We start from the raw sequence: 49,866 nt of genomic DNA, 5'->3' as shown, positions 1-49,866 counted from the left end.
TGGCAAGCCGCCACCACCTGGGCTTTGAACTCGACGCTATAGCGCCGGCGTCGACGACGGCCAAGTGGCGCTTCTTCTTCGATAGTGTTCACGTGTCCACCTATTCAAGTGGATACGATGCTCCCAAGACCCTCCACGCAACTCAAGACGGGATGGCCGTGCGCTTACGGCTAAGGGACGTTTCCTGAAATCCATTGGCCAACAACTCCGGCTGAGACTCCATTAGCGCGCTCGCCGGGACGCCTGGCCAAAGCAGGTTCTTTGTGCGCGTCACAGCGACATATTCGATACGACGGACCTCCAAGTTCACGCCATCGATCAATGCCCGGCAAGTATATGGCCGCCCGACATGCGAGCCGGAAGGGCCGTCGTCGTGGAAGACAGTGGCGTCCGCAGAAACTCGACAACTGGCCGCGATGCGGCGACTACGGCCTGAACGCATCAGATGGGAGTTGGCTATCAAGCGTCTTTTTCCTCCCACCCTTGCCCGGACGCTGAAACGTCGGGTGGGCGTCATAAGGCAACCGTATGGTCTTCATACACTAGGTCTGTCGGATGGGGCAACCGCGGTTACTTCTTATCGTCGCGAAGTCTCACGCCTTGCGGCACCCGGGCCTCGTGATAACCGCTCCGCGCACTCGCTGCAACATGCATACGCTGCCGCTGCAAAGGAGCTTCACCGTTTAGCTCAACGCCGGAGGCCTCTGCCTGCATCCGCACGAAACCCCGAAGCATCTTTTCACGGTAGGTGTACCAGCCCTGGCGCTGCGGGACTGATTCCAGGACGGCACCGTAGCCCTCCGTTTTCAACCGCCGGAGCGATTCTGCAAAACGACCGGTTTCAACTACTGTGTCGCTCCTACGGCGCTCCGTTATCGCTTGATAGGAGCGTTGAATGTCCGCGCTTTGTCGGAAGAGGTCCTCGCCATCGGCTGTCGCCCATACAAGGTCTTCCCATTCGGGCGAGCGGTGCAAAACTGCCTTCTCGTATGGGCGCTTCAATTCGACGTTGATCTGTGCAATGGCTTCGCGCAGGCCTAGCTGATAGTGTTCGTGACCGAGCTCCTCACAATCCGTGTCGTCGTCGAATGCCTGCCAGATCATATGTTCGGTGATCAGATGGACATAATGCGGAAAGCCGTCGCTCACAATTGCGATGCGCCAATTTACGTTGTCGTCGACGTTAAGTCCCAAATCCGAAGCGGCCTGCGTGACAATCTCTCGGCGCGCGTCCCAGCCCAGGCGACTAACCTCGATTGTCGCCAGTTGGCGGTAAGCCGACTGATGTGCACCAAGTAATTCTTCAAGTGACCGGCCAATGCCGGTGAAAATGAACTTCATGTTCACCTCACGATCACCCACCGTCTTGAGCAGCGCTGCGAATCGGTTGCGCTCCTGTATGTCGGGAATCGTGTCGAACTCGTCGATGACTACGACTGGCCGCTCCGAATGCGCTCGACCTACCTCTTGAAGCAGGTCTACGGCGTCGCCAATCGTCTTCAACTGCTCCTTCACATCCTTGGCACTAACCTCACGGCCATGTTGCCATTTCAAGCCACGCCACTCCAGCGAAACGCTTGACTGGTCCTTCACGTTGGTCGTCCGTGAGTAACCCATCGCCTGGTTTGCGATGTTGGCAACAATCGAGTCGAACGTTTCGTCGGGTGAGCCACCCACGACGATCGGCCTGCTATCCGAACTTTGATATTGATACGCCGCTGTCGCAGCGAGTGAACTCTTGCCGACACCTCGGTCGCCGTAAATGAAAATGTTGCGACCAGGCGCGCATAACGCGCGATCGATCAACTGCAACTCCCGGTCGCGACCTTTGAGCTTCTCGATGCTTCGCACGGGCTGTGCGGGAGAGACCACCAGTGCGATTCGTTCGCGAAGGGTCTGTTCAGTAAAACCGGCAATTGTCATGAGGCGGTGCCCTTTCCTATGGTCGTGGAATCGAGGCCATTTCACTCAGAATGAGACGCGCGAGCATGTCTGCCGGCGTATTTCCCACCTGAGTCTTTTTTGTGCCGTTAATGCACGAGACGGTAATCATGCCGCTCTCAATCTTATAGCGACCATCAAGCCGATATCCACCGCTTTCATAGGTCACTGGTATCCAGTCTGTGGACTTGTTCGTCATCTCTCCCTCCTGCTGTATCGGCAACGTAGCGATGAAAGCGTCTTGGTTCGTCCGAAGGTACGGGTACTCTTCCGCAAGTATCGCACGCAGGTACTACGTTGACGCAGCGCCTTTACGCGGAAATGCTCCCGCATCTGCTGGCCGCGTTTAAGGTCGTCGCTGTGCAGATAGACTAATGCCGTCGAGATCGAAGCGTGCCGCAGGAGGTTATCAACCTCGGCGCCGCGAGCAAGTGCGTAACATGGTGTGCCGCATCCAGTGTGGGCTCGCGCGGCGCCGCTGTTCTGCCAGCGCCAGATGGTCAGGCTCGATCAGTCGGGCAGCCTGCGCGAAGAACGGCTTCTCCACCGTCACAGGTGTACGCCGCTGATACCACCGCTGCCCGGGTCCAGGCCGACGATGACCGGAGTATCTTGCCGCGCGCACCATCATGTCATCGGTCGGCACGATTGCCAACCGTCGCCGTGATGGCGTCTTCAATATTAACCAACTCGCCGCCGAGTACCGCGCGCTGCGTGCAAGCGTCCTTCGCTTGTGGATGGCCTGTGAAAACAGAGGACTCTCGCTTTCATTTGATACCAGTCGGCGCACAACCGCTCGGCCCGACCACAAAACTGAACGGCTCAGGTCCACACGGCATCATCCTTGTGCTCAGCGTGGAGTGATTGCGTACCAGTCGCTCACCAACTGATGGATGTTTGATGAGTCACGGTGACCAGCGCACAACAATCGGCCCCGGATATTCGGTTTTAAGGAAATGTCTCGCCCGAATGCATCCACAATTGCTGGCGCCCTCCCCGACGATCTGAAATTCCATGGCGGTGGCAATAGCCCATTTCACTCACTCGGTGGGCCCATGCAGATCAAAGGCCTTCCACATTCGCCTCGCGTTATCCGGGCAGCTTTCGGAAAAGCATGGGTGACGTTATCGGAACTTGCTTTTGGGAAGGTGAGAAATCAAATCTGCGCGGTTGGCCAGAATAATCTGCTGAGCCTCTGGCGGCCGAGGACTCTCTTCCTCATCGAGCCGTAATTGCTGAAGGACGTAGAAAAGCAGTGGCTGCCGACATTCGAAAGCGCATACGCCGTTTTGCATTCCATAGTCCAGTTCGATAATGCGCCTGTGTGCCTCGGCAAGATCAGGATGAGGAGCTATCACCACCTTGACTATCGTTTCCCACTCAACGTCTTCCTTGATCAGAGGATCGGCCGGTTCAATTTGCTGGATTTCGACTACCCGGGAAAGCAGAAAATCGCGGTACTGCCCACGTAAGTGGCAATAAGCTCTCATATGCCAGCGGAAACCATCGTGGACCAAAGCGTGTGGACTCAGTAGACGAACCTTGGCATCGATCGCTGAAAAGGACTGGTAGCGCAGCGTGAGTGAGAGTCTATCCCTGATCGCTCTCACAACTGCTATAACGACGTCGGCGCTGATTCGCCTTGAAGGAGGTGTCGCGTATGCCACGGGAGGATGCCAACCGAGAAAGCTCCCGTAGGGTACCTCTGCCCCCTCAGACGACCTGAGCAAATCGTCCAGATAACGTTCGAGAGAGCTCGATTCGAAGAGCGGCCTAAATACTGCACCGGCTACATATAGCCTCCCCGTCCGATCGTAGTCGAGATTTCCCGGCGCACGCCTCGTGTACTCAGCGATGTCAAGGGACGCCTGAGGGATCGATATCCCAAAAAAACCAGTCAGGTCGCTCCGGTTAAAACGACCGTCCCAACGCAGCCGGAAATCGATGAATTCGAGCCTGCGCTCCTGCCCCCATTTTGCGCCGCCGCTGCGCAGGGCGCTCGGCGGCCCGTTCGGCGATTCGATGTCAACGTTCATCAAGCGATAATGCCTCACGTCTAAAAAGTAGACAAGAATAAAAAGTAGACGCACATAAAGATTAGACGTATTATTTACCTATCTCTCCCTTACATGTCACCCAAATGAGCAAGACAGTGCATGAATTGCCGCAGGGCATCCATGAAATCCGCGACCTGCCAGATTCACAGCTTTCCGCGATGTGGAATTCGATCATCATCGATGAGTCGCAGAAAGCGCAGTTGCTCGCGCAGGCGGTCGTGAATTTCACCGTTCGGCCCAAGGTAGACCGGAGCGTCCTTCCGTTGCACGGGGTCATTCTTCTTGTAGGTGCGCCCGGAACGGGAAAGACAACTCTTGCCCGTGGTCTTGCGGGTCGTGTCGCTGAAATCTTCAAGGCGAAAGGCTTCCGCCTGCTTGAGGTCGAGCCCCATTCGCTGACGAGCTCAGCCATGGGGAGGACGCAGCGGGCAGTTTCCGAACTGTTCTCACAGTCGATTGCGGAATCGGCAATGAACGGTCCGACCATCGTGCTGCTGGACGAGGTCGAGACGCTCGTCGCCGACCGCTCCAAGTTAAGTCTGGAGGCAAACCCGATCGACGTGCATCGTGCGACCGATGCCGTGCTCGTGCAACTCGACCTGCTCGCAGAGCGACACCCTAATCTCCTGTTCGTCGCGACAAGTAATTTTCCCGACGCTATCGACAGCGCATTTACTTCCCGGTGTGACCTTGTTATGAAAATCGGCCTGCCAGGCGAACTGGCTTGCGAGCAGATTCTTACGGCCTGTCTCGACGGATTGGGGAAAACGTTTCCTGCGATCGGAAAACTCACCGGTTCAAGCGAGTTCAAGCGATGTGCACGTGAGTTCGTGGGCCTCGACGGACGCTCCATCCGCAAGGCCGTCGCGAGTGCGATGGCATCGACTCAGCAAGTGGCAGTCGACCCAAATCAGTTGACTCTGCAACAACTCGCGCAGGCGGCCGCTTCGAGCAAGGCGCATCGTAACTTTGGAGCAAAGGCATGAGCAGCGTCGTGAAACGTACCTTCCGCAGTTCGCCGCATCGCACCTCTGCAGAAACCTGGGGCGCCATTGTCGACCTACTAACACCAGGGAAAAACGGAAGCGCGAAAGCCGAACTGCTCGCAGTTGCTGGCATCGCAAGCTCGCTTATCGCCGATCGCAGCATGGAGACAGCACCGGTCGTCGTCACGTGCGACGGGCCGCGCACGCGAATCTATTGCACGTATGAAGGCGACGCAATCGATGGCACCTCAGCCAACGAAGGTAGCGTCGGTTACGACCCGCTGTCTGGCAACTGGAATATCTCGCTGCCTTGTAGCACCGATGATCTCAGTTGGGTTTCAGATGCCTTGCGGAAGCACAGCAGCCGCATTACTGCGCGCGACTTGACGTCTGGATTTGCCACTGATGAAGCTGCAGAGAAAGCCGTGGGCGCGCGCGCCCACGCACTGGAACTGGACGTTTCGGAGTTTCTCAAGATATGAGCACCGTTGCCACATATTCCTACACCCACTCCGTCACGTACGTTGCGGATAACATCCTGAAGAGCATAAAGGACATTATTCGTTTAAGCGGTATGGATCCGTTGGCGTTTGTCGGCGACTGGGAATCGAACACCCGCGCCGTCAAGACTTGGCTGGAGACGCGTGACCTCGAGAAAGTCATCCTGGAAGTGTTCGACCCAGCTACTGACAAGTTGATCGCGCGTTGGGATATCGACATCGTATATAGCTGGTCCGCCGGCGACGGCTCCTTCTGGACTGACACAGAGCAGCTTGCGTATGCCATCCGGAAGGCTGGCGTCGCGCCCGCCGAGGCGAAGTACCGCTTTCTGCTCAATACGAAGCCGAACCGGCCGGATGTGCACGGCTGGGGCAAGGCAGCGTACAGGTCGCTCGACGGCATGGTGAAACAGGGGCTCGGAACGACTGTAGAACATAGCGGCCTGGGCGCGCAAGCCGGTTATTGGAGACAACGATAGTGCTCACGATTGATGAAGCCTTCCGCAAGTTCAAGTCACGCCTTGAACTCAATAAGCGCGAGCAGGAGAATGCCTCCCAGCGTCAAAATGAAGTACGGGACTATCTGAAAACGAAGTTTGGCATTGACCGCAGTTTCCTGACAGGTTCTTACGCACGATACACGAAGACCAAACCCCTCCGAGACATCGACATATTCTTCGTCCTCAAGGAAGCCGAAAAACATTATCGGTCAAAAGACCCGTCGTTGATTCTTGACGATTTCCACAGCGCGCTCGCGGACAAGTACGGCCACTCCGCTGTCCGGAAGCAGTCGCGGTCCATCAATGTCGACTTCGGCATCGTCATCGATGCCGATGACAAGACGGATTACCGCATCGTCAGCATCGATGCTGTTCCAGCTTTCGCCACCGGCGACAACTACGAGATTCCGGATTCCAAAGCCAACAAATGGATCAAAACGAATCCGGAGATTCACAAGGAAATAACGACCGAGGTACATCAGGCCTACGCGAATGAGTGGAAGGGTATCGTGCGTATGGTCAAGTACTGGAACAACAATCCCAGGCACGGTGAGGAAAAGCCGGTGAAGCCGTCATTTCTTTTGGAGGTGATGGCCCTCGAATGCCTTCATGGAGGCTGGGGAGGTAGCCACGCCCGCGAAATCCAGGGCCTTTTCGCCACCCTCGCGGATCGCATCGTCGACGCGTGGCCTGATCCGGCAGGTCTGGGGCCTGCCATCAGCAACGATATGGACCATGCGCGCAAGACTCGCGCGCAACAATTGCTACGCGAAGCCGCCCGCGAAGCATCGGTCGCGATAGACCACGCACGCAAAGGGCGCACGGGCGAAGCGTTACGCGCATGGCGTGCGCTGTTCGGAACGCGGTTTCCGCTATCTTGAGGACCTTGAACATGTCAAGCTGGTCACTTTCGCAGTTACTCGCATCCCTGCACGAGGACATCGAGCAGCGGCTTGCGATCGTTCGCAAATCGCTGCATCACCCCGGAACCAAGGGCGATGCGAGCGAGAAAGTCTGGATCGACATGCTGGACACGTATCTGCCAAAGCGATACCAGGCTGCGAAAGCGCACGTCGTTGATAGCCATGGCACATTCAGTCAGCAGATGGATGTGGTCGTCTTCGACAGGCAGTACTCGCCCTTTATCTTCAAATACGAGGGCGAAACGATCGTTCCGGCGGAAAGCGTTTACGCTGTGTTTGAGGCGAAGCAAACCGCCAACGCCACGCTCGTAGACTACGCCCAGAAGAAGGTAGCGAGCGTGCGCCAACTGCATCGAACGAGCCTCCCTATTCCTCACGCCGGTGGAACGTATCCGGCCAAACCACTGATTCCGATTCTGGGCGGCCTCCTTGCGTTTGAGAGCGACTGGACCCCTGCACTTGGCAAACCGTTGAATAAGGCGCTGCAAAACGACTTGGGCGAAGGTAGGCTGGATATCGGCTGCGTCGCGTCGCATGGACATTTCTTCTTTGATGGGACTACGTCCGACTATCAGTTCATAGAAGAAGGCAAACCGGCCACCGCGTTTCTTTTCAAACTGATTGCGACGCTTCAATTCAGCGGCACTGTGCCAATGATCGACATCGAAGCCTACGCCAGGTGGCTAACCAAACCTTAACTTGCTGTTAAACCGTCGCCGGTTCAACTAATACACCATAGCCCATGAGACCGACAAGGCGAGAAGAGCTGAAGTACCTTCTGGGGCAAAGTGCATCATAAGCGCGCAATCGACCACATGGCTTGCGCATCGCGACGGCGGGCGCGCTGGCTGTTGCGGTGGCGATTCGCCACGGCAACAGCGCCTCGTAATCGTCTGCGCTGTGTCCTTGTTCCCCGGTCGAGGGGGCGTGGTATGGCCTTTGGCGGAAGAACTGATATCTTGAATGTTGCTGTTTCCGATGACTGACAGAGACCCCGTCATGTAGACCCAGCGACTGCCCTCCGGATCGATGTGCCGGGCCGCGAAATTCCTTGGAGGGGAAACGACGTGAAGCGCAGGAATGACGGCAATACGCATGACGCCAACAACCAGGCTGATAGTCGCTACTGATACTTTTTGTTGTCTGGGCGCAGACTGGAGCGGCTGACTCTTCCATGTGACGACTTTGGCATCTACGCCTGACGATTGCGCCGTTACCCCGGCCCGACCTGCGTGCTCCTGACAGCGGGAAAACATATTCCCAACAGCGGACACATCACACGAAATCGGAGATATCAACATCGACTCACCAACGCCACCCGAAGGCACCATCCGGAGCGTCGGCGCGCTAGCCTTGGCTTTGCACCGGACGTGGACAGAGAATCTCAATATCGACCTTTCCGAGGCCGAACTCGTGGGACTGGAGTGCTCCACCCCAGATCCACGGTATCAGGTAGCAAACGGAAAGCTTGAGTTTCAGTCTCTTGCGGCCAGAAACCAATTTGTGGCTGAAGAAACCGCACTGTCTGTCGCCGAAAAGGATGGGACTGCGCTCTTCGAAGCCGCAAGCGAACTCTTGCGCTATGAAACGACGCGCTCTGACCGCGCCAGCATCTGCCTGTTGCGTCTCGCCATAGAAAGTCGTGATCTCCTGTTGGACGGTGCCACTGCCCTGCGTTCGGGAAAGGTCACACCCTTCGTGGCAGCAACACTTCTGGGAGAGATGCTGCCTCGACTCGCCAACATTCACGACACGTCGCTCTTCGAATTCTGCCGGGCGTTGCAACTCGCAGGAGGTGGCGACATTCGGCCAACGCCATTTTTCGCCCCCCTCGTCGACGAATTGGCAAAGCAAGAGAAGCTTCTTTCGAAGGTACTTGATTCGTATCAAACAGAGCATGAGGTCGGCATTTCGGGTCTGTATGGTGCGTCGTTGCTGTCCCTTGCTAATATCGACGTTGACGCGGCGGTATCGCGAGCCGCACATGGGCTGGCTAGTAGCGGTACCGCGGAATTCCGTTTTACCTGCGCGTGGGTCCTGGACGTCCTCTGTACCAACGGTACCATCCCTGATTCGTATATGTCGATGGTCGAGGGCGCTTTAGCACCCATACTCGAGGATAGGGACAACGATCTGCACAAGGCCGCATGCGCTGTGGTCGCCAATGCATTGCACTTGCGACTTCTATGCCCCTCCATCTGGCAGAGGCTTCTGGAAGAAGCTGACCCTGACGCGTTGTGCGCCCTAGTCCCTGCCATTTTCCGCAAGTATCACAATTTAAAGAAGCGCCCGGACTTCGCGCAGATTCTTCGTTACTGCCTGCCACTAGGCCAGCAGCAACCATCCGAGATTGGTCTGATTGACGGGGTATTTTCGCGGTTGCTGTCCGACGGGCATGAATTCAACGCATTCATCGTCGACTGGCTCACACAATGGACCAATCGCCATGATGCCGGGAATTTCAGGGACACCGAATTCGTTGATCTATTCGACCAGACGGCACACAGACTTCAAACTGAACGACGTTTGGTCGAGACCTTGGTAACCCGTTGGCTTTTGCAGGACGGTCGCGCTGCTCCAGCAGCAGCCGGGGGCCTTCTATCTTACCTAAAGGTTCATGAAGTCAAGCCATTCGCCTTCGACATCGCGGAAATCGACAAGCTTGATGAGGACGGTCTGATATTCCTCTGTCGTCGGCTACTCGGCTTTGTCATTGACGAGGAACATCTGATCTTGTTCATGCTTTCTCTGCTCGGTGTAACCGACGCTGAGCATAGGACATATCGCCTGTTTGCCGACATCGTTGTCGCGGAAGTGGGATACGACTATCCGTCGGCAACCCTGGCGAATCTGAGACTGATTCTGGAGAAAACGGAAAACGAAGGGGAGCGCCACCTGATCAGCGAAGTGGTCGCGGCCATCGAGCGGTTCGTTGCAGATATGGAGCGTCTGCCGGTGGCTAACGAATTGTGGCCACCCACCCGGCTTGCGCGCAACTTCTCGCTCGCTCGGGACAAAGCGATGCGCCGTAGCAATCGAGCCGCGCACGAGAAATCATTTATGGCACAGATTGCGAAACAGATTCCTGTTAAAGGTGGAACGGGGTTTTTTTCCTATCTGGATGGTGCATATACGGCGGTTACCCGGATGACAACCATCAGCACGAGCATGACGCTGCCCCGTCGGGAGATTTTTGACCCCGTTGGTCAAGCGCTGCACCGCTTCAATTTCCAGCGCGCCAAGCGAGGCGACAAATGAGGCTCATCATCTCGAGCTATCTAAGGACGCTGAAAGAGCGTGATGAGTTCGACCGGCTGCTGCCCGATCTGGTCACTGCCATAGGCTATACGTCGATCGCCAAGCCCCAGGGTGGAATCAGGCAGCTTGGCGTAGATCTACCTGTCGTGGGCCCTAATCCAAAGGACGGTATTGACGAACTGCTCCTGTTCACCATCAAACAAGGAGACATCAGCCATCAGAATTGGGACAGCGGACCGCAAGATGTACGACAGAGCCTCATAGAAATTCTCGACGTTTACCTGCTAAAGAACGTGGAGCCGGCCCATGAGAATCTACGAAAACGAGTGGTGCTTGCGACGACCGGGGACCTCAAACAGGACACCTTGCAAACATGGTCGGCGTTTGTCGAGAAGCATGCAAAAGAGGCTGTTTTAGAGTTCTGGGGTGGAGATAAGGTTGCCGAACTTGTCGAGCAATATATGCTTGACGAACACGTCTTCATCGACACGGACCGAACGGACTTGCGCAAAGCACTAGCGTTTGCAGGCGAACGCGACTATTCGATGGTGGACCTTACACGCATGCTGCTGCGCCAGTTGGGACTCGACGACGGTGGGCATCGCCTGGATTCGTCCAAGGACGGAAAGCCACTCGCGAAAGCCATGATTCGGCTTAACCTGGCGTTAGAGATGTTTGTTAAGGCAGCCCAGGATGCCGGCGACACGAAACAGGCTCTGATCGCAAGCGAACTGTTCATATTGAAAGCGTGGCATCGAATACAGTGCGCGGAACGCGCACAGCCGAAGTCAGTTTACGAGGCCTTCGATCGTATGATGACGACGTACTTCGATGCAGCTCTCCACTACTATTCGAAGATGGCGCCATACATGACCGTTCGGGATGGCATGTCCGGGTATTCGCATGAAAGTACTGAATACACGATTGTGCTTCTCGAACATGTCGGCTTGATCGCGAGCGCTGGCCTCGCATTCGCCTTGTCCGGTGGTTTGCCCGACGGGCAGCAAATCGCTGGGAGGATTGCTGACGGTTTGTGTGCAATGCTACAAAACATGGTCGCCACAGCATCTCCGCCGCTGGATGAGAACGCGATCGACGTCGCGCTCGCGCTTCTGCTGCTAGTAACAACAGGCCGTACGTCGGCGGCGAAGAAATGGCTGAACGAGCTTTGCTGGCGCCTGGATTTCTCTTTTATTCGTCAGATGGATTTCCCTATTAGTACCGACTCTCTGGAAGACCTGGTTGACTTTAAAGTCACGCCCGACGAAGAGATGCTACCGGTACTCATGGGTGCCTCATGGCTAACTGCCACATTGGCCAGCTGGTGTGCGGTCCTTGGAATGGATAAAGACTACGCTCAACTTTCACGGGGTGTGGCCGAGCGATATCGGACGGTAACACCACAACTTTGGCATCCCGACCTGTCATCGTTGAACGCATGGTATTTCGAGGCCGCTCATGCAACCACCGGCAGCACTGAAGCTCCGTATCCATTGCCGGCCGACCCTGAGGCTCTGCGCAACAGAATGCGGTCGTTTCTTCAAATCAAGGAGCGCGACGTCCAGGCCGCATCGCCGGCAGCAGCAAGGGATTTCTACGCCTTGGACTTCATCGCGTGCCGGCACTATCGGACTCCGGTTCCCGCGCGCACCTGGTATGAACTCTCTGCCCATCAGCAGCCGGATTAAACCGGCTGCCGGCCCCTCTTCCTCAGGTTGCGAGACAGGTTCCCGGATGATCTTGGCCCCACGCCAAGTCCGATGGCGAAATTCTCGGTTTCTAAAGACCCCGGAGATCTTTCCCCGTTGGCCGTGACTGCAATGCGGTGGATTGATTGTCGGCCGATCTGCGCTGGAGGCGGCCGGACTGGTAGCTCCGTGAGCATTCACCTCGTAGCACTATGCAGAGAAGATACGACGCAATTCGTGTTTGGGAGGACGGATCAGCATTGACTTTATGTGCCGTCTGGGCCGCCTCCCGATAGAGCGATTACAACGCGGGGATCACAGCCTGCGCGGTCTTTCCGCTCATGATGCCATCGAGATTGCAACTGTCGTCGACGGCGATCAGGGTTTGCGGATCTGCGGGAACCGCACAGATATTGAAGTCGACCCCATGACCAAAGCTCACTCGCCGCATCTTGCCATATGGAATCGTTACTTTCTTGGAAAAGGTCGCATTGTCCGTGAGGACAGGGATGTCATCCGGGATTGCGTCCGTGAGGACAGTATTGTCCCAGGTCATCTGCTGTTTCCGACCTAGATCATAGTTGAGTTCGACCGCCACGGTTGCGCTGTTCTTGTCAGCGTCGATCAAGGTCATATGGCTGATGACCTTTGCGACGCCCCATGCGCATGACGTCATTTCGGCATTGCACTTGCGAACGTCCATCAAAGGTCCCACGTTGATGTATGTCGTGCCCGGCTTCCTTACCTGGGTATCGCCAGAACCTTCTCCCCGCTTGTTGGCAAAAAACGGATTTTGCGCGCTGACGAAGGTTGTGACGCTGGTTGTCTGCTGTGGCGCAGGCGTGATGTTCGCGCAACCGGCGAGAAATGAAGCAGCAATCAGGCACAGCGATGTTTGGCGAAACGGCGTCTTCAATCTGAATCCCTTATTTTCCAGTTATGGATACTTCTGTATCGGCATCCATGCAGAAAAGTTGAGGGTCAGATGGCCCGGCAATCCGCGGGACAGCGTTTCGCTGGCGCTAGGAATGGGGCAGCTGGTTTTCGCTTTGCTCCCGCACGGTTTCGGCGTGTCGCTGGTCATCTTCCGCGTGGAGATAGATGCCGGTCGTCTGGATTGATGCGTGACGCATATTTTTCTGGATGAAACGCAGGTCGGTGCCGGCATCGGCCTGATGCGACGCTGCGCTGTGGCGGAGCCAGTGGGTCGATGCACGTCGCAGCGTTTCTGCCCCGGCTGAATCGGTTCTCGCGAGCATATCTGCGGCGCGCCGGAACACTTCCTTGACGATCAGATAGACCGCGGCCGGCGTCAGATGTTTGTGCAGGTCGCCCGCGACGCTCATGACTGCGGCCGCGGTCTCATTTCCTGACGGCGTCGGCGGCAGCCCATGAAAAACCCGGTACCGCGCGAAGTCCGCCATCAGCGCGGCGCTCACCGGCACCTCTCCCTCGGCGCCACCCTTCCCCAAAACGTGCAGCCACCAGTTACCCCGCCGCTGATAGAAGTCGGCCGCCTTTGCATGCGCCGCTTCCGAGACCCGCAGCCCTGTGTGGTACAGCAGGCGGATCAGCCAGCGGCAGCGCTCGTAGTGCTGGTGATCGCGCGCGGTGTGCCGCGGCCACTGCTCGACGCTGGCGAGCACGTGGTCCCACAGTGCGTGATCCAGGTACCGCTCGATCCGCGGCGCGCGTCTCGTGGCGGCCCCCGTCCGGCGCCGCAGCGCCAGCGGATTGCCGGCGAGATAACCGGCACTGACCAGATAGGACAGCAGCCCGGACACAATGCCGAGCGCCTGATGCCGGCTACGCTCGGATAACGGACCGTCGAACAGCCTGCGGGCGCCCCCGCGCCGCGGCCGGGCCGGATCGGCCCAGTTGCCCGTGGGCGCCGCCAGAAATCGCTCATACAGCAGAAAGTCCTCACGCGTGAGGCTGGACAGTGGTTTGTCCAGCGCCTGGGTGGCCCATAACAGCAGGCGTACCGCTTCCTTGCGATAGCTGCGCAGCGTGTGCGGCGAGCCCGCATATTCCGCGAGCCACACGCGTACAGCCTCGATGTCGTTGTCGGCCGCGATCTGCATGTGCCCGCCGTGCGCACGGTTGGTGCCGTCCCGCCCGTCGAGGGCCGCAGGCAACGCGATCGACAGGACGGTATCGGGCGATTCCGGGGCGATGGCGGGCAGGTTCATGGTGTGACGCGTTTTGAAAGGGGCTTTTCGCAGCGTACACGATCGGAACTTGTGATTATGGGCGTTATCACAAATTTTGTATCATTATCATTACGTGTATAACGTTATACATTGATATACAGCTATAATTTTCGGGCAAAATGCCCTCTTCAACCGCTTTTCACGGTGAACTCCGCCATGAGCCGTATCAGTGACACCCGACTCCGTACCCGGGAAGCCGCGGCACAACTCGTCACCTCAGGTCGGCTTGCGCACGAGCTCACCGTTGACCTGATCTACGCGGAAATTCGCCAGGGCAGCCGCACCACGATTAACGACGAACTGAAGTTGTGGAAGGACGAACAGGCGCGCAACGACGCACTCGCCGCAGCACTACCGCCGGCGGTCGCCAATGCGATGCTGTCCCTATGGGCGCTTGCGGTCGAGCAAGGCGAGAATGCCTTTGCGCAACGCAAAGAGGAGCTCGAGGCAGAAGCGGCGGCTGCTTCCGCGCACGCCGGGTCCCTCGCAACGGCCAATGCGGAACTTCGTGCCGAAGTTCATGCACTTCGCGGCCAACTCGGCGACCAGCAGGCACAGCTCGCTGCGGCGCGCGCCGAACATGCGAAAGCATATGCCGAGCGAGGCGCCGCCCTCGTCCGGGCCGAGGCTGCCGTGGCCGAACGGGACACCGTTCGAGCACAATCGGAACAGAATCTGCGCGAGCTGCAATCTGCCCACTGCCGCGAACTCGAAGCATTGCGCACCACTCACGCACAGCATGAAGCGGCCTTGCGGATAGAGGTCAACCAGGCGACGGCCCGACTTGAAGGGGTCCAGAAGCGCGTGATGCTGCAGACTGAGGAGGCGCGAGATGCTCAACGGCGCGCGGAAGCGGCGCTTTCAGAAACCCGGCAGCGGAACGAGCAGCTTGTTGCCGATATCCAGCGGATCTCGGCAGACGCCGCCGAGCACAGGCGGCTTGCCGGGCGGCATGAGCGGCAGCTCGGGAGTGCCATGGAAGAGGCTCGCGACCTGCGGCGTGAACGCGACACGCTCGCCCACCAGCAAATCGCGTTACTTCAGGGACAACTCAAGGCCCGGGATGAGTCCTCGTCGGTACGTAAAACCAGGCGTTCGCGTCAGGAAGCCTGATAGTAAGCCGTTCTATTCGGAGGTCAGTGTAAGCCTCGCCGGACCTTTAACAGAGGTCGCCGTGCGGTTTCTGACGGATACACGGCGAATCGGACTCCGATGCTGCCCATGCGATGGCGAGCGTGCGACCGACCAGTCCGCTATTGTCACCAAACCGGTGGCGCCGCGCACATCGATTTACAGAATCCCAGTCATGTCGGTGATCGTCCGCGTTTCCCATAGTCGCTCGTCGCCGGGATGCGACAGCATGGGGGGCGAGACCGGGCAGCCTGCCAGGCGGCGTGCTGCGTGTGGCCTGTGACCCATGTATAGCCAAGGCCGCGCGCGCCGCTCTCCTTAGCGCGTCCCGGCAGGTAGCGCTGCACCGCCTCGTGCAGCGCTGTCAACCCTCTGCTCCTGCGAGCCCTGTCACTGAATGTTGCTATCCAGAGATGCCTTCAACCAGGACTTCGAGAGTGCTCCGCCCTTCTGCGCGACGAGACGCGCGGGTTAAGCCGGCGCATCCAGTCGGAAGGCTGGAGTCCGTCGTCGAGACAGTGCAGAAGTGCGGCCTCACTCAGCGGTCCGTTGTCGGCGATCAACGCCTCTCCGTGAACCGGATGGGTGATGGCGACGTTCGTCGGCCGTCTGCGCGTTTCTATTAAATCCCGCTCCATCGCTGGGACGTCGAACACCGTAAGCAGACTGCTCCTCGAAAGGAGTCCGTATTTTTTGATGCTCGAAACCGCGCTCGGACGGATGATGTGGAAAAGGGCGGATGCATCGACGCGATTTCTTCAGGTGACAAGGTGAGCGGATCACGGTGAGTACTGGCTTGTGCATCTTTCGCAGCATCACCGTGCACAGGATGTGATGAAACAGGTTCACTGGCAGCACAGCAACCACTTCATGCATTACGGAGGCGCCGGACTCGCCATGCTCGCCCCGCAGACCATGGGGTTCATGCAAGAATTCGACGGCAGATTCAGGTTTGATGACGTCACTCGTACCAAATCTGACAAGGTACTGGTCGATCAGCTCGCGCGACGAATTTTCCCGCAGTCACACGCCAAAACTTTTTCCCAGATCTTGGCCGGAACCTGCAACGACTCTCCTGCAACGGCTTCGATATACAAGGAGGCTCGCGCCACACTTGTGTCGGAAGGTGAGTGACGATGCATTCAGCGGACGGCCCCGGTACCGTAGCCCCTATATGAGCGATACCGATATTGTGGACAGGCCGAAACAGCAAAAGCTCCTCCTGCTCGACCGTCGATGATGGGTAAGCGGTCCATCTTCGACGTCTGGCAGTGAGCGACAGTAGCGAGGACCATAGGTGTCCACCTATCTTGAGGTGGACACCTATGACTGGCATGGACTCAGAGTTGGCAGTAGTGCGTCGCAGCAGCGATGGCCGTCGCCGCTATGACGAAAAAAGTAAACGCGCCTTGATTGAGGCAGCACTTCGTCCCGGAGTATCAGTCGCCGGTCTGGCTCAGCAGCACGGCATCAACGCCAATCTGCTGCGCAAGTGGATCGCGAAGTATCTGGTGGAGCGCGAGAAAGGCATTTCGTCAGCGTCGCAGCATAATGGCAACGACGAATACAACGCGCCTCACCCCGACGAGTCGATTAATGAGGTGGCCGTCGCTCTGCCAGGGTCGCACCAACCCGTCCCCGTCGCGGTAAAGCCGTCTGCGTTCGTGTCGGTCGTTTCAGCGTCGCCGACACAAGCGTCCGCACCGCCATCGATGACACTTGCCTTGCATGTGCGTCTGTCGAACGGCGTCGAGCTTGAACTTGGCGGGGCAATTGCGACCATCGAAGAATTGACGACCATGGTCCAGATTCTGGGGAGGATGCCGTGTTCCGGTTCGACGACGATCTGAAGGTCTATCTGCACCGCGATCCCGTTGATTTCCGCTACGGCATGAATAGCCTGTCGATTCTCGTCGAGCAGTCGATGCGCCTGAATCCGATGGACACTTCGCTATACATCTTCGGAAACCGACGTCGTGACCGGATAAAGATTCTTGGCTGGGACGGCAGTGGTTTCTGGCTTCTCATAAAGCGATTGGAGAGAAGCCACTTCATCTGGCCTGACAACAAGGCTGAGATCGTGACGATGACCACCAACGTGCTGCACGCGCTACTCGACGGCGATGACATCACCGCGATACGACGGCATCCGAAGCAGGAATATCATCGCGTGAGCTGAACAGTGAGGCGGCGTGCAGGTCTAACCGCCATGCCGATCAACGTCACGATCACCGCCGAGGAATTGAAGGCGTTGCTCGCCGAGCGCGATGCTGCTCGGGCATTGCGAGAAGAACAGGAGGCCTTACGCGGCGCCTTGCGGCTTAGGACGGCAGAGCGCGATCTTGCTGAGGAGCGACTCCGAGCCTACCGTCGCGAACTGTTCGGCGCCAAGAGCGAGGCACGAGATTCTGATCAACTTGGCTTGTTCAACGAAGCCGAGGTGCTCGGCGCGAACAGCGCGCCTGCCCAAGAAGACACGCCAGAGACGACGGTTGGCGCGCACAAGCGCAAGAAGCGCGGTCACCGCAAGCCGCTTGATCCCAATCTGCCGCGCGAGGTCGTGCGGCACGAATTGCCCGAAGCCGAACGCTTTTGCACGAACGATGGGCAAGCGCTCGTCGAGATCGGCGCGGAGATCAGCGAGCAGCTCGATGTGATCCCCGAGCAGCTTCGAGTGATCCAACACCAGCGCGTTAAATATGCGTGCCCGTGCTGCGATCTCGGCATCAAGGTCACTCCAGCGCCGCCGCGCATCATTGCGCGCGGACTGTTGAGCGAAGCGGCGCTTGCATGGATCGCCACCGGCAAATATCAGTTCGGCATGCCGCTCTATCGCCAGGCCGGTTTGCTGTGTCGCTTCGGCGGAGACATCTCGTCAAACACGATCGCCGCCAGCATGGTTCGCGTTGGCCTCGCGACCCAGCCCGTGATCAACCTCATGCGCGATGCGTTGCTTGTGAACTTTCGCCGTTAAGGAGCCAAACCGTTTTCGGCATAAAGGCGCCAGGGAGCTTTCGGCGTTTAGGCGCCGCAAGTTTTTCGGCATATAGGCGCCAGTAGATTTTCGCCGTAAAGGCGCCACTGGCGTCTGAGTCGGGCGCTCGAACTCCACCAACCGCTACCCTCCCGGCACGCATTTGCTCCGGAGGGTGGCTTGAAGAGGAAGTTCGAGATGTACCAATATCGACAGGTTCTGGTGCGAATGCGCCAGGGTGACTCCGACCGGGATATCGACCGCTCGAAGATCATGGGCCGTAAGAAGCTGGCGGCCGTACGGGAGATCGCAACCGAGCGGGGGTGGCTTTCTCCGGACAACGCTCTGCCGGATGACGCGCAGCTTGCTTCAGCGTTCAGCCGAAGGGAGTTCCTGCCTGCGAGCTGTATCTCGTCGGCCGAGCCGTGGCGCGAGCAGATTGCGCAGTGGCACGACGCGGGCGTGCCCGGCACGACGATTCACAGCGCGCTGGTGCGCAACCACGGCTACGAGGGAAGCTACTCATCCGTCTACAGGCTACTTCAGCAATTGAAGGCGGAGCTCACGCCGGATGTACCGATGCGGCTGGAGTTCAAACCTGCAGAAGCCGCGCAGGTTGATTTCGGCGCAGGTCCGACCATCACGGACGCGCACACGGGCGAGGTCCACAAGACGTGGTTCTTCGTGATGACCTTGTGCTGGTCGCGGCATCAATACGTCGAGTTTGTCCGCGACCAGAGCGTCGACACATGGTTGCTATGTCATCGTCATGCCTTCGAATGGTTCAATGGCGTAGTGGGACGCGTCACCATCGATAACCCCAAGTGTGCCATCGTTAAGGCCTGTATCTACGAACCCGAAGTCCAGCGGGCCTATGCGCAATGCGCCGAAGGGTATTCGTTCAAGATCGATCCGTGTCCGCCCAGGGACCCGGCTAAAAAGGGAATTGTCGAATCGGGCGTCAAATACGTGAAGTCGAGCTTCCTTCCTCTTCGCGAATTTCGTGATCTGGACGACGCCAACCGGCAAGCGCAAGCCTGGGTGATGCAAGAGGCCAGCACCCGGACGCATGGCACGACGCGCGAGGTGCCGCTCAAGCGTTTCGAAGACGTTGAACAGGCGCTGTTGCAGCCGCTTCCCGATGTGCCGCCCGAGCTGGCAACCTGGGCGCGCGTGAAGGTCCATCGCGACGCCCATGTGCAATTCGAGCGCGCCTACTATTCCGTGCCGTTCCGGCTTGCCGGTAAAGATCTGTGGCTCAAGGCGACCGCCACCATGGTGCAGCTCTACTACGAGCACGAACCGTCGGCATCGCATGTCCGCCAGACGGCGCCAGGAACGCGTAGCACGGTGGCCGATCACATGCCGCCAGCAGCACAGGCCTGGCAACTGCACGACACCCAATGGTGCCTGAGAGAAGCGCAGCGTATCGGGCCGTCGTGCTACGCGCTTGTTCACGCGCTCTTCGGCGATCAGGTTCTCATCAAGCTGCGCGCTGTACAGGGCGTGCTGCGCTTCGCTCAGCAGTTCGGCGCGTCCCGCCTGGAGGCGGCCTGCCGTCGAGCGAATCACTTCGGTACGCCAAGCTACAAAGCCGTCAAGCTGATCCTGCAGAAAGGCCTTGATCAGTCGTGGCTGTCGACCGAGCCCATTGAATCGGGCGCGAGTACCTACACCCACGGCGGCCGCTTCTGCCGCGATACCCAGACTCTGCTTATCCATTGAACATGAATCCAATTCCCGAACTCACGTCTTCCCTTAAGCAATTGCGACTGTCCGGCATCCTCGACACGCTCGAAGCGCGCAACCGTGAAGCCATCGACCGTAAGCTCGCCTATACCGATTTCCTGACGTTGCTCATCCAGGACGAGATCGCACGGCGCGATCATCGAAAGCTCGACGCCCGCATGCGCCGCGCGAACTTCCGTGGCCAGAAGACACTGGAAGGTTTCGACTTCGACCGGCTGCCCAACCTTAATCGCGCCGTCGTCCATGATCTGGCGACCTGCCGCTTCATCGATGAGAAGGTCAGCGTGCTAATCGCCGGTCCGTGTGGAACGGGCAAAAGCCATCTGGCGCAGGCACTAGGCCACTGCGCCGCCCGGCAAGGTCACGATGTCCTGTTCATGACCCAGACCCGGCTTCTCAGCACGCTACGCAACGCGCAAGCCGTGGGCTCCTACGAACGGCGATTCCAGGCGCTTGCCAAGGTGCCGTTGCTCATCATTGACGACTTTGGACTTAAACCCATGCGCACGCCCGAAGACGAAGACTTCCACGATCTGATTGCCGAGAGGTACGAGCGTACATCGACTGTCTTAACGAGCAATTTGGATTTTACGGAATGGGGCGACGCGTTCGCGACCAACAAAATGCTCGGCGCCGCAACGCTCGATCGCCTGCGACATGCGGCATACCGCGTCGTGCTCGACGGTGAAAGCTATCGCGTCCCTCGTCCGATGCCCGAGAGCCACAAATCAACACTTGCGAAAGGAGGTAAAAACAAGGATTCTTGATCCCCGTTCGAGCCCCGAAACAGGCGCCTTTCTCTGGCGCCATTACGCCGAAAACACCCGGCTCCTTTACGGCGAAAAGCAACATTGCTCGATGCCGAACTGATCTACTGCGACGAGACGACGTTCCAGGTACTGAAAGAGAAAGGGCGCAAGCCGCAAACGAAGAGCTACCTCTGGGCGCAAATGACCAATTCAGGCATCCCCATCCGCTGCTTCAGCTATACGCCCGGACGCGGTGCCAAGCTGGCCGACAAGCTGTTCACGGGGATCCGCAAGGGCGCCGTTCTGATGACTGATGGCTACGAGCCCTACAACGACATCGCTCAACGCTACGACCTCGTGCACCTCGGATGTTGGGCACACCTAAGACGGTACTTCATCAAAGCGGAGGAGAACGTGCCGAAAGCCGCGCGTTCGCCCGATCTGCTCGCGACACGCTTCATCACGCTGATCGGCAAGCTGTTCGCTGCGGAGGCCCGCTCTAAGAAATGGGCAGCTGAGCGACGACAGCGATTGCGACGTCGATACAGCACGCGCATACTCGACGCCATCTACGCTTTAGCCCTCGCGGAGTCGCCCGGCGTCGTACCAAAAAGTTTGCTCGGGAAGGCACTGACCTATTTGCGCGAACAGTGGCCGAAGCTGATCCGCTACGTCGAGAACGGCACTTGGGCCATCTCGAATAACCCTTGCGAGAATGCGATTCGCCCATTCGTCGTTGGGCGCCGCTCATGGCTTTTTAGCGACACCGTAGCGGGGGCGAACGCAAGTGCAAACCTCTACAGTCTGATCGAAACCTGCAAAGCCGGGGGCATCGATCCCTATCGCTACCTTCACTGGTTGTTCCAACGTCTTCCTCTGACGAGGACCGTTGACGACTACGACGCGCTGCTTCCCTGGAAGATGCCCGCAGATCTCCGCTGACCCACTTCGCTATCACGCGTCACGCACTCTACCACCTTACTCTGAGCGGCGTCGTTCGTGGATCGCTTACGATGATGGTCCATTAGTCGCGCGTCGCCGCATCGTGCAGCCAAAGGCTGCGGCGACGGGGAACCGTGGCTTTGCCCCGCATCAGAGAAGGCGCTGCCGTACCTGTCCATCGGGTCAGCTCGGCGATTCATCAAGTGGCCGCTGGATCGTCTAGGAATTCCTTTCCGTTCCATGCGCTTTGGCAAATATTCACCACGCAAAGAACTTCATTCGTCCAGTTCAGGATAACTCGGTCAGAAGCTGAGGGACCAGCGTGAACAGATCGCCCACCAGACCATAATCTGCGACGCTGAAAATCGGCGCTTCCGCATCCTTGTTGATCGCCACAATCACCTTCGAGTCTTTCATCCCGGCCAGATGCTGGATTGCACCCGAGATGCCGACCGCCACGTACAGTTGCGGTGCGACGATCTTGCCGGTCTGGCCGACCTGATAGTCGTTCGGCACGAAGCCCGCATCGACGGCTGCGCGTGATGCGCCCAGCGCGGCGTTCAGCTTGTCGGCCAGCGGTTCCAGAACCTTGGTGTAGTTCTCGCCGTTGCCCAGACCGCGGCCACCCGAGACGATGATCTTCGCCGACGTCAGCTCCGGACGGTCGAGCTTCGTCACTTCACGGCTGACGAACTGCGACAGGCCGGTGTCGGCTGCGGCTTCGATCTTCTCGACCGAAGCGCCGCCGCCTTCTGCTGCGACTGCATCGAAACCGGTCGTGCGGACCGTGATGACCTTGATCGGGTCTTGAGATTGAACAGTAGCGATCGCGTTACCGGCGTAGATCGGACGCTCGAACGTGTCCGGGCTATCGACAGCCGTGATGTCGCTGATCTGCGCAACGTCGAGCTTCGCGGCAATACGCGGGGCGATGTTCTTGCCGTAAGCCGTCGCCGGCGCGAAGATGTGCGTGTAGTCCTTCGCGATGTTCAGCACCGTCGCTTCGACATTTTCTGCCAGCCCTGCTGCGAGTTGCGGCGCGTCGGCGAGCAGGACCTTCGAAACACCTGCGATCTTTGCTGCTGCATCCGCTGCCGCCTGTGCGTTGTGGCCTGCGACCAGCACGTGGATATCGCCACCAACCTTCTGCGCGGCTGCAATCGTGTTCAGCGTTGCCGCCTTGATCGACGCGTTATCGTGTTCTGCTATTACCAGATTCGTCATTTCGTCCGTCTCCTTACAGCACCTTGGCTTCGGTCTTCAGCTTCTCGACCAGCGTCTTCACATCCGGCACCTTCACACCGGCGGAGCGCTTCGGCGGCTCGACGACTTTCAGCGTCTTCAGGCGCGGCGTCACATCCACGCCGAGGTCTTCCGGCTTGATGACTTCCAGCGGCTTCTTCTTCGCCTTCATGATGTTCGGCAGCGTCACGTAGCGCGGCTCGTTCAGGCGCAGGTCGGTGGTGACCACAGCCGGCAGCGACAGCGACAGCGTTTCAGCGCCGCCGTCCACTTCACGCGACACCGTCGCCTTACCATCAGCGACCACAACCTTCGAGGCAAACGTGGCTTGCGGCAGATTCGCCAGCGCAGCCAGCATCTGGCCGGTCTGGTTCGAATCGTCATCAATGGCCTGCTTGCCGAGGATGACCAGCCCAGGCTGTTCCTTGTCGACCAGCGCCTTGAGCAGCTTGGCCACCGCCAGCGGCTGCAGTTCTTCATTCGACTCGATCAGGATCGCGCGGTCCGCGCCGATCGCCAGCGCCGTGCGCAGCGTTTCCTGCGCCTGCGTCACACCCGCCGACACGGCGATCACTTCCGTCGCCAAGCCTGCTTCACGCAGACGCACTGCTTCTTCAACCGCGATTTCATCGAACGGATTCATCGACATCTTCACGTTCGCGATGTCGACGCCCGTGCTATCCGATTTCACACCGACCTTCACATTGGCATCCACTACGCGTTTCACTGGTATGAGAATTTTCATCGTCTTCAGGGTTCGTTCACTAAATATACTTGACGCACCCAGTCAATCCGCACTGATCGATCATCGAAAGCGTATCTGGTCGGCTTGCGACCCTATCTACCCTGTCTCAGCGAAAGCACGTTTGCGAGAGGGTCAAGTCCAACTATCTTCGATGCCTATCCAGAGCTGCATACAGGCATTCGGCGAGGGCCACAATCCTACATCCCCAGATCCGCCAAGGGATGCCTCCCGACACGGCAGGGCGTCGAAAAGAATTTCCGGACGATCGCTGGATTGACGTCCTTCAAGGTCTGGAACATCCAGCATGGCTCGCTATCCTCATCGATCAGTCGAGCACGGACACCCTCGCAGAAATCGCCGACTTCGATGGCCCGGATGGCAATATCGAACTCCATACGAAAACAGTCGGCCAATGTCATTTGCCGTCCTCGTAATAGTGCCTCACGTGTCACATTGAGCATGAGCGGCGAACAAGCAAGCAGCGCATCCAGCGTCTCCTGCAACCAGACGTGCGCACGCTCCGATTGATCACACGTTATTGCACACTCGATCGAATCCACGATCTCTTCGGCTGAAAACTTCGCAGCGAAGTGCCCACGAATGAGCGGCAGAAACTCTGCCAACCTGGGAGGTGCGACGGGTGTTGTTGGTGAAACGAATACATCCTTGATGCTCTGCCGTACATCGCTCAGATCAAGCATCCCAAGTCGCTTCTCAAAACCTTGCAGCGACCAGGCGGGCGCATAGGCGTCGGCCAGTCCGAAAGCGACCGCGTCTGCACCATCGACACTCTGTCCCGTAAGCCCGACATAAAGTTCCAGTTCGACCGGCAAGTCCGCCAGAAATCGTGTCGCTCCGACGTCGGGGATGAAGCCAATGCGTGTTTCGGGCATGGCGATGCGCGTCCGTTCGGTCACGATGCGTAAGGAAGCAGCCTGAGCCAGCCCCATCCCACCGCCCATGGTTGCGCCATCCATCAGGGCCACAACAGGTTTGTGAAACCGGTGCAGCGCATAGTCGAGCCGGTATTCGTCGACAAAGAACTGCCGCCAGTTCCCGATCCCGGTCATCGCATCCCGATAGAGCGAGCGAACATCGCTGCCCGCACAAAAGCCATTCGCGCCGGCCCCTTCCAGCACGACAGCAACCACATTGCGATCGGTGCGGCAGCATTCGATCAGCGATGCAAAGTTCTGAACCATTTCATGCGAGAGCGCATTCAATGTGGAAGGACGATTGAGCGTGATGATCGCAACGTGGTTGATCAGGCGGAACTCGATCGCTTTCCCACGCGACACCTGGGACGTCTCGCTGGCGCGGTAACAAAACGCAGCTTCGTCGGCTTCAACTACTTCGCTCATGGCCAAGCTCTCCTCGCCTACAAAGTTATTTCTGGGACGGAACACTAGGCAGAGGAGTCGGGCGGCTTATAGCGATCGGGGAAATACAGGCGCACCACTTCCCCATCCTGTTGGAGCGCATGGCAGCCCCCCAGCGGAGTGGACCGTCGTTCCGCCGCCTTGGCGGGGTCGTATTTCTCGAAGCTGCGGAACTCCGACCAGATCGCCTGATAAGCGACGGTGGCAATAACCGGCAGAAGTTCGGTCAGATGCGTACAGCCCAAACGTTCCCGGAACATCCGCTTCACCAGAGCATTGAAGCCGGGCCCGATGGTCAGTCCGACAAGCTTGCTGTATTGAGGTGCAATATCACCGCACACCTTGTACGGCCCATGAATCGTGCGTGCCTCCGCCTCGGTGATTCGGAAATCCGAGGCCACACGGAGGCGCACAAGCATCTGGTGGATCGGATGGCCTGTCGGCAGCACGCCTTGATCACCCACGTCGAATGGCTGGGATTTGGTGTCCGTCAGCATGCCCTCGAGCTCGACAGAGCCGTCTTCGCACAAGTATGCTTCACACGTGATGCAACGCGAATGGAGATGCTTCCGCTCAGTTGTCATCGTAGACACCTGTCAGACGGCAGCCAATCTGGGTTTGCTTCGAGGCGCCCGGTCCCGAGGCGCGGCTGTGCATCCGGAATCGGGTGGACTCCAATCCGGGTTAGGCGAAGCAGCGAGATTTTCCACGTATCACCTTGCCGGACATAGCATTCTTCGTAGTGTCCGTAGCCGCGGAAGCCCCGGCTGCCCGGAGCTTCGACCACTTCATCACTGTCCTGCCACTCCAGATGATCCTCCATCGCCCAAATGACCTTGGCCTCGTCGGCGCCGACGAGTTCGATCTCGCCCATGTGGCAATGATGGACAGAGACAACATCCGCCAGTCGACGCGAGATCCCCTCGATGAACGTGTCGAGATCCGCTCTGTCCGGGGCTGATCCCAACCCTTCAAATCTGCAATCGGCGGTGAATAACGTTCGCAGGCGATACCACTGCTTTGTGTCGACGAAGCGGCAATACCGCGCCTTGGTCATTTGAATGGCGTTCACCGCCATTAGATACGCCAGCTTTGCATCATCTTCCTGGTTCATGCGCGACCTCCACAGTCCTAAGCAATGCGCGTCGTTGAAAACTGAAATACCTCGTCGACGAGCTAAACGTGAGTGTCGTGGTCGAGGACACAAGCGATGGCTCATGACGTCCAGCGCGATGTGAAAACCATTCCTGTCCGAACTGCAGCGCTTCATCAAATACTTCGCTCGCGCCCTTCCCAGTATGGCTCGCGCAGCACCCGCTTGAGAATTTTGCCGTAATTGGCCCGTGGAAAATCATCAACGAATTTCACGTCGCTCACTCGCTGAAACTTACCGAGGCGATAGTTGCCCCACTCCTTGAGTTCAACTGCATCGATCCAATGGCCCTGCCGCAGGATAACCAGAACGATCGGGGTTTCACCCCATTTTGCATGCGGAATCCCGATAGCCGCAGCTTCGGCCACTGCGGGGTGCTGCATGAAAACTTCCTCAATATCCGATGCGAACACGTTGATGCCGCCAGAGATGATCATGTCTTTCACTCGGCCGTTCACGAAGAAAAAACCTTCCGTGTCCATGTATCCGATATCGCCGCTTCGCAGATAAGTGCGGCCATGCGGACCCTTCCAGACGATATCTGCGGTGCGCTGCGGGTCGCCAAGATATCCCTTCATAAGCCCAGCGCTCCAGCCGGCAAGTTCGCCTTGCTCTCCGGGTGGCAGTTCCCTGCCTTCTGGATCGATTACGCAAATATCACCTCCGAACACCGGTTTGCCAACGGTGGAACTTCTGCCGTGCGCGCGATCCTCCGGATATGCGAGCGTGCACCACCCCTCGGACATCCCGTAGATCTCGTACATGCGGGCGCTCGGGAAGGTCTTCGCCATGGCTGCTGCTGTCTGGCTGGTCATCGGCGCACCACCATAGAGAATGCCCTTCAGCGATGAAACGTCATATTCGGGTGACGCACGCTCCACGATCCCGATGCACTGAGTGGGAACCAGGAATGCATGGGTGACCCGCTCGCGCGACACCAGCTCCAGCCAGGCTTGAGGGGTCAGCTTGCGGGCGAGAACTACTGTGCCGCCAAGGTACAGCGCTGGAAGGAGAGTGATCCAGGTTCCATTTGTGTACAGCGGAGTTGCGCAGAGCGCCACACTGTAGGGGTCCATTCGCAGGGCGGGACCGCAGCCCAGCGAATAGAAGTGGCGCGCTGCGTGCGTATGCTCGCTGCCTTTCGGAACACCAGTAGTCCCGGAGCTGTAGAGCACCGTCATCGTATCGGACAGCTTCAGATCCGGAAAGTACTCTGCCTCGGAACCGGTCTCGACCAGTTCGACGTATGATTGCCAGCCATCAACCGCGCTAGACTCCGCGTAGAAGATATCCGGCTTATTCCGCACGGCGCCCCGGACTGCATCGACCGCGCTAGCGAGCTCGCTGTCGACGAATATGAAACGCGGCGCAGCGTTATCGATCATGGCCGGCAGCGAATCAGCAGCCATCATGACATTCAGTGGCGAGACCACACCCCCGGCCTTAATCGTGCCCCAGATCAACTCGAAGGCCGCCATAGAGTTCTGCATGAAGAAGCATACGCGGTCCCCTTTTTGGAGTCCGGCTCGCACGAGTGCATTGGCGACCTTGTTCGTACGAAGGTGAAACTCACGCCAGTTCAGGCGATCGTCGCCGCAGACGACAGCCGTTTTGACACCATGGAATCTGGCATTGTGGCGGATTACGTCCGGGAACAGGATGTCGGGCTGGTCTAGAATGCTGGTCATGGTTTCACCGTCCCTTGAACATAGGTTGCCGTTTCTCGAGGAAGGCGGACATGCCTTCCTTGTAATCCTGGGTGGTGAACGAAAGGCCTTCGAGTGCCAAACTGGTATCCAGCACCATATTCACGCGTTCGATCAACACCTTGTTGATCGCGGCCTTCGTCCATCGAATGGCATACATCGCTCCCGACGCGAGGCGGGTAGCTAGCCCCTCCACTGCTGCGTCATAAGTTGCGTCGTCGTAGACGTGGTTGATGAGGCCGATGCGTTCCGCCTCGCGGGCAGGGATGAGTTCACCGAGCATCAGATACTCCTTCGCGCGGCTGAGGCTGACTTGAAGTGGCCAGACCACGGCGCCACCGTCTCCTGCCACGGCTCCCACCGACACGTGGGGATCGCCGATCCGCGCGCGCTCATGCGCGACGATGATGTCGCAATGCAATGCAATCGAAGCAGCAAGGCCGCAACAATCGCCGTTGAGCGCGGCGATGACCGGCTGCGGGACGCTCACCAGGTTCCGGATCATCCGCAGGCCCGCGCGAGTCGTCGCGCCGCCTGGAAGCCCCTTGTGGTATTCGTCGTTGGCAACGCTGCGAAGATCACCACCGGAAGAAAATACATTGCCCGCGCCGGTAAGCACCACCACTCGTACGTCCTCCCGGTGCACGAGGTCGGCGAAGAATTCCTCAAGCTCCTCGTGCATTGCAGCGTCGATGAGGTTGAGCCGATGGCCGGGGGCCAAAACGCAACGCAGGATACCGTTGCTCTCCGATATCCCCAAGGACGAGTACTGTCTATTGCTCTTCATATCTGCTCCTTTCCGGTGACGCATTCAACAATCGTTCGACCAGCAACCTTTTCCTGCCATATAGTTGGCCTCCGGATCAATACAAACTGATCGGCCTTCTGAGACGTAACTGCGGACTTCTTCTAGCGCCATCACCATGTCGACGATGGATGGACCATCCCGCATTGGTTCGTCATCCGAACGGCCTATCATGCACATGAAACCATTTTTCGGCTTGTACGAACGGCTTTCAGGTTCAGTGCAACGCTGCGCTTGTTTCGCTTCGTCCAGATGAAAGGGAAATCTTCTTCCTTCGGATGCGGCGGATAAACGCCTATTTCCACAGAGGACACTTCGACTGCGCCTTCGTGGTGAACGCTTCCTCCGCGGGCACGCGCTCCACGATCTTGTAGTAATCCCACGGGTAATGAGACTCCGCTGGCGTCTTAACCTGCATGAGATACATCTCGTGGATCATCCGGCCGTCCTCGCGAATCCTTCCGTTTTTTGCGTACATGTCGTTGATCGGCATCGACTTCATGGCTGCCATCACCTTGTCGCCATCATCCGACCTAGTTTCCTTCACAGCGGCAAGATAGTGAGAAGCTGCAGAGTACTGCGCGGCTTGGGTTCCCGCCGGCATCTTTTTCATCTTCTCGAAGAAGCGTTTTGACCAGGAACGGGACTCTGGCGAGATGTCCCAGTACCAGTTTTCCGTCAGGTACAAGCCTTGGGCCGTAGGGAGGCCGAGGGAGTACACGTCTCCAATGAACAGGTTTAGCCCCGCCACCCGCATGCTCCGCATAAGGCCGAATTCCTTTGCACTCTTGATTGCGTTAACCGCGTCGGAGCCAGCGTTCGCCAGAGCCAGAACCTGCGCCCCAGAACCTTGGGCTTGAAGCATGATCGACGAAAAGTCAGGGAGGTTCGCAGGATGCCTGACCACTCCGATGACTTTTCCGCCGTTGGCCCGCAGTACTTCGGAGGTGTCGCTAACGGTGGATGCGCCGAATGCCGTATCAAGCGCAACAAAAAACCAGGACTTCAGGCCTTGCTTAACAAGCGCGGCACTGCCGACTTTTGCTAATGCAACTGTGTCATAAGCATAGTGCACGGTGTACGGCGAGCAGTCCTCGTTTGTTAGTCTCGCACTGCCAGCGCCGTTCACTATCAGCGGCTTTTTCTTTTCCTTGGCGACTTGTGCCATCCCGAGCACGGCTGCCGACGCGCCACCCGCGAAGATGACGTCAACACCACGCGTGTCGATCCATTCGCGGGCCTTTGAGACCGCGAGATCCGTCCTGTTCTGATGGTCCGCAACCAGAAGTTCGATCCTCTTGCCGTCAATGGTGCCGCCGGCATCGGCGATGGCCATGCGGATAGCCTCGACTCCTCCCGGACCATCTACGTCCATGTAGGGTCCAGAGAGATCGGTAAGCACCGCTATTCTGATGACATTTTCCGAGATTTGGGCCATGCAGGGAAACGTCACGCCCAGCACCAATGCGGCGATAGCATTCCTGATCCCGTAAATCATTTTGTCTCCTTTATCTCTTTTTTTACATCATGCCGACGGCGGCTTCAGTATGATCTTGGAAGTCCCAGGTTATGCTGAGCGATATGGTTCAAGACCATTTCCCGGCTGACCGGGGCGGTTTGCTGAACCCGGGCCACAAACCATAAGTCACCCAGTCCGAATTCCTGCGAGAAACCGTTGCCTCCGTGAGTCTGGATAGCACGGTCCAATGCAAACACTGCGGTGTCTGAAGCAGTCAGCTTCGCGATGTTTGAAGCGTCCCCGGCATCCCGCCCCGCGTCGTAGAGTTGCGCGGCTCGCTGGGTCGCCATCTTCGATAGCTGCAGACGCGCGTAGGCTTCAGCCAGCGGATGAGCAACGGCTTGATGCGCGCCGATAGGCGTCTTCCATACTTTTCGCACTTTGGCATACTCGCAGGCCTTGGTAAGGGCGTATGTGGTCAGCCCATTACAGAGTGCCGCCACTGCAATGCGTTCTGGGTTGAGACCCGTGAAAACATTTCTCAAACCTTCGCCCTCCGCGCCGATTAAGGCATCGACCGGAAGCTCGACGTCATCAAAGAAGACGCTAGCCTGCCGTTCCGGCACAATTAGCTCCGTCGGGAGATTCTGAAGGGTCACGCCCTTCAGATGCTTCGGCACTAGAAAGAGTGATAGTTTTCCACGACCGGTAGCCTCGTCAACGCCGGTTCGGGCTACGACCAGCAAGGCGTCGGCCACTTCTGCCTCGGTGATGTAGTACTTCGAGCCGCTTAGCCTCCACCCGCCATTCGCAGTCTTGACCGCATTGGTTTTCAGATTGTGAGTGTTCGTTCCGGCGTCAGGCTCTGTAATCGCAAAGGCCAAGCGCTTCTGTCCAGTAGCGATTGCAGGTAGAATTTCCCTTTTCTGTGCTTCGGTCGCATGTTTCGAAAGCACAAAGACGATAATCGGCAGTACGACAAATGAAGTCATTGGGCATCCCTGCGCAGCGGTGGCCTCCAGGACGATCGCGAGTTCTTCAACGCCCTGTCCGCTCCCGCCGTATTCCTCAGGGACTGAGATACCCAAGTAGCCCGCTTCGGCTAGGTTCTGCCAAAGTTCGCGTGCTTCCTCGCCGCGCCGTCCGGCCTTGGCGAATGCAGCATGGCCGTATGCTCGCGTGATCTTTGCAACGCTATCGTAAATTTGCTGATGTTCAGCACTGGTTTCAATCAGGTTGGAGTTCAAGTCAAGCTCCCATCTTGAGGGTTATGCGCGCCTGGGCGATGAGCGCTTCTTCGTTCCGGACCTCGATCTGCAGTTCCACATGCTCCGTACCTGCCACCGTCTGACGCGAGAGAACTCTCCCACTGGTACGCAAAGTGGTGCCGATTGGCGCAGGTGTGAACATTCGCAGCACCCGCCGCTTCAGCACGCCGTCGAAATTTGCCCATTCCAGCGCCACCCGGTCCATCAGCCCGCAGTAATAACCGGTGTTCGGATAAGGATTTAACACGCCCTGCGACTTGGCGTAGTCGGGATCGTGGTGTCCCGGGAAGTAATCTCGAGTAGCGGCCGTCAATTGCGTGCACAAGGTCCACGTCACAGGAATGCTCAAGGCCGGGATGGGCCTCTCGCTGTCGGTCGGAACTATCTCTGAGGCTGGCTGCTGCACTTTCTGGCTATCAGCAGCCTTGCCAGTCCCGCTTTTGTACCGCAGCATGACGTTGCGGTACTTCGCGACTTCCTGGTTTTCCTGATTGGTGACCACCGTGTCCGCGGTAACGAAGTAGCCTCTTCCCAGCGCAGTCATTTTTTCGTCGGAAATCGCGGCGATGCGGTCCACGTAGGTCAGCTTGTCGCCGACACCGATCTGCTGCAGGTAATCGCAGGCAAACTCGACGTTCACCAATGTATCGGTGGGACATGGCACTTCGACTGTGGCAGGAAACCCGTGCTCGGGCCGGCCATAAGGATTCCAGGGTGCCGGCCATCGCCAGGCTGTCAGAGTCGCAGGAGGGGCGATCGGTCGGCCAAACTTCTGCGTCGCTGCCTCAATATCCCAATAGAGGGGGTTCGGGTCTTCCAACATGGCGCAAAAATCGGCGATGCGGCTGAGCTCCACGGGAAATGGGGCGTGAATCACGAATTCGCGTCCCACCCAATCCGGCAAATCGTCGCCGCTTCCCGTTCGGGTATAACTCGCTGCAGAAGCGTAATCGGCTCCCATTACTAGGTCTCCTTAGTTTAATTAGTATGCAACCAGTTCAATGCTCGGCAGCCAGAATGAGACCGCTAGTCGGGGGCCCGGTGCCGGCGGTCACCAGAACGTGATTGACATCGGACACCTGGTTGACTGCGGCGCCTCGAATCTGACGCACCGCTTCCGCGATGCCGTTCATACCGTGCAGGTAGGCTTCCCCCAACTGCCCGCCGTTCATGTTCATCGGCAGTTCACCAGTTAGGTCAAAAGTGTGCCCCTTCACGAAGTCCTTGGCCTCGCCTCGTTCGCAGAACCCCAGTTCTTCCAGCTGCATCAATACCAAGGGTGTGAAGTGGTCATAGATGATCGCAGCGTCAATGTCAGACGGCTTGAGCTTCGACTGTGCCCACAACTGCCTCGCCACAACTCCCATCTCCGCTAGTCCAGTCAGGTCATCACGGTAAAAGCTGGTCATCGGGTGCTGTTGCGGCGCTGAGCCCTGAGCCGATGCGACAATCCTGGCCGGTTTATGCTGCAGGGTACGAGCATGGTCCAAGGTCGTGACCACAAGCGCCTGGCCGCCATCCGTCTCCTGGCAGCAATCGAGCAGCCGCAAGGGATGGGAGATCCAGCGCGATTGCTGGTGATCCTCCAAAGTGATCGGCCGGCCGTAGAAGTGCGCCTTCGGATTCGTCGCCGCGTACTTCCTGCTGGAGACCGCAACATGCCCAAACGACTCCGACGTCGCTCCATATACATGCATGTAGCGCTGAGCAAAGAGGGCCACCCAACTGGCTGGAGTCTTCAGACCATACGGGGCGACCCAGCCGTAGCGCAACGATTCGGTGGTTACCGCCTGGGTTTCTGCCATGACTCCCGAACCCAGTCGTAGCCCCGACCGCTCGTTGAACGCACGATAGCAGACGACGACTTTAGCAACACCGCTCGTCACTGCAAGCGCCGCCTGCTGAATCGTAGCGCAGGCGGCACCACCCCCGTAGTGGATGCGACTAAAGAACGTCAGATCCTTCATGCCGAGCGCCTGTGCGATATAGACTTCCGGATTGGTGTCCATCGAGTACGTTACAAGTCCATCCACTTCTGTCGGCGCGATGCCGGCATCGTCGAGGGCCGCCTTGACTGCTTCAACTGCAAGACGCCATTCGCTGACACCCGACTTCTTGGTAAAAGCTGTTGCCCCGATTCCGGCAATCGCTGCTTGTGATATGTCCATATTTCGCTCTGTTCTCAGCTCTCCCGCCGCACGCGGAAGACGGGCAACGTGAGGTCTCCCTCACAGTCCATGAATTCAAGCATGGCGGGCATGCCAATCCGAAGTTCGTCGAAGTTCGCATCGACCAGTTCCGCCACGAGACGGGTTCCCTCATCGAGGGCGACCAGCCCTACCGCATAGGGCTTTGTGAAGGGCGTCACAAGGGGGGCGTACACCACCGTGTAGCTTAGGAGTGTTCCGTTGCCAGCCGATTCGACCGTGTCCCACTCGAACGAATAGCAGTGAGGACACGAAGGCATCGGCGGATGGCGCAACTTCCCGCAATTGCAACAGCGCTGGATCGCCAACTTGTGCTCGCGTGCAGCATTCCAGAAAAACTCAGTATCCATGGTCATTACCGGATGCGGGCGCACCGGCCTGACCTCCTGATTCGTTTCGTCTTTCATTCGCTCCTCGACTTCATCGCACAACATGATTGCCCCGCTTTATTTTGCAGTGCATATCGGGTCAGGTTCTTGCCCTCGTCAGGCGGCGGCGAATCCCCGCCATCCATCCGCGAAACGCAGAGGCAATGCTGGTACGGGTATCATTTTGCGCTGGCAAATCAGACGGCGAAGCAAGCTCAGGCGCCCCTCCCAGAACCGCCACCAAGTTTCGTGAAAACTCGTCAGCTACCTTCTCGAGGACCGGAGCCGCCATCGCCGTCAACAATTTACTCATCGAGCCAGTGACCTCAGTGCCGAGAATCATGACCATGTTCGTTCCCCCTGGCACACCAGTCAGGCGAAACGAGCCTTCGCCGTGGAAGGGTTCGTAAGTTGCCTTCAGCTTGAAGTCCGCGCCTTCTCCCGGCAGCCAGCGCACCACGTGCACTGACAGCTCAACAGGTCGAGAGAAAGGCCCGAGGTGTATATCAAGCGTCCACACAGAATCGTCCGGCCCCTTTTCCTCATGCTTTAGATACCCTGGCATCTGCGCAGCCCAATTGCCGATCTCCCTGACGAAGATCCAGGCCTGCGCAGGCTGCTGCCGGACAACGATCTCGCGTTGAGTGGAGATCATTTCGCAGCCTTTTCCACCAACCGCTTTGCTTCTCCGGCCGCGTCGATCCCCGCGATATAGCCGAAGGTCATCCCCGGTCCGAGCGTGGCCCCACGGCCGGGATAACCCGGCCCCGTGATGCTCGCTGCCACGTTACCGGCCGCGTACAAGCCGGGAATCACATTGCCGCGGACGTGAAGCACCTGCGCCCGGCAATTGGTGCGAGGTCCGCCCTTCGTGCCCAACGCGCCAGTATGGATCGGCACAGCGTAGAAGGGCGCCTTTTCGATTGTGCCGAGGTTCGGAAGCATCGCTTGCTTGTCGCCTTGCGACCGGTCATAGGAGCTCCTCCCCTTGCCGAACCGAAGATCGGCCCCCTGGCGCACGCAGTCATTCCATTCCTCCACCGTCGCCAGCAATTGCTTTACATCGATACCCACGTTACCCGCCAATTCTTCCAGGGTGGCCGCCTTGATCAACCACTGCGGATCCGGATCTTCGGGCATGGTGGTGCCGAGGACATATTGGCTCCGGTATTGGCTGTCCATTAAAGCCCAGGCTGGCAGATTCCGAAACACGGGGCCATCGGTCCGAATCTCATGGAACAAACGACCCATGGAGTTGTAGTTCGCTGCCTCATTAACAAAACGTCGGCCATCTCTATTCACCCAGATGACATGGGGGCCGTTGCGCTCCGCAAGCGCTGGGCGGCTTAACGGCTTCCCTTCATACGTCTCCCCGGGAATCATCAGTGACGGGTAATGCCAGGCCTCTGCCATGTTGCCCAAGTCAGCGCCGATCTCCATGGCCATCAACAGTCCATCCCCTTCGTTGAAAGGCGGTGAGTTGGGGTTCTCAATCGGTGCCGTGAGAAACTGCGCCTGCAGGCGCGGGTTCCATTCGAACCCGGCGCTGGCTAGAATGACCGCGGCGCGCGCCCGCACAATCTGCTGCCTGGTTCCCTCCTGCTCACCTATCACTCCCGCCACGCGGTCCCCCTCGACTAGCAGCTTACGGACGCGCGTCTCGAACAAGATTGGAATGTTGCGATCCAGCACTGCCTTCAGAAGCCCCGCGGCGAGTGCCTGACCGATCGTGACAACCCCTTTCATCAAACGCTCTGCAGCCAGATCCTGCGGCACCAGCCAGGGACGAAAGAACGTGTCGTATTTGCCGAATGCCTCCTCCCGCGTGAGCGGGAAGGCAAAAGAGCTAGGCGGACGCAGCCTGGAACGCCAATCTCCCAGCAGGTTGGTGTCGAAAGGCTGTGGCTCAAGGGATCTACCGCCGAATTTCCCTCCGGGAAGCTCAGGCTGGTAATCGGTCGCCGTCATGGCGCCGAATACGAGAGGTGTGTGGTCCTCAAGGTACTTGATCATCGTCGCCGCGGTGTCAACGAAGGTCTCGAGCAGTTCCGGATCAGTTCGCCCCATTGCGAGCTGGGTAAGATAAGCCAGCGCTTCCGCACGTGAGTCTGAAAACCCGAGCTCACCCATCCGGTGGTTCAACGGAATCCAGATTCCGCCGCCAGAAACCGCGGTCGTGCCACCCACTTTGCCAGTGCGCTCCACGATCATGACCTTTGCGCCATGGTCGTGCGCCAGGATTGCAGCCGTCATTCCCGCTGCGCCGGAACCAACCACCACGACATCTACTTCGTCAAGCGTGCCTGTATTCACTGCCAATCTGCTGTCACTCATGTTCAATCCTCGACGCTTCGCGCCACTGCACGGAAATACGAGAGCATCGCGCTCTGATCGGAACCCACCACGAAGAAATGCACCCCCTTGTCGATGTATTCCGGTATCTCCGCTGCCTGCCCTAGAAAAATGCCGGCGGGCCTCTGCGCAGACCTACAGGCGGCAACCACGCGGTCGACCGCTCGCTGCACGGCGGGATCCTGCAGAGAGCCGCAACCGAGCGATACCGCGAGGTCGGCCCTTCCCAGCAGGAAACCGTCCACATCGTCGAGAGCGGCAAGCTCCTCAATGCGCTCGACCGCCGTGGCATCCTCGACCTGACAGATCACGATCGGCCGCTGATGCTCCTGTGCGACGAGTGCTGACTGCTCCAGAGTGCCGTAGTTGCCAACTCGCGGAGAGTTAGAGAAGCCGCGCCCCGCGTCGGAGTATTCGCACGCCCGGCGCATGGCTTTTGCAGTGACCACATCATTAACGCGCGGAACAATGACCCCCGCAGCGCCCAAGTCGAGAACAGACTGGACCGCTCGAGCGGACGCTTCCCGCAGCCGCACCAGCACCGGCAAACCCACTGCGTATCCCGCCAGCACGCATGCATCAACACGGGTCCTATCGAACGGAGCATGTTCTGCATTGTCAACGTCGGGCGCAATTTCCCCAGAAGTGTCGAAGTAAATTTCCCCACCCTTTGCGAACGGTGATCAGCCGGGCTCGTGATCAGGTGAGCTCCTACGGGGACGGCCCGGTCGCCGCCGAGCGGGTTCGGCCGGCACGGGGTTCAGGGAAGACGACCGGTTGCGCAGATGGTCAGGCAGCAGATCGGCGTGCTCGCGCAGGCGATACGACGAACCCTCGATCTGCACCACGATGGCGTGATGCAGCAGGCGATCGAGCAGCGCCGCTGCGACCACGCTATCGCCGAACACTTCGCCCCATTCGCCGAAGCTGCGGTTCGAAGTCAGGATGATGGCGCATCGCTCATAGCAGGCATTGACAAGCTGGAAGAACAGGTTGCCGCCATTCGAGCCGATCGGCAGGTACCCGATCTCGTCAACGATCAACAGGCTGTTGCGTGCAAGGAATCGCACACGTTGCGTGAGATTGCCCTCGCGCTCGGCCTTGGCCATCGAGGCAACAATTTCGGCAAGCGTGCCGAAGTAGACGCTCTTGCCAGCTCGCACAGCTTCGACGCCGAGCGCGACGCATAGATGGGACTTCCCGGTTCCAGGCGGGCCGAGGAAGTGAACTGTTTGCCGCCGCTCAATGAACTCCAGCTGCGCGAGCGCCATGATGCGATCACGGTCCAAGCTGGGCTGGAAACTGAAGTCGTAGCCAGCCAACGTCTTGATCGTACCGAGCCTCGCAGTTTGCAGTGCCATCTTGATGCGCCGGGTTTCACGTGTCGTGAACTCTTCGCCCAGCAACGTTTCGAGTACCTCCATCATGGAGCTGTCGCCTTGCTCGAAACGCTTCATGGTGGCATCCAGTGCTTCGAGCGCACGAGGCATGCGCAGGCCAACGAGGTATCGGCGAATCCGTTCGAGTGTCGATGATGGCATGCTGTTCATGCAGGCCTCCCGGCACCGGCCAGGCGTTTGGCCACCTGGTCATAAAACGCCAGCGGGCGACGCGCAACCGGCGTCGCCGGCAATGGCGCGACATGCTGGGTCGCCTGTTTTTGACGGTCGTGTGAGCGGCGATGTCCTGGCAGCAGCGATGTTCGTCGACGGCCTTCGAGCACTGGATGAACGGCCAGCAGCTTCCCGTCCTCGTAAATGCGGATCTCGTGAGCCAGGCTGTGCACGTCGAGCGTGCGCCTGCGGGTACGGTCAGGCACGCTGTAGTAGTTGCCGCCGACGGATACGAGCCCTTCATGACTGACGCGCCGCTCGAGCCGGATCACACCGTTAAACGTTCCAGCGGGCAACGTTTGCAACGCTGGCCGCTCCTCGCTGAAGTGCTGGGCGACCACACGATGCGTGGTGCCATGCAGGCGGACATTGGCGACGGTGTCTAACCACTCGCGCAACTGACGGTTCATGTCACCGAGATTCTGGAAGCGGCGTGCCAGGAAGAAGTCCTGCCGGATATAACGGTAGGGGCGTTCAACCTTGCCCTTGGTCTTGGCCCGGTAAGCCTTGCATGCACGTGGAGCGAAGCTGTAGTGCTGCGCAAACGCGACCAGCTTCGCGTTGTAGACGATGTGCTTCTCAAGCTCGCCAAGAACTGCGGTCTTCATCCGGTCGTAGAGAATCTCGCGCGGCACGCCACCCAGATGTTCGAATGCTTCCATGTGGCAGCGCAGTACCGTCTGCAGGTCCTGATGCTCAACGAAGCGGCCCCAGAGATACCGGCTATGGCCAAGGACGATCGAGAAGAGCCAGATCGACCTGCGCTGGCCCGGTGCGTCGTCGAATTCAACGTTGAAGTGCGCGAAGTCAACTTGCGCCTGATGGCCGGCGGCAGTCTCGAAGCGTACTTCGAAGCCGCGCTGGCGCGGCGGCCGAACCTCGCGCACCAGATCGCCCAGTGCGGTACGGCCACCTTTGTATCCCATCGCCCGGACCTCGCGCAGCAACCGTTCAACACTGAGTTCCGGGAACGTGCGTACGCGTTCGGTCACATAGCTGACGAACGGGTCGACTACACACGGTCGCGGCGCACGCGGGCCATAGCGTGGCGCCTGAACGCCATCCTTGATGTATTTGCGAATCGTCTTGCGATCCATGTTCAGTCGAGCGGCGATGGCAGAGATACTCAGCCCCTGCCGGTGCAGTTCCAGAATCGTCATCACTTCTCCCAGCTCGACCACCGACACCCCCCAGGACGGATCTCAAGGGCGATATGGTCGGCGATCAGTCGGTGCGGCGCCGGCATCCCTGCCGCGCACCGCACTCATGAAAACTGGGGAAAATTACTTCGACGAAAATGGGGAGTATCTATCCGACGCTGACACTGCATCGAGCACGGCGAAGTCGATGCCGGTTCGACCAAGCACTTCAACGACCGCGGGTGCAGGCGTTTTCACAAAGGTGCCGATCAAGCGCTCGCCAGCACGCAGGCGCTCGCGCAACGCGCGCCCCTCTACCATCGTCACGCCTTGCCTCTACTGCTCGGAAATTCACCCGCCTGGTATTCCACGAGGTGCCTGTAGTCGTCGCGCATCGGCGCAAAGATGTCCAGGTTCAAAGCTACCTCATGGCCGACCGGCTCAATGTAATGCACGGTCCGGGGCGGCACCCGCAGCATGCATCCAGGCGTCATGTGGAACACCCGGTCACCTACGTGGTAATTGAAACTGCCCTGGACGCACACAACCAGTTGCTCGAATTCGTGCTGATGAGGGCGCACGTCAATGGCCGGCGAAATCCAGTTCATCACGAGGATGCTGTCCTCCCCCCGAAAACCGCAACGCTCCACGCCCGGACGAACCACCTCGCGCGGTAGCCGGTTCCAGTCATACATCATGGTCATGGCTTTGGCGCCTCCTGCTCCAAATCGACTACGCTTGTGGCGAAGCCGGCAGGCGACACAACCTCAAGCACTTCCAGATCGTCGCTGTGGCGCAATTCCCGGTGGCGCACCCCGGGAGGCTGGAAAGCCGAGCCGCCGGCCTCAAGCATGACCGCGCCGATGTCCTCGTATTCGAATTCGACCCAGCCTCTCAAGACGTAGAACAGCTGAAATCCGACGGTATGGGTATGCCAGGTCGGCGTGGCCTCCTTGCCGGGAACCGCGCGGATAACGTGCGCGCCGAACATTCCGCCAGTCGCCTCGTTCACGCCAGTGTCGCGGTACTCGAAGAACTCGCGAAGGCCGCGATCAAACCCGCTGCCGTCTTTGGGTGCATGCTGGATTGTGGTCTGAAGCTTCATGCCTGTTTTCCCCTTAATCTCCAAGGGGCCAAACCTCGGCGAGCGCGCCAAGCGCCTCGGCCGCAGTAGGCCACCCGCCGTACAAAGCTGCTGTGAGCAGGCTCTCCTGGACCTCGAGGCGCTTGAGTCCGATGCGCTGCGCAGCGCCCATCCAGCGCTTCGCCATCTGGATCCGGCCAATGACAGTGCTCATGACGATCACCGACAGAACCTTCGCGCGTTCTGGAATCAGATTTCGCTCGTTAAACAGATAGCCGAAAACCCAAGTCACCATCTGTTTGCGGAAGTTGTCGCCCTCAGGCAATGAGATGTCGTCGAAGTCCCCGTCCGGATTACCGAAAAGGCGCTGAGCCGTTTCGCAGGCGGCCACGTACAAATCCCTGCGTGTTTCCCCGCTGCCAACCTCTCCTACCTGCTCGCCCGTCATCTTGCGACGCTTTTCAAAGACTTCATCCATCATCATGAGCGATCCCCGTGACACAGGAAAACCGCCCACGTGGGATATGACCGCGCCGAGCTCCTTCAGCTGATCTTCTGTCCACCCGAGGTTGCGACAGGCGTTCGTCCAGGTTGGCAATACGCCCTCGCGCATAAGCACGCCCAAGGCGGAGACAACCAGCAGACCCCGTGTCTTGAGATCGAGACCGTCGCGGCCGTAGTACTGCCCGAAGATATAGACACTGCAACGATCTGCATAGATGTCATTGCCGCCCTTCTCCCCGATAAGCCCCCATTTTCCGAACAGCGGGTATTGCACCTGTTCGAGCGCCTCGTCCAAAAATTCCGCGCTAAAACCTTCTGTGTGTATGCTGCGGCCCGTCACATGCGGATGGTTGATAAAGTGGGGATCAAAGTCACCTAGGTAGAGACTGTGGACGTGATGGCCTTGTGCCACCAGTTCGGTCTGAGGTTTCTCAACTGCCATTGCCTGACGCCTCCTTTGTATTTGGTGCCCAACTCGGTGAGGTATGCACTGCGACATGGGATTACTTTAGGCGTGCATTCCGCATTGAGCCAATATCAAGTGATCATGTGTGATATAACCGAAACTGATAGGCATCTCGGAGGAGCACATCAATGGACCTGCGGCAAATCAGGACGTTCGTCTATATCGCCGAACTGCGAAGCTACACGCGCGCAGCCGCGTTCCTCCACATAAGCCAGCCTGCTTTGAGCCGGCAAATGAGATTGCTCGAGGAAGAGTTGCGCCTGAAACTGTTCCTTCGTCACGGACACGGAGTAGAACTGACAAACGAAGGTGTTGCGTTCTTCGGGCGCTGCCGGGACGTGCTCAGCGAATTTGAGCAGTTGCGACAAGACTTTCGGTCGACTGGATCAAACAAGGCTGCGATGGGCTTGGTCAGCGTTGGACTGCCAGCGCCTGCGACACGGTTCGCAACTCCGAAGCTACTACACGTTGTACGGACGTCGTACCCAGGACTGTCCGTGCGCTTCGCGGAAGGCTTCAGTGCGCTGCTGCATGAATGGCTTTTAAGTGGAAGCCTTGACTTGGCCGTACTCTTCGGCTCGAACACACCAAAGCTCCTGACCAGCATGCCAGTTCTCGTGGAAGATCTTGTCGCGATTTCTGCCGCCACCAGGACCTCCCGTAAAAAGAACTTTGTGAACGCACAGGATCTGCAGAACACGCCGCTTATCCTGCCGCACCGCCCGCACATTCTCCGCGAGCTGATCGACAGCCTCCATCTGAAAAAAGTAGAGGTCTTGGAAGTCGACTCGACGTCGCTTATGATCGAACTCGCAAGAGTAGGTGATGGCACGACCATCCTTCCCGCAGGCTCGGCGGAGCAATCGATCCGCGCAGGCCATGTGGTTGCTCTTCCGATCATCAACCCGACTCTCAGTTGGCAAGTTTCTATCTGCTATTCGAGCGTGCGCCCCCTCTCCGTCGGCGCTCGGGTTGTGCTCGATCTGATGCGCAGGGAAATCACCCAGAAAGTAACATCGGGAGAGTGGCTTTCTGGTCGTCTGATCAAGCCCGTCACCGAGATGGCCGAGGGCTCCGACGCCATACCCTAGGTATCGAAGTACAACCGGCGGTACGTAAAGACTGGAGATGTGGATATCCTCAACTACGATATCCGGCACATTGACTCATCAGAAATGCAATTCGCGCTAGCCGTTGCCTAACGTAGTTCGCTAATGGTGTGATTCGGCTTGAGCGACGCGCCAGTCACGAAGGGTTCGTATCCATTGCCGGCAACTACTAAAGTGTGCCGGACCGTATCCGCAGGCGCACGCTCGAGGTGCACAGCGTGGCTCACGAGATCCTCATTTACGAGGACGGGGAGTTGCCGGTCGTTCATCCTGTGCTCGAAGGCCGCCGATGAACGTCACTGCTGAAGGCGCAGTTCAACAGCCTCAATCCAGTGCGGCGGTTGCAGGAGGTGCGAATAACCAGCAGACATACGGCTTAAACCGAACGGGGTGACGTGGGAGCAATTGTCGGAATTCGTGCGCGAGGAGTTGACTCGGCTCCTGGTAAATCCGCTGGTTCCCGTGGTCAACGGCGGTCGGGCTCTTGTCGCGCTTGGCGGGGAGACGCACAATGAGTGAGAAGATCATGCTGCAACATCTTCTTCTGTTTCCCCTGCAATCCCGTCAGACACTCAATAAGTTTTCAAGGTTCTCTCGCTGCGCAAAGAAGCTCGCCCTATCACCGCTCCATTTTACAACACCGTTATCCATGATCAGGAAGCGGTCAGCAATACGACCGGGGACGACGAAGTTTTGTTCAACCAGAATGGTAGCAACTCCACTGTCCGCAATCTTTTTCATTGCCGTCACTAACGATCCAACAACCAAGGGTGCCAAGCCTTCAGTCGGTTCGTCTAAAAGGATCGCTCTAGGATTACAAAGTAACGCGCGTCCGAGTGCAAGCATTTGCTGCTCGCCACCCGAGAGAGTTTGGCCTCGCGCCGAGCGCCGCTCGAATAAACGCGGAAAAATCGTCCAGATTTCATCCAGGCTCCATTGAGGTGCATCACATCTGCGCCGCACGAAACTGGCAATCCGAAGATTCTCCTCAACTGTGAGATTGGAGAACACCTGCCGATCTTCGGGAACGTATGCGACACCAAGTCGATTGACAGCTTCAGGACCGAGTAATGACCCGTCCATACCATCGATCAAACGCCGTCCACGTCGACAGGGTAACAAACCCATCAGTGCGCGAAGAGCGGTCGACTTACCGGCTCCATTGCGCCCGACCAAGGCAACAGTCTCGCCCGGCCGCACAGCAATAGATACGCCATAAAGAGCCTGCGTGCTGCCATAAAAAACGTCAGCACCGTCCAAGGCTATGACAGGGTTCATGATTCTTCTCCCGAACCGAGGTAAGACTCGCGTACTTTCGGGTTCGCACGAATTTCGGTTGGTGATCCTCTCGTTAGAACTTGCCCGCCGACAAGCACCACGACATCGTCAGCCAGTCCCATTACAGCATCCATGTTGTGCTCGACAAGGAGTACCGTTCGGTTTGAACAGACTTTACGAAGGAGGGTTAGAAAGAAATCGAGGTCATCGTGTCCCACGCCCGCCAATGGTTCATCGAGCAGAAGGATCACGGGATCACCAATCAACGTCATCCCAAGATCCAGAGCGCGCTGCTGACCATGTGACAGCTCTGCAGCAAGTCGATTACGATAAGTCGTCAAATGCGACCGCTCTAATGCCAGATCAGTCTCTTCGGTCAAACGACGATATCCTGCTACGGACTTCCAGAAAGGTGCAATATCGAAAAGCTGACGCTGCACCGCGAGTCGAAGGTTCTCGTACACGGTCATGGTCGCAAATAAGCTGATATTCTGAAAGCTTCGTGCGACGCCCATTCGAGCCAACTTGCTTGGAGAATTCGATGTAACATCGCGATCGCGTAATCGGATACTTCCGGACGTCGGCCTCAAGAGCCCAGACATCACGTTCATCAACGTAGATTTTCCCGCGCCATTAGGGCCAATCAGCGCTATTGTCTGCCCGCCGCGAACAGAAATGGTCACGTCTCTCAGCGCTTGAAATCCTGCGAAGTCGACACTGATATTCTCGCAGAGCAACACTGGCGAGTGTTCGATCGAACCTGCGATATGACTAGCTGGTACAGCATTCATGTAGCGCCTTTCCCACGAAAATGTCTCCAGAGCCCGGTGACGCCGACGGGCATATATAGCGTACAGAGAACGAAGACGACACCTAAGATGCCCGCCCAATGCTCGGTGTATGAGCCGACCACCTCACGAAGCAGAGTCATCAAAACTACACCTATTACCGGACCCAGGAGTGAATCGCGGCCTCCCAAAAGGGTCATTATGATGAGGTCACCCGAGTTGCTCCACTGCATGAGTTGAGGTCCTGCGAATTGCATCAGACCGGCTAGCAATCCTCCTGCTATCCCGGTATAAGCGCCAGACACGGCAAAGATCGCCAATCTATATCGGCGAACATTCCATCCGAGTTGTTCCGCTCTCACCTCATTCTGACTGGCCGCTCGCAGAACCTGTCCAAACGGGGATCGACGTAACAACGCAGACAAAGCCAATGCGCCAAGGAAAATGCACCCAACGTATACAAGATAATTGAGATCGTCCGCCAGGAATTTCAGGTATATAGTAGGCCTGCTCACGCCGGAAATTCCATCGTCACCTCCCGTCAATCCCTGAAGCCGCACGGTAAGAAGGATATTGGTGAGCTGCGCCAATGCAAGCGTGAGTAATCCGAAATAAATTCCGCTGGCCCGCAACGCCGCAGCGCCAAAAACGAGCGCAAGCAAGGCTCCCAGGACCGCGGAAATAGAAATGGCAAACGAGAAAGGCAGCATCCATTGGGTAGTTAAAATCGCGACTGCATAGGCACCAGAGCCAAGGAATGCAGCATGCCCGAACGACAGCAAACCGCTTAGGCCAAACACTAAATCATAACCCAGTGCCGCAATCGCCCACACTAACATTAATCCCACCAGGAATACCGCACCACCGTCACCTCTTAGATACTGAAAGCCGATGGCGATCAGCCCGACGGCGACAACAATCAAGCCCGTATAACGGATCTTCATCCCTTTCTCCCCGGCCCACGACCAAACAGACCTTGAGGCGACAGTATGAGTACGCCGACGAGTATCGCGTAGGTAAGGATATCCACCCAGTCTGGCAGCCACCTCTGACCTAGAGCCCTTCCCATGCCGATGGCAAGCGCGCTGAAAATGGCCCCACGTATATTACCTAAGCCTCCAATCAGAACCACGAGAAAGCTATCGATGATGATGGTGAAGCCAGCTCCGGGCTGAATAGGAAGTAAAGGCGACGCAATGGCACCACCCAACGCAGCGAGACCCGATCCTACGGCAAAGACTGTAGTTCGAACCGAATCGACCTTAATACCCAGACATCGAACCATGGGGGCATGTGTTTCAGAGGCGCGCAGAATCATTCCCGCACGGCTATGATCTATCACAGCAAACAACGCAAATGAGATGACACCCCCAAATGCAATTACGAAGAGGCGATATATTGCGACCTCAGTACCTGCCACGCTCCATGTTCCTGCCAGCAGGCTCGGAGTTGATACATTCTTGTAATCGAGGCCCCAAATGACCTTTGCCGCTTCGTCTAAAATAAGAACGAGTCCGAATGTCACAAGTAATTGCAGAACATGATCTCGAGAGTAGGTTTTTCTCAGACACAGAATCTCGAACACAAACCCGACTGCTGCCATAATAAACGGTGCAAATACAAGGCCGAGCCAAAAGCTGTTTGTCCATGAGATCGCTTGCCATGTCAGGTACGCACCGAACGAATACATCGCGCCGTGAGCGAAATTCACTACGCCTAGTGTTCCGAAAATGACTGTCAGGCCGGAAGCAAGCAAAAATAGGAGCATTCCGATGCTCAGACCGATAACAATCGTGCTCATGGCCGGCCTTGCCTGACCGGGCACGGTTTTTGACCAAGTTCACTGTCCGTCCATGCGCCGATAATCTTTAACTCAGGTGGAACTCCCGATCCCTTCACGCCTTCAACCATGTAGCTCACCCTGTCTGCCTGATGGTCGCACCATCTCATGCGTTTAGCACCTTCGATACTGCTAGGGTCATCTGATTTTTCCATAGCCGCTATCCAGACCTCTGGATCACTCGAATGTGTCCTTTCGATAACGTCAAGCATCCAATTAACGCCTTCGTAGGCCTCCCCAGCGCCAAATGAGGGCGCAGTTCCGGAGTAGGATTTTCGGTATTCGCTTACAAACTTTCTATTTGCATCATTGTCTATGCTGTAGTGATAGCCCACGGCTGAAACCACTCCAAGCGCTGCATCGCCAGCCGCTTTTGCCATGCTGTCGTCCATAATGGTCGGACCGACAACGCGCATGTGGTCCATCAATCGCACGGCGGCGGCCTGCTTAATAAATGTAACCGCATCACTCCCTGCAAGGAATAACACAAGGGTATTTGCGCCAGAGGCAGCCGCTTTACCGACTACAACTGAGTAATCTGTTGCTCCAAATGGCACGATGTCACTACCTTTCAATGCCACACCATCTGCGGTCAAGCCGTGTTGAATCTCAGCCCAACCTTCGCGGAAGACTGACGCATCAGCTACGACCGCATAAACGGAGGCCGACTTGTTTTTCTCTATATAGTGCTGCACCATCAAAACCTCGTTGCTAAACTTTTCCCTTGTGCGAAAAACATAGCGATGTGGTTTGGCGGTGATTGCATCTGCAGATGATTGTGTGATCAGTAGTGGAATTTTTCGCGACTCACTGATCTGTTCGAGCGCGAGCGTCTCGGAGGAAGCGACGGAGCCAAAGATAAGATCGGCACCTGAAGATGCGGCTTTGATAGCCTTCTGCGACGCAACGTCGGCCTTGCTTTGGGTGTCTTCCCAGACGACTTGTATCGGTCTTCCTAAAACGGTTCTACGCTGCGCGACAGCCAAATTCAAACCTTTCCGCATGTCGTCGCCATAGATCCCGTATGTGCCACTCAAAGCAACTATTCCCACAATTTTGAAAGGCTCAACCGCCATTACGGGCAGGGCAAGCAACGTGCCGATCCATAAAATCAGCATACCGAACGAACGGATGTGCCATGAGCTACGGCAGTCAAACAATCTTCTCAGGAAGGTCATTTTCGTCACCAGAATGAGTTCAGCCAGTATTTAGTAAATTTGGTTAAATACTGGCAATGGTCGAAATCAGAACGATATCGACTATGCCGAATCAGAATTTTGTTCGAATCCCGACGACCGCAACTAGTTGTGAATTGCTCGCGGACGGGGTGGCGGTGTAGATTGATGCAACAGCGGGCTTCAACGTGGAGTCATAGCCGCTCGCTCGCTGATAGCCGCACGTAGCAAAGAGGTCGGTTCGCTTGGAGAGGATGTAATCCGTGCCGATGTTGATTTGCTTATATTTTGCGGCAGGCAAGCTATCGAAAGATGTTCCCTGAGTATAGGTATAGCCAAGTCCGACCATCCACGAAGACGTTATTCTATAACCTACATTCAGTTCGCCCGTATTGAACACGGCAGTGCCAGACAAATTGTTGGGGTTCAGAACGCCGCCTCCAACAGCCCCAAGATCACTGAAACGAACGTTCGAATAAACCGCTGCAATTGAAAACGCACCAAAAGCATAAGAGGCTCCGGCAGTTACAATTTGCTGGCTTTTTGCGGATGCGTAACCGCTATAAACCGGTGTCGCGGTCATATTATTACCAGTTGCACTTGAACTGGGATTATTTCCAAATAGCGAGAAATTTGGTTCGTTTATTTTTTCGAAAGCAGCACCTGCACTGAAAGATCCCAAATTGTAGGATGCGCTAAGTGCCCATATTTGATTCCTCGAATAATCTCCAGCCGCCCCACCAACGCTGTATAAGGCAACGCCCTGGAAGCCATCGAATACAGGGCTATAGTATTTGATCGAGTTATTGACGCGATAACTGTTGTCCAGATTATCCATGTCCCCTGGGTGGGAGGAAAACACTCCACCAATTTGCCCAGCGCCGCCCTGATGCGTACTACCCGCCAATATATATCCCGATACCGAGTCGACAATCGGGTCGTAATGGCGGCCAAACGTGACCTGGCCAAATTTTCCGGCCAAACCCACGTACGCTTGGCGACCGAATTCAGCTCCGCCTTGCTCTAAGGCTCCGGTCTCTACGTTAAAGCCATTTTCCAGACGAAATATAGCTTGTAGACCTCCACCCAAATCCTCTTTTCCAATCAGACCCCAGCGATCTCCCTGTGCGGTGCTATTGGTTATAGCATATTGACGCCCTCCCTTGGCGTTTGTGTTATAGAGCACGCCTTCATCTATCAAACCATATAAAGTCACGCTAGATTGTGCATATGCGGCTCCAGTAACAGCAGTCAATACCGTCGCCACTAAAGGCATCAGTTTCGTTTTCAAAATAAGTCTCCATATGTTTTAATAATCTTATCTTTTCCAAAATCTTGAATAAAACTTAGCCGCAACGGCTTTTTCATAACTGTCCCAGACGATGGCAGTGACGCCTAGAACACTGACCTTTAAATCTTGACACCACCTTTTACTCTATATTGCAATCTTGCAGCAATATTTCAGCATGGAGCTTTCCGCTTATTTACCACGGCAATCTATTTTTTGTATTTTTGATAGATCACTATTTTTCAACTAATAATTAGGCCGAAGATCTGGCGATTCGTATGATGTGAGCTGGTTCCGAGCAATCTCCCTATGCGTTAAAATGGCGCCGCAACGTCTGGGGTAGTCGGGCCGACATCGGATCGCGGGATATATTTTTAGTCTTTCTCCGCACCTGCGTCGCGTCATGATTCGATGCCATTTAGAACGGTTCTTCTTTACTGGTAAGACTTCATATTCTGTATAATATGACAGCCATTCACACACGACAGTACCGTCATAACGATTACTATTTCGACCTTGCTACCCCGCCGTCGGCCTACCAGTGAATTTAGGCGTCCCACCATTAATTTTCCAATACCAAATCTTCTTTGACGTTATAACAAAAACTGATGGACAATCCAGCAGAGGGAGAGAGGTGACTCGGGATATCCATAATGCCCCAAGGGGGCATGCTCCGATCACTTTCCTTCGAAGCGACGCATATACACCGAATGCCGACGGGTCCGTAAACGCGCGTCACACGTAAGGGAAAAAAGGTCAGGTCATCCTGGGTCATGGATTGCGTCCGCAAGTTGGATTGCGGACGCAATCGTGGATCTTCTCAAACACGGAAGCTAGGTGGGCGAAAACTGGCGCTTACGTACGTCAAGCTCTGCCGTAGCGGCGCGCCAATCGAATTTAATTTGGCCGCGAAGCCTGCTAGCGCAGACTGTTCTACGGCGTGCCGACGCTCTACGTCAGCACGCTGGCCTCGCCCCGGCTGCCCGCCCGCGCGGACGTGGCGCTGCGCATCTGCACGTCAGCTGGCGAAGCGCTGCCGCGCGAGATTGGCGAGCGCTTCACCACGCACTTCGGCTGCGAGATTCTCGACGGCATCGGCTCGACCGAGATGCTGCACATCTTTTTCTGTCCAATCGTGTGGGTGAGGTCGAATACGGCACGACGGGCCGCCCCGTCCCCGGCTACGAAATCGAACTGCGCGACGAAACGGGACACACCGTGCCCGACGGCGAGGTCGGCGATCTGTTCATTAAGGGGCCGAGCGCGGCGCTGATGTACTGGAGCAAC

Annotated in this window: 46 protein-coding genes and 4 pseudogenes; 18 read left to right on the top strand and 32 right to left on the bottom strand. The window is 57.4% G+C overall.

The window, feature by feature from the left end:
* Window positions 1-570 precede the first annotated feature (570 nt).
* The 3 genes from ACAX43_RS32675 to ACAX43_RS32665 form a co-directional block, all read right to left on the bottom strand.
* Window positions 571-1,923 carry an AAA family ATPase gene (locus ACAX43_RS32675; protein WP_370712449.1) on the bottom strand — a complete coding sequence of 451 codons (1,353 nt, stop codon included), beginning with the start codon at window positions 1,921-1,923 and terminating at the stop codon, window positions 571-573.
* Between the two features lie 16 nt (window positions 1,924-1,939).
* Window positions 1,940-2,140 carry a hypothetical protein gene (locus ACAX43_RS32670; protein WP_370712448.1) on the bottom strand — a complete coding sequence of 67 codons (201 nt, stop codon included), beginning with the start codon at window positions 2,138-2,140 and terminating at the stop codon, window positions 1,940-1,942.
* Between the two features lie 925 nt (window positions 2,141-3,065).
* A complete protein-coding gene (locus ACAX43_RS32665) occupies window positions 3,066-3,977 on the bottom strand; it encodes a helix-turn-helix transcriptional regulator (RefSeq protein WP_370712447.1) in 912 nt (303 codons plus the stop codon).
* A 104-nt stretch (window positions 3,978-4,081) separates the two neighbouring features.
* Between ACAX43_RS32665 and ACAX43_RS32660 the strand changes: the two genes are divergently transcribed.
* From ACAX43_RS32660 to ACAX43_RS32630, 7 genes are all read left to right on the top strand, one after another.
* Entirely contained in the window at window positions 4,082-4,984 is a 903-nt protein-coding gene (locus ACAX43_RS32660; protein ID WP_370712446.1) for an AAA family ATPase, read from the top strand.
* The gene (locus tag ACAX43_RS32655; protein WP_370712445.1) at window positions 4,981-5,466 is read left to right on the top strand and encodes a hypothetical protein; all 486 of its coding nucleotides are present in this window, start codon (window positions 4,981-4,983) and stop codon (window positions 5,464-5,466) included. The genes ACAX43_RS32660 and ACAX43_RS32655 overlap by 4 nt, the downstream gene beginning before the upstream one ends.
* The gene (locus ACAX43_RS32650; RefSeq protein ID WP_370712444.1) at window positions 5,463-5,963 is read left to right on the top strand and encodes an HORMA domain containing protein; all 501 of its coding nucleotides are present in this window, start codon (window positions 5,463-5,465) and stop codon (window positions 5,961-5,963) included. Before ACAX43_RS32655 ends, ACAX43_RS32650 begins: the two co-directional genes overlap by 4 nt.
* Window positions 5,963-6,865 carry a CBASS oligonucleotide cyclase gene (locus tag ACAX43_RS32645; RefSeq protein WP_370712443.1) on the top strand — a complete coding sequence of 301 codons (903 nt, stop codon included), beginning with the start codon at window positions 5,963-5,965 and terminating at the stop codon, window positions 6,863-6,865. The genes ACAX43_RS32650 and ACAX43_RS32645 overlap by 1 nt, the downstream gene beginning before the upstream one ends.
* Before the next feature lie 11 nt (window positions 6,866-6,876).
* Window positions 6,877-7,605, top strand: coding sequence for a DUF6602 domain-containing protein (locus ACAX43_RS32640; protein WP_370712442.1), 729 nt, complete (start codon window positions 6,877-6,879; stop codon window positions 7,603-7,605).
* Window positions 7,606-8,260: 655 nt separating this feature from the next.
* A complete protein-coding gene (locus ACAX43_RS32635; RefSeq protein WP_370712441.1) occupies window positions 8,261-10,165 on the top strand; it encodes a hypothetical protein in 1,905 nt (634 codons plus the stop codon).
* On the top strand, window positions 10,162-11,853 hold the full coding sequence (locus ACAX43_RS32630) for a hypothetical protein (protein ID WP_370712440.1): 1,692 nt from the start codon (window positions 10,162-10,164) through the stop codon (window positions 11,851-11,853). Before ACAX43_RS32635 ends, ACAX43_RS32630 begins: the two co-directional genes overlap by 4 nt.
* A gap of 301 nt (window positions 11,854-12,154) precedes the next feature.
* On the opposite strand, the gene ACAX43_RS32625 is transcribed toward ACAX43_RS32630, so the two are convergent.
* The gene (locus tag ACAX43_RS32625) at window positions 12,155-12,769 is read right to left on the bottom strand and encodes a hypothetical protein (RefSeq protein WP_370712439.1); all 615 of its coding nucleotides are present in this window, start codon (window positions 12,767-12,769) and stop codon (window positions 12,155-12,157) included.
* A 106-nt stretch (window positions 12,770-12,875) separates the two neighbouring features.
* The gene (locus ACAX43_RS32620) at window positions 12,876-14,045 is read right to left on the bottom strand and encodes a tyrosine-type recombinase/integrase (protein WP_370712438.1); all 1,170 of its coding nucleotides are present in this window, start codon (window positions 14,043-14,045) and stop codon (window positions 12,876-12,878) included.
* A 177-nt stretch (window positions 14,046-14,222) separates the two neighbouring features.
* On the opposite strand from ACAX43_RS32620, the gene ACAX43_RS32615 reads away from it, so the two are divergent.
* The gene (locus ACAX43_RS32615; protein WP_370712437.1) at window positions 14,223-15,179 is read left to right on the top strand and encodes a DNA-binding protein; all 957 of its coding nucleotides are present in this window, start codon (window positions 14,223-14,225) and stop codon (window positions 15,177-15,179) included.
* A gap of 437 nt (window positions 15,180-15,616) precedes the next feature.
* Here ACAX43_RS32615 and ACAX43_RS32610 read toward each other — a convergent pair whose 3' ends face one another.
* Entirely contained in the window at window positions 15,617-15,922 is a 306-nt protein-coding gene (locus ACAX43_RS32610) for a hypothetical protein (RefSeq protein ID WP_370712450.1), read from the bottom strand.
* Between the two features lie 109 nt (window positions 15,923-16,031).
* On the opposite strand from ACAX43_RS32610, the gene ACAX43_RS32605 reads away from it, so the two are divergent.
* The 7 genes and pseudogenes from ACAX43_RS32605 to ACAX43_RS32575 all read left to right on the top strand — a co-directional run.
* Window positions 16,032-16,331, top strand: coding sequence for a hypothetical protein (locus ACAX43_RS32605; protein WP_370712436.1), 300 nt, complete (start codon window positions 16,032-16,034; stop codon window positions 16,329-16,331).
* 191 nt (window positions 16,332-16,522) lie between these two features.
* Entirely contained in the window at window positions 16,523-17,047 is a 525-nt protein-coding gene (locus tag ACAX43_RS32600; RefSeq protein ID WP_370712435.1) for a transposase, read from the top strand.
* Window positions 17,023-17,376 (top strand): IS66 family insertion sequence element accessory protein TnpB, encoded by a 354-nt coding sequence (gene tnpB / locus ACAX43_RS32595; RefSeq protein ID WP_045463971.1) that lies wholly within the window; start codon window positions 17,023-17,025, stop codon window positions 17,374-17,376. The genes ACAX43_RS32600 and tnpB overlap by 25 nt, the downstream gene beginning before the upstream one ends.
* Window positions 17,377-17,406: 30 nt before the next feature.
* Window positions 17,407-18,153, top strand: a pseudogene (locus tag ACAX43_RS32590) (IS66 family transposase zinc-finger binding domain-containing protein); the annotation flags it as partial.
* Window positions 18,154-18,369: 216 nt separating this feature from the next.
* Entirely contained in the window at window positions 18,370-19,896 is a 1,527-nt protein-coding gene (istA, locus tag ACAX43_RS32585; RefSeq protein ID WP_370712434.1) for an IS21 family transposase, read from the top strand.
* 2 nt (window positions 19,897-19,898) lie between these two features.
* A complete protein-coding gene (gene istB, locus ACAX43_RS32580) occupies window positions 19,899-20,687 on the top strand; it encodes an IS21-like element helper ATPase IstB (protein WP_370712433.1) in 789 nt (262 codons plus the stop codon).
* An 84-nt stretch (window positions 20,688-20,771) separates the two neighbouring features.
* Window positions 20,772-21,611: pseudogene (locus ACAX43_RS32575) on the top strand (IS66 family transposase); the annotation flags it as partial.
* Window positions 21,612-21,899: 288 nt separating this feature from the next.
* On the opposite strand, the gene ACAX43_RS32570 reads toward ACAX43_RS32575, so the two are convergent.
* The 20 genes from ACAX43_RS32570 to ACAX43_RS32475 form a co-directional block, all read right to left on the bottom strand.
* The gene (locus tag ACAX43_RS32570; protein ID WP_370712432.1) at window positions 21,900-22,835 is read right to left on the bottom strand and encodes an electron transfer flavoprotein subunit alpha/FixB family protein; all 936 of its coding nucleotides are present in this window, start codon (window positions 22,833-22,835) and stop codon (window positions 21,900-21,902) included.
* Window positions 22,836-22,848: 13 nt separating this feature from the next.
* On the bottom strand, window positions 22,849-23,598 hold the full coding sequence (locus tag ACAX43_RS32565; protein WP_370712431.1) for an electron transfer flavoprotein subunit beta/FixA family protein: 750 nt from the start codon (window positions 23,596-23,598) through the stop codon (window positions 22,849-22,851).
* 197 nt (window positions 23,599-23,795) lie between these two features.
* Window positions 23,796-24,959: an enoyl-CoA hydratase/isomerase family protein gene (locus tag ACAX43_RS32560; RefSeq protein ID WP_370712430.1), complete on the bottom strand. Its 1,164-nt coding sequence runs from the start codon at window positions 24,957-24,959 to the stop codon at window positions 23,796-23,798.
* A 44-nt stretch (window positions 24,960-25,003) separates the two neighbouring features.
* Window positions 25,004-25,561 carry a DUF2889 domain-containing protein gene (locus tag ACAX43_RS32555; protein WP_370712429.1) on the bottom strand — a complete coding sequence of 186 codons (558 nt, stop codon included), beginning with the start codon at window positions 25,559-25,561 and terminating at the stop codon, window positions 25,004-25,006.
* On the bottom strand, window positions 25,558-26,091 hold the full coding sequence (locus ACAX43_RS32550; RefSeq protein ID WP_370712428.1) for a nuclear transport factor 2 family protein: 534 nt from the start codon (window positions 26,089-26,091) through the stop codon (window positions 25,558-25,560). Before ACAX43_RS32550 ends, ACAX43_RS32555 begins: the two co-directional genes overlap by 4 nt.
* Window positions 26,092-26,246: 155 nt before the next feature.
* The gene (locus ACAX43_RS32545) at window positions 26,247-27,818 is read right to left on the bottom strand and encodes a class I adenylate-forming enzyme family protein (RefSeq protein ID WP_370712427.1); all 1,572 of its coding nucleotides are present in this window, start codon (window positions 27,816-27,818) and stop codon (window positions 26,247-26,249) included.
* A 4-nt stretch (window positions 27,819-27,822) separates the two neighbouring features.
* On the bottom strand, window positions 27,823-28,623 hold the full coding sequence (locus tag ACAX43_RS32540; protein WP_370712426.1) for an enoyl-CoA hydratase/isomerase family protein: 801 nt from the start codon (window positions 28,621-28,623) through the stop codon (window positions 27,823-27,825).
* A gap of 313 nt (window positions 28,624-28,936) precedes the next feature.
* Complete coding sequence (locus ACAX43_RS32535) at window positions 28,937-30,139, bottom strand: ABC transporter substrate-binding protein (protein ID WP_370712425.1); 1,203 nt, start codon at window positions 30,137-30,139, stop codon at window positions 28,937-28,939.
* Between the two features lie 44 nt (window positions 30,140-30,183).
* Window positions 30,184-31,347: an acyl-CoA dehydrogenase family protein gene (locus ACAX43_RS32530; protein ID WP_370712424.1), complete on the bottom strand. Its 1,164-nt coding sequence runs from the start codon at window positions 31,345-31,347 to the stop codon at window positions 30,184-30,186.
* Between the two features lies 1 nt (window position 31,348).
* Window positions 31,349-32,329, bottom strand: a complete 981-nt coding sequence (locus ACAX43_RS32525; RefSeq protein ID WP_370712423.1) for a MaoC family dehydratase N-terminal domain-containing protein — start codon at window positions 32,327-32,329, stop codon at window positions 31,349-31,351.
* Window positions 32,330-32,366: 37 nt separating this feature from the next.
* Window positions 32,367-33,536 carry a lipid-transfer protein gene (locus ACAX43_RS32520; RefSeq protein WP_370712422.1) on the bottom strand — a complete coding sequence of 390 codons (1,170 nt, stop codon included), beginning with the start codon at window positions 33,534-33,536 and terminating at the stop codon, window positions 32,367-32,369.
* 14 nt (window positions 33,537-33,550) lie between these two features.
* Entirely contained in the window at window positions 33,551-33,982 is a 432-nt protein-coding gene (locus ACAX43_RS32515) for a Zn-ribbon domain-containing OB-fold protein (protein WP_370712421.1), read from the bottom strand.
* Between the two features lie 61 nt (window positions 33,983-34,043).
* Window positions 34,044-34,598 carry a CoxG family protein gene (locus ACAX43_RS32510; RefSeq protein ID WP_370712420.1) on the bottom strand — a complete coding sequence of 185 codons (555 nt, stop codon included), beginning with the start codon at window positions 34,596-34,598 and terminating at the stop codon, window positions 34,044-34,046.
* Window positions 34,595-36,277: an FAD-dependent oxidoreductase gene (locus ACAX43_RS32505; RefSeq protein WP_370712419.1), complete on the bottom strand. Its 1,683-nt coding sequence runs from the start codon at window positions 36,275-36,277 to the stop codon at window positions 34,595-34,597. The genes ACAX43_RS32510 and ACAX43_RS32505 overlap by 4 nt, the downstream gene beginning before the upstream one ends.
* 2 nt (window positions 36,278-36,279) lie before the next feature.
* On the bottom strand, window positions 36,280-36,843 hold the full coding sequence (locus ACAX43_RS32500) for an HpcH/HpaI aldolase/citrate lyase family protein (protein WP_370712418.1): 564 nt from the start codon (window positions 36,841-36,843) through the stop codon (window positions 36,280-36,282).
* Between the two features lie 135 nt (window positions 36,844-36,978).
* Window positions 36,979-37,845 carry an IS21-like element helper ATPase IstB gene (gene istB, locus ACAX43_RS32495; protein WP_370712417.1) on the bottom strand — a complete coding sequence of 289 codons (867 nt, stop codon included), beginning with the start codon at window positions 37,843-37,845 and terminating at the stop codon, window positions 36,979-36,981.
* A complete protein-coding gene (gene istA / locus ACAX43_RS32490; protein ID WP_370712416.1) occupies window positions 37,842-39,068 on the bottom strand; it encodes an IS21 family transposase in 1,227 nt (408 codons plus the stop codon). Before istA (ACAX43_RS32490) ends, istB (ACAX43_RS32495) begins: the two co-directional genes overlap by 4 nt.
* A gap of 302 nt (window positions 39,069-39,370) precedes the next feature.
* Complete coding sequence (locus tag ACAX43_RS32485; RefSeq protein WP_370712415.1) at window positions 39,371-39,751, bottom strand: AraC family ligand binding domain-containing protein; 381 nt, start codon at window positions 39,749-39,751, stop codon at window positions 39,371-39,373.
* Window positions 39,748-40,152: a cupin domain-containing protein gene (locus tag ACAX43_RS32480; RefSeq protein ID WP_370712414.1), complete on the bottom strand. Its 405-nt coding sequence runs from the start codon at window positions 40,150-40,152 to the stop codon at window positions 39,748-39,750. Before ACAX43_RS32480 ends, ACAX43_RS32485 begins: the two co-directional genes overlap by 4 nt.
* A 13-nt stretch (window positions 40,153-40,165) precedes the next feature.
* Entirely contained in the window at window positions 40,166-41,077 is a 912-nt protein-coding gene (locus ACAX43_RS32475; RefSeq protein WP_370712413.1) for a hypothetical protein, read from the bottom strand.
* 152 nt (window positions 41,078-41,229) lie between these two features.
* On the opposite strand from ACAX43_RS32475, the gene ACAX43_RS32470 reads away from it, so the two are divergent.
* Entirely contained in the window at window positions 41,230-42,192 is a 963-nt protein-coding gene (locus tag ACAX43_RS32470; protein ID WP_370712412.1) for a LysR substrate-binding domain-containing protein, read from the top strand.
* A 122-nt stretch (window positions 42,193-42,314) separates the two neighbouring features.
* A pseudogene (locus ACAX43_RS32465) lies at window positions 42,315-42,581 on the top strand (IS21 family transposase); the annotation flags it as partial.
* 193 nt (window positions 42,582-42,774) lie between these two features.
* Here ACAX43_RS32465 and ACAX43_RS32460 read toward each other — a convergent pair.
* From ACAX43_RS32460 to ACAX43_RS32435, 6 genes are all read right to left on the bottom strand, one after another.
* Complete coding sequence (locus ACAX43_RS32460; RefSeq protein ID WP_370712411.1) at window positions 42,775-43,488, bottom strand: ABC transporter ATP-binding protein; 714 nt, start codon at window positions 43,486-43,488, stop codon at window positions 42,775-42,777.
* On the bottom strand, window positions 43,485-44,279 hold the full coding sequence (locus ACAX43_RS32455; RefSeq protein ID WP_370712410.1) for an ABC transporter ATP-binding protein: 795 nt from the start codon (window positions 44,277-44,279) through the stop codon (window positions 43,485-43,487). Before ACAX43_RS32455 ends, ACAX43_RS32460 begins: the two co-directional genes overlap by 4 nt.
* Complete coding sequence (locus ACAX43_RS32450) at window positions 44,276-45,220, bottom strand: branched-chain amino acid ABC transporter permease (RefSeq protein WP_370712409.1); 945 nt, start codon at window positions 45,218-45,220, stop codon at window positions 44,276-44,278. The genes ACAX43_RS32455 and ACAX43_RS32450 overlap by 4 nt, the downstream gene beginning before the upstream one ends.
* Window positions 45,217-46,077: a branched-chain amino acid ABC transporter permease gene (locus tag ACAX43_RS32445; protein ID WP_370712408.1), complete on the bottom strand. Its 861-nt coding sequence runs from the start codon at window positions 46,075-46,077 to the stop codon at window positions 45,217-45,219. Before ACAX43_RS32445 ends, ACAX43_RS32450 begins: the two co-directional genes overlap by 4 nt.
* Entirely contained in the window at window positions 46,074-47,294 is a 1,221-nt protein-coding gene (locus ACAX43_RS32440) for an ABC transporter substrate-binding protein (protein ID WP_370712407.1), read from the bottom strand. Before ACAX43_RS32440 ends, ACAX43_RS32445 begins: the two co-directional genes overlap by 4 nt.
* A gap of 91 nt (window positions 47,295-47,385) precedes the next feature.
* Window positions 47,386-48,582 carry a porin gene (locus ACAX43_RS32435; RefSeq protein WP_370712406.1) on the bottom strand — a complete coding sequence of 399 codons (1,197 nt, stop codon included), beginning with the start codon at window positions 48,580-48,582 and terminating at the stop codon, window positions 47,386-47,388.
* A 937-nt stretch (window positions 48,583-49,519) separates the two neighbouring features.
* Here ACAX43_RS32435 and ACAX43_RS32430 point away from each other — a divergent pair.
* A pseudogene (locus tag ACAX43_RS32430) lies at window positions 49,520-49,866 on the top strand (AMP-binding protein); the annotation flags it as partial.

The organism is Paraburkholderia sp. IW21 (genome assembly GCF_041321145.1).
Taxonomy (GTDB): domain Bacteria; phylum Pseudomonadota; class Gammaproteobacteria; order Burkholderiales; family Burkholderiaceae; genus Paraburkholderia.
Note: the sequence above shows the minus strand (reverse complement) of the source record. Positions and strands in the feature narration are given on the sequence as shown.

Excerpts from the sequence above, each read along its gene's own strand:
- ACAX43_RS32675 (WP_370712449.1), bottom strand. The coding sequence starts at position 1,923 with ATGACAATTGCCGGTTTTACTGAACAGACCCTTCGCGAACGAATCGCA.
- ACAX43_RS32670 (WP_370712448.1), bottom strand. The coding sequence starts at position 2,140 with ATGACGAACAAGTCCACAGACTGGATACCAGTGACCTATGAAAGCGGT.
- ACAX43_RS32665 (WP_370712447.1), bottom strand. The coding sequence starts at position 3,977 with ATGAACGTTGACATCGAATCGCCGAACGGGCCGCCGAGCGCCCTGCGC.
- ACAX43_RS32660 (WP_370712446.1), top strand. The coding sequence starts at position 4,082 with ATGAGCAAGACAGTGCATGAATTGCCGCAGGGCATCCATGAAATCCGC.
- ACAX43_RS32655 (WP_370712445.1), top strand. The coding sequence starts at position 4,981 with ATGAGCAGCGTCGTGAAACGTACCTTCCGCAGTTCGCCGCATCGCACC.
- ACAX43_RS32650 (WP_370712444.1), top strand. The coding sequence starts at position 5,463 with ATGAGCACCGTTGCCACATATTCCTACACCCACTCCGTCACGTACGTT.
- ACAX43_RS32640 (WP_370712442.1), top strand. The coding sequence starts at position 6,877 with ATGTCAAGCTGGTCACTTTCGCAGTTACTCGCATCCCTGCACGAGGAC.
- ACAX43_RS32630 (WP_370712440.1), top strand. The coding sequence starts at position 10,162 with ATGAGGCTCATCATCTCGAGCTATCTAAGGACGCTGAAAGAGCGTGAT.
- ACAX43_RS32620 (WP_370712438.1), bottom strand. The coding sequence starts at position 14,045 with ATGAACCTGCCCGCCATCGCCCCGGAATCGCCCGATACCGTCCTGTCG.
- ACAX43_RS32615 (WP_370712437.1), top strand. The coding sequence starts at position 14,223 with ATGAGCCGTATCAGTGACACCCGACTCCGTACCCGGGAAGCCGCGGCA.
- ACAX43_RS32605 (WP_370712436.1), top strand. The coding sequence starts at position 16,032 with ATGAAACAGGTTCACTGGCAGCACAGCAACCACTTCATGCATTACGGA.
- ACAX43_RS32600 (WP_370712435.1), top strand. The coding sequence starts at position 16,523 with ATGACTGGCATGGACTCAGAGTTGGCAGTAGTGCGTCGCAGCAGCGAT.
- istA (WP_370712434.1), top strand. The coding sequence starts at position 18,370 with ATGTACCAATATCGACAGGTTCTGGTGCGAATGCGCCAGGGTGACTCC.
- istB (WP_370712433.1), top strand. The coding sequence starts at position 19,899 with ATGAATCCAATTCCCGAACTCACGTCTTCCCTTAAGCAATTGCGACTG.
- ACAX43_RS32570 (WP_370712432.1), bottom strand. The coding sequence starts at position 22,835 with ATGACGAATCTGGTAATAGCAGAACACGATAACGCGTCGATCAAGGCG.
- ACAX43_RS32565 (WP_370712431.1), bottom strand. The coding sequence starts at position 23,598 with ATGAAAATTCTCATACCAGTGAAACGCGTAGTGGATGCCAATGTGAAG.
- ACAX43_RS32560 (WP_370712430.1), bottom strand. The coding sequence starts at position 24,959 with ATGAGCGAAGTAGTTGAAGCCGACGAAGCTGCGTTTTGTTACCGCGCC.
- ACAX43_RS32555 (WP_370712429.1), bottom strand. The coding sequence starts at position 25,561 with ATGACAACTGAGCGGAAGCATCTCCATTCGCGTTGCATCACGTGTGAA.
- ACAX43_RS32550 (WP_370712428.1), bottom strand. The coding sequence starts at position 26,091 with ATGAACCAGGAAGATGATGCAAAGCTGGCGTATCTAATGGCGGTGAAC.
- ACAX43_RS32545 (WP_370712427.1), bottom strand. The coding sequence starts at position 27,818 with ATGACCAGCATTCTAGACCAGCCCGACATCCTGTTCCCGGACGTAATC.
- ACAX43_RS32540 (WP_370712426.1), bottom strand. The coding sequence starts at position 28,623 with ATGAAGAGCAATAGACAGTACTCGTCCTTGGGGATATCGGAGAGCAAC.
- ACAX43_RS32535 (WP_370712425.1), bottom strand. The coding sequence starts at position 30,139 with ATGATTTACGGGATCAGGAATGCTATCGCCGCATTGGTGCTGGGCGTG.
- ACAX43_RS32525 (WP_370712423.1), bottom strand. The coding sequence starts at position 32,329 with ATGGGAGCCGATTACGCTTCTGCAGCGAGTTATACCCGAACGGGAAGC.
- ACAX43_RS32520 (WP_370712422.1), bottom strand. The coding sequence starts at position 33,536 with ATGGACATATCACAAGCAGCGATTGCCGGAATCGGGGCAACAGCTTTT.
- ACAX43_RS32515 (WP_370712421.1), bottom strand. The coding sequence starts at position 33,982 with ATGAAAGACGAAACGAATCAGGAGGTCAGGCCGGTGCGCCCGCATCCG.
- ACAX43_RS32510 (WP_370712420.1), bottom strand. The coding sequence starts at position 34,598 with ATGATCTCCACTCAACGCGAGATCGTTGTCCGGCAGCAGCCTGCGCAG.
- ACAX43_RS32505 (WP_370712419.1), bottom strand. The coding sequence starts at position 36,277 with ATGAGTGACAGCAGATTGGCAGTGAATACAGGCACGCTTGACGAAGTA.
- istB (WP_370712417.1), bottom strand. The coding sequence starts at position 37,845 with ATGAACAGCATGCCATCATCGACACTCGAACGGATTCGCCGATACCTC.
- istA (WP_370712416.1), bottom strand. The coding sequence starts at position 39,068 with ATGACGATTCTGGAACTGCACCGGCAGGGGCTGAGTATCTCTGCCATC.
- ACAX43_RS32485 (WP_370712415.1), bottom strand. The coding sequence starts at position 39,751 with ATGACCATGATGTATGACTGGAACCGGCTACCGCGCGAGGTGGTTCGT.
- ACAX43_RS32480 (WP_370712414.1), bottom strand. The coding sequence starts at position 40,152 with ATGAAGCTTCAGACCACAATCCAGCATGCACCCAAAGACGGCAGCGGG.
- ACAX43_RS32475 (WP_370712413.1), bottom strand. The coding sequence starts at position 41,077 with ATGGCAGTTGAGAAACCTCAGACCGAACTGGTGGCACAAGGCCATCAC.
- ACAX43_RS32470 (WP_370712412.1), top strand. The coding sequence starts at position 41,230 with ATGGACCTGCGGCAAATCAGGACGTTCGTCTATATCGCCGAACTGCGA.
- ACAX43_RS32460 (WP_370712411.1), bottom strand. The coding sequence starts at position 43,488 with ATGAACCCTGTCATAGCCTTGGACGGTGCTGACGTTTTTTATGGCAGC.
- ACAX43_RS32455 (WP_370712410.1), bottom strand. The coding sequence starts at position 44,279 with ATGAATGCTGTACCAGCTAGTCATATCGCAGGTTCGATCGAACACTCG.
- ACAX43_RS32450 (WP_370712409.1), bottom strand. The coding sequence starts at position 45,220 with ATGAAGATCCGTTATACGGGCTTGATTGTTGTCGCCGTCGGGCTGATC.
- ACAX43_RS32445 (WP_370712408.1), bottom strand. The coding sequence starts at position 46,077 with ATGAGCACGATTGTTATCGGTCTGAGCATCGGAATGCTCCTATTTTTG.
- ACAX43_RS32440 (WP_370712407.1), bottom strand. The coding sequence starts at position 47,294 with ATGACCTTCCTGAGAAGATTGTTTGACTGCCGTAGCTCATGGCACATC.